The organism is Steroidobacter agaridevorans (genome assembly GCF_009932555.1).
Lineage (GTDB): Bacteria > Pseudomonadota > Gammaproteobacteria > Steroidobacterales > Steroidobacteraceae > Steroidobacter > Steroidobacter agaridevorans.
Window position 1 is genome coordinate 175700 of record NZ_BLJO01000010.1, and the last position, 57671, is coordinate 233370.

A 57671-nucleotide genomic window follows, 5' to 3' on the forward strand; every position below is an offset into this window, starting at 1 on the left:
CGCTTCGACCCGCTGCGGGTAGGTGTCCCAGTAGTCCGCCGGCAGCTTGTAGATCTTCTGAGTCGCGAGATTTCCCATGAGCGACAGCGGCGAATCCAACGATAGCGCGAAACGGCCGATCAACGCGCGCCGCGCATTTGTCAGCTCCCGCTCTGTTACAGGCTCGTTCGCAATGCGCTGCAGCTCGAAGTCGAGCTCGTGCATCGCGCCTTCGGTCACTGCGGTCCGCACGTCAGTGCTCGCGACCACAACGCCGGGGAAGGTCGTGCCCGTGAACGAACTGTAGACCCCATAGGTGTAGCCCTTGTCCTCCCTGAGGTTCATGAACAGTCGGGACGCGGGGCCGCCGCCGAGAATGTGATTCATGACCAGCATGGCGAAATAGTCGTCGCTATTGCGCTCGATGCCCAGCGAGCCGATCCACAGCGAGGTTTGCACCGAGCCCGGCCGATCGACCAGCAAGACGCGCGCCTTCTCGGGTCCCTTGGGCGGTGGCAGCGAGACCTTGCTCAAGTCCGCCTTGGCCCAGTCGCCGAAGTGATGTTCGAGTTTGGCGACCAGCTCTTTCAATGTGATGTCGCCATGGGCGATCAGGAACGCGTTGTTCGGGCGATAGCGCGCGGCATGGAACGCCGCGAGATCGGCGCTGGTCAGTCCTTTGATAACTGCTTCACTCGGCACCACTAGCGCACCGGGATGCTCGCCATAGATGGCGCGCATGAATTGCTCCTGGGCTTGAAAGCCAGGATTCGCCCGCTGGATTTGTAACTGTGCGAGAAAGCGTGCGCGAAACTTGTCGAGCTCGCTCGCCGGGAACGTGGGATTGCGAATCACATCGGACGCGATCGCCAGCGTCTGCTCGACGTTGTCGCTCAGGCCGGTGACCGAAACGACGCTCTCTCCCGATGCCGGTCCGGCGGTCGACGACAGGGCCGCGCCGAGCGTTGCGAGTTGCTCGGCGATCTCACGACTCGAGCGTTGTTTAGTGCCTTCACGCAACTGGCTCGCTGTCACCATCGCGACACCGCGCTTGTCCGCGGGATCGGCCAGACCGCCACCGTTGAAGTACAGCTGCATCGAGAACGTCGGCAGCTTGTGATCTTCCAGCAGCGACACCCGCAGGCCGTTCTTCAGCACCGCTTCCTGCGGCTTCGGCAACTGCACTCGCAGCGTCTGTGGATTGACGGGTACTTTGCCCTTCAACTCGACACCTTTGGTCGATGCTCCGGCAGGTGCCGCAGGGCCCGGCGACGTGGGCGCCTGCGCGGATGCTTGCATGATCAGCAGCGATGACAGCAGGGCAAGCACAGCGGTCTTGTGTGTGACTTTGTTCATGGCGTGCTCGCTTACGGTCCCGGAGCGGCGGCTGGCGCGGCCGGCGCGGCCGGCGCTGGCAGCGTCGTCAGCACGGTGCGGCCGGTGGGAATCAAATATTTCCTGGCGACGCGCTGCACGTCGCCGCGCGTGACCGCATCGATCTTCTGCAGACGCGTGTTGATCAGGTTCGGATCCTTGAACAGGATGGTGTAGCTGCCAAGAATGTTGGCGCGATTCTGCGCGCTTCGAATGCTCTGCAAATAACCGAGCCGCGTCGCATTGCGCGCCTTCTGCAGCTCCCAATCGGCAATGGGCTCTTCGGTGATGCGCGCGATCTCTTCGTAAATCGCGGCTTCGACGACTTCCGGCTTTTGATCCGGCCGCACGGTCGCGGTGATATAGAAACCACCGGTGCCGATGCGCTCTTCGACGTAACCGCCGATGCCGGACACCAGCTCCTTTTCCTTGCTGATGCTTTGATACAGCCGCGAGCTGTCGCCGCCCTGGAGCACCGACGACAGCACCTGCAACGCGGCCTGATCCGCATCGTTGCCGACGCCGATCTTGTAGCCGATGAGAACCTGCGGCGCGCGTGCCAGCGGATCGGTCAGCGTCTCGCGGCGCTCGGCGGTTTGTCTCGGTTCGATCAGATCGACCGGCGGCGGCGCCGGCTGACGAGGAATGTCCTCGAAATATTTCTTGATCGTGGCCAGCGCCTCATCGCGCTTGAAGTCGCCCACCACGGTCAGCACTGCATTGTTGGGCGCGTAATAGATGCGGAAGAACTCCGCCACGTCCTGCACGCTGGCCGCGTTCAGATCTTCCATCGAGCCGATGGTGGAATGCTTGTAGCCGAACTTGTCGTAGAACACTTCGTCGAAGCGCTCGTAGGAGCGGCCGTAAGGCTGGTTGTCGACCCGCAGGCGGCGCTCTTCCTGGACCGCCTGGCGCTGGTTGTCGAGCTTGGCCTGCGTGATGTCCAGCGAACGCATCCGGTCGGCTTCCATGTACAGCGCCATCTCCAGCTGATTCGCCGGCAAGGCTTCGTAGTACACCGTGAGGTCGGAGCTGGTCGTGCCGTTCATGGCGCCGCCATTGGTGAACACTTGATAGAAGTGCTCGCCGTCGCCGACGTTCTTCGAGCCCTTGAACATCATGTGCTCGAACAGGTGCGCGAAGCCCGTCAAGCCAGGGCGCTCGTTGCGAGAGCCGACGTCGTAGGAGACGTTCACGGCGATCACGGGAGTGGTGTGATCTTCGACCAGTTGCACTCGCAACCCGTTCTTCAACGTGTGCTCGGAAAAATCTACACGTACCGCCGCGGGTGTCGCAGCAGTTGCTCCGACGATGGGGAGCGCGGCAAAGGCCAGAGACAGGCACAGGCCGTATCGACGGGCCATCATGGTGACCACTCCGTTATCGCGGCGCCGGCCGCGCTGGATTGCAGATCCGGCCGAGAATACAGCATTGACCCGACCCACCGGACATCCTGACAGTCACGTCAGGTTCGAGCCGGGCAAAGAAAAAGGCCCGCGCGAGGCGGGCCTTAGAAGGATATCGCGCGTTGAGTCGCGTCGCTTACGGGATGTTCTTCGACCCCGCAGCCGACAGATCGCTTTCGACGCCGCTCGAGTTGTACGCCTTCACACGGAAATACCACAGGCCCGAAGACAACCCGGTGACCGTGTAAGCCGACGTGCCCGCATTGGCGACCTGCACCGTCTGATCGAGGCTCGAAGCGGTGCGCCCATAAACAATGCGATAGCCGGCCAGGTCGGTCAGCGAAGTGCCGTCGGTGTTCTGGGTCGGCGGCGTCCAGGACAGCGTCGCGCTGCCGTTCGACGCTTGCACGACCGTGATCGCGAACGTCGTCAACGAGGCGCTCAGCGTGCCATCGCTCACCGAGATCGCGATATTCGAGTACGTGCCCGCGTTCGCGCTGCTCGGCGTACCGGACAACTGTCCCGTCGACCCGTCGAACGTTGCCCAGCTCGGACGATTCGAGATGCTGTACGTCAGCGTGTTGCCATCGGGGTCGCTGGCCGTCGGCCGGAAGCTATACGCACTGCCGGCGGACACGGTCGTCGCCGGCGTGCCGCTGATCGTCGGAGCGCGATTGCCCGTGCCGACCGTGATCGAGAATGCCGGCAACGACGCGCTCAAACTGGAATCGCGCACCGTGATGCGAATGCCCGAGTAGGCGCCAGCCACGGTGGGCGTGCCGGTCAATGCGCCGGTGGAGGTATTGAACGCCGCCCAGCTCGGACGATTCTCGATGGCGAATGCCAGCGTGTTGCCATCCGGATCGTTGGCGTCCGGCCTGAACGAATAGGCCGCGCCGACGGTTGCGGTGGTCGCCGGTGTGCCGGAGATCGTCGGCGCGCGATTTGTGGGCGCCGGCGCCGCGCCGACCTCGATCGAGAACGCAGGCAGCGCCGCCGTCATGCGCCCATCGCTCACGCTGATGCTCACGTTCGAGTACGGGCCGATGTCGGCCGCCGTCGGAGTGCCGCTCAGTACACCGGTCTGCGCGTTGAGCGTTGCCCAGCGCGGCAGGTTCTTGATGCTGTAGATCAGGATGTCGCCGTCCGGGTCGCTGGCCTCCGGAGTGAACAGGTACTGCGCGCCCACTTGCGCGGTCGTGGCCGGCGTGCCGCTGATCACCGGCGACTCGTTGTCGATGCCGCGCACCTGGATCGAGAACGCCGGCAGCGTCACCGTGTTCGTGCCATCGCTCACGCTGATGCGAATGTTCGAAAACGTCGCTTCGTTGGCTGCCGTCGGCGTGCCGCGCAGCTGGCCGCTCGCGGTGCTGAAATTAGCCCACGACGGGCGATTGGAAATCGAGAAACGCAGGCGATCGCCGTCCGGATCGGAGTACGTCGGACGGAACAGATATTCCTGGCCCACGATCACCGATGTCGGCGGCGTGCCGGAAATGGTCGGCGGCGCGTTCGGCGGCGGCGGACGATCGTTCACCTTGATCTTGAACGGGCCGATGGAGCGCGTGTCGCGGCCGTCGGTGACGCTGATCGTGATGTCTTCGCTTTCGCCGATGTTGGTGTCCGTCGGCGTGCCGGTGAGCGTGCCGGTCTCGGTATCGAACGTCGCCCACGACGGCTTGTTGGTGATGAAGTACTCGAGGTAGTCGTCATCGGCGTCGAGCGCTTCGGGCTCGAAGGAATACACCTCACCCACGGTCACCGAAGGCGCGGGAATGCCATCCACTTCGGGTGGCTGGTTCGCGGGCTCCGGCAGTGTCGGATTGTCAGCGCCGCTGCTGGCTGGCGGCTGCTCGCCCGATCCGCTGTCGAAGCATCCGCCCAGTGACGCGGCGATCACCGCCAGGAGCGCCCGCTGCAGGAAGGTCTTCCCGAAGATAGTTGGAATCATTGCTCGTACCTTGGCTTCGCGCGCGATGACGACGGTCCGAGGACCGGCGCTGAATCGCGCTGCTGTGTTCCGGAAAAGAGGCAGTCGTCGCGACGCAAACGCGACGCTCGAAGCGCAGGGAAAGATTGGCGCACACACGCTCGTGCGCGATCGGCAGCTCGCTGGTCACACCATCGCGCGTGCACGCGCTCGCAAGGGGCCTTGCGAACGTTTCTACGGCGATCGTGGCAACCCCGCTGTCATAGGAGCGCCGCGCATCGCGCGCCGCGTTCCCGTAGACCGGAGGCTTTGCGTCCCCGCCTTTCGACGGGTTTGCCGATATCACTTTCTGCTGCTCCCAGACTCTAGTTCTCTGTGGTCATGAAGACCCCAGGGCCGCGTGGCGCGATCGAACAGCAGCAAAGGAAGGAAGGATGACGGCTAGCTCGGTGACGCAAGAAGAGCTGGCCGGCAACCCCGCTATCCCCAGCATGCGCTGTAGGACCGGAGGCTTTGCGTCGCCGTCTTACGACGGTTATGCCCTGGTGAAGCGTTGTTCGTTCGTTTCGTCGCTCTCACCCACTCTCGCCGCCGTGCAGGCCGCGTCCAGTAGAGTCGGTGCGATTCGACAAATATCGATTGAACAAAACTTCGCGGTCGAGGCGAAGTAAATCGTAGGAATATCCTTTTTGCAATTGTCGGTGGCGACCGACATCGCAGCGGTGAAATGTCACTGCGAATTCACATAACGACGTCAAAATCCAGGCGCGCGCGCCCGCAGCGCGCCTTGTGTTTTCGGCAAATATTCGACGGCGCGAAAAAAACAAACGGCGGCCGGATCGCTCCGGCCGCCGCTGCTGTATCGACGTTCTACCGTTGCTTACTGCACGACTTTCGACGAGACGTTCGAGCCCGCGCTCTCCGTGCCGTTGCTGGTGTAAGCACGCACCGAGAAGTAGTAGGTGCCCGGCGAGAGATTGCTGATCGTGTAGTTGGTGACACTCGGGTTCGCCACCTGCACGGTCTGCGTCAGCGCGCTCGACGAAGTGCCGTAGGCGATGCGATAGCCGGCGAGATTGGTCAGCGTGCTGCCGTCGGTGTTGGTCGTCGGCGCGGTCCAGCTCAGCGTCGCGCCGCCGTTGGACACATCGACCACGGCGATCGAGAACGCCGGCAGCGAGGCCGTCGCACGACCGTCACTCACACTGATGACGATGTTGCTGTACGTGCCGACCTGCGAGGCGCTCGGCGTGCCGGACAGCTGGCCGGTGCTGGTGCTGAAGGTGGCCCAGCTCGGACGATTCGCGATCGAGTAGGTCAGCGTGTTGCCATCGGCATCGCTCGCGGTCGGACGGAAGCTGTAGGCGCTGCCCGCGTTGACCGATTTCACCGGCGTGCCGCTGATGACCGGCGCGCGGTTCGCGGTGTTGGTGACGTTGATCGAGAAGGCCGGCAGCGAAGTGGTCGTGGTGCCGTCGCTCACGCGGATCACGATATTGCTGAACGTGCCGGTCGCGGTCGGCGTGCCGCTCAGGCGGCCCGTCGTCGTGCTGAACGTGGCCCAGCTCGGACGGTTCGTGATGCTGAAGCCGAGCGTGTTGCCATCGGCATCGGCGGCGGAAGGCTGGAAGCTATAAGCAGTGCCGACCGTCGCGGTCGTCGCCGGCGTGCCGCTGATCGTCGGCGCGCGGTTCGCGACCGTGCCGGTGCTGTTCACGGTGATGCTGAAAGCCGGCAGCGACACGGTGTTCACGCCGTCACTGACACGCAGGATGATGTTGTTATAGACGGCCGGGGACTTCGGATAGCCCATGAGCTTGCCGCTATTGGCCGAGACCGCCATCCAGCCCGGCTTGTTCACGACACTGAACTTCAGCGGCTTGCCTTCCGGATCTTTCGCGGTCGGCTGGAAGTAGTACGAGGTCTTGACCTTGATGACCGTCGGCGGCGTGCCGCTGATGGTCGGCGGCAGATTGGCGGCCTGGGCGGATACGACGCCCGCAAACGAAGCGAACGCCGCGATCGCGGCGAGAGTAGACGAAAAGCGCATGTAGCACTCCAGCAAAGCACTTGTGTTCCGATGCCAGCTCGCGCTTCGCGCACACGCATTGCTGAGCGTGGCGGTGCGAGCACCTTTGTCTGGCAAGGGAAGCTGGCTTTGCTGGGCCGGCGCTCGAGGAGCGCGGGCGGCAGGCCGAAGGACTTCACGATACAACCTGATGAAGGTCGGGTTGTAACGGCAACCCCGCTATCTTTGGAGCGGCTGCTGGAACAGCGGCGCCAGAGGACCGGAGGCTTTGCGTCACCGTCTTTCGAACGGCTTTGCCCTTACAGACGACAACATTCTGTCGGAAGCAATGAATGTGACCTATCGGACGAGCCCCCATCCGCGTTCAGGAAATCCTGTAAGCGCGAGCAGGGAACCTTTGACGACGCTTAATGGCGACGCTTAGCGGGCCCGCATGGTGCGCCTTAGGACCAGCGCACCAAAGCGTGTTTTTCTCGGGAAATGTTTATGCCGGTAGCGTGAAGCCGTGCTGCCGCACCAGTCGCGTGCAGGCCGCCACTAAGTGTTGATCGTAGAGCTTGCCGGCGCTCCGGTTGATCTCGTCGATCGCCGCGTCCATGCCCAGGGCCGGCCGGTACGGACGCGGCGAGCACATGGCTTCCACCGTATCGGCGATCGCGAGGATGCGGGCTTCGATCATGATCTCTTCGCCCTTCAGGCCGCGCGGATAGCCGCTGCCGTCGAAACGTTCGTGCGACTGATAAATGATGTCGGCGATGGGCGCGCCCAGATCGATATCCGCGAGCAGCTGGCAGCCTTCTTCGACGTGCGTGCGCATGAGCGCGAGCTCGGTTTCGGTCAGCGGCGCGGGCTTGCTGAGGATGGACGCCGGTACCGCGATGTTGCCAATGTCGTGTAACAGCGCCGCGACTCGCAGCCCATGCTGGCGCTCGCCATCGAGGCCGGCCTCGCGTCCGATCGCGACCGCCAGCGCCGCCAGGCGGCGCGACGAGCCGGCGGTGTATGGATCGTGCCGCTCGCTCATCCGCACGAACGAATCGATCATGCCTTGAAGCGCCACGTCGGTGCGCTGGAGCGCACTGAGCGTCACGGCATGCGCTCGCTTCGAATGCAGCAGACGCCACACGCCGTCCGCCAGCGCAGCGAGCGTGCGCTGATCTTCTTCGGTGTAGTTCGCATCCCGATTGCCGACGCCGAGCACGGCAATCACTTCCTCACCCGACAGCATGGGCACGGCCAGGAAGCGCGTGAGGTCCGGCAAACCGTCGTTCTGCGGCTTGCGGGCGGCATCGTTGGTCCAGGTGGGATGCTTACCGCGCACGCATTCGCTGAGCATCATCGCCCGGCCAATGGGCTGCGGCTCCGAATCGGCCATGACCACTTGCGGCCGGCCGCCATCGCGCCAGGCGGCGAGCGTCATGGTCTTCTGCGCGTTATCGACAAAGTACAAATAGCCCAGCGGGCTGCGCCCCGCTTCCATGGCCTGCTCGATCACCCGGCGCACGATGGCGGACTCGTCGAGCGAGTCGGCCTGCTTGAACAGATCGACCAGGAAATCGGCCTGACGCTGCTGAATGCGCTGTGCGATCAGGTCGCGACGGCGCTGAGCCGTATCGCGAATCAGCACGATGCTGTCGCCGCGCCGGTTCTCCAGGAGCCCGACGCTCACTTCGACGTCCAACAACGTGCCGTCCTTGCGACGATGCTTGGTCTCGTAACGCCCGCCGCCCCGGACGCGGCCGAGCTGCAGTCGCATCGTGGTCTCGCCGGAAGCGGGATCCTCGATGTCGGCGGCATTCATGCGCAACAGCTCTTCCTTGCTGTAGCCGGACATGCGGCAGTAGGCCGCGTTCACGTCCTGGATCTGCCCATCGCTGCCGAGCAGCCAGGAGCCGTCGGCCGCCGAGTCGAGCAATGAGTTGCCGGCTTTCGCTTGTTCCTGCAGCTGACGCTCGGTTTCCAGACGCTGCGAAAGATCGAACGCGGCGACCAGGTCGGCGTTGCGGCCGTCGAACTCGATCTGTTGCGAGGAGATCGACAGGAACAGCGCGAGACTGTCTTTGCGTTGATGCACGCTGATGGACGAATCCGGCGACTCGCCGCCCGGCAACGTCAGCGCCGATGCTTTCAAGCCCAGGAATTCGGCGCGCGAATAGCCATACATCGCCAACGCGGCGTCGTTGACGGCGATGAAGCCGCCGGTGGCGTGATCGGCGATCCACATCGGCTGCGGATTGTTCTCGAAGACGCGACGAAAGCGCGCTTCGCCGGCGGCCAGCCGCTGATTGCCCGCTTCGAGCTCGCTGACCTGCGAGCGCAAACGCGCCTGCGCCTGCACAGCTCGCTCCACGGCCTCGCCCTGAGCCTGCGCCTGTTGCGCGCTGTACTGAGCCTCGGCTTGCAAACGTTCGACGCGCTCGACCGCTTCGGCCTGCGCGCGCTGAGCCTTTTCCAACGCTTCTGTTTGCTCAGCCTGGGCGCGCTGAGCGCGCTCCAATGCTTCAGCTTGCGCGGCCTGCTGACGCTGCGCCTTCTCGAGCGCCTCGGCTTGAGCGGCCTGCTGACGCTGCGCTTTGTCGAGCGCCTCGGCTTGCGCGGCCTGCTGGCGTTGCGCGGCCTGCGCCTTCTCGAGCGCTTCGGCTTGAGTCTTTTCGAGCACGGCGAAGCGCTGCATGGCAGCCGTGTCGAGCATGTTCATCGGGCGGGTGTTGCCGCTCGTGCCGTTGCCATGCCCGCCATTTTCATTGGCGCGCGCACCATTCGCGTGACCGGCTGGCAACAACTCATCGAGCGCGCTCAGCAGTTTGTCCGGCGCGGTCGAACGGGAGAGAAAGCGTTCGGCGCCCAGCTCCAGGGCGAAGCGCTCGTACTTCGGATCGTCGTGCCGGCGCGTGTAGAACACGAACGGAATGCTCTGCAGGCGCTCGTCCTGCTTCCATTTGCGGCACAGGGCGAAACCGTCCATGCGAGGCAGGACGATGTCGGAAACGATGGCTTGCGGCGGCTCGCGGCGCGCGACGTCCAATGCCGCGAGTCCATTCGAGGATTTCAACACCCGATGACCGCGACCCGACAGCAATGTTTCAAGCGCGCTTTGCTCTGACTCGCGCTCGAATGCGATCAGGATGACACCCATGCCCAGTCTCCCGGCGCGAGCGCGCCAGCCTAGAAAAACAGTCCCCGCGGAGCCCCGAAGGTTTCCATCGGCTACGGCCGACCCCGAACCAAGAAACTTAACGCTTACCCACCACAGGCACAGGGATGTGCCCGCCGCCGCAGGCGGCGAGCGCAGCGGGAAAAGTCGCGCCTTTTCCCCTCTGCGCCACAGCGCGAGTGGCAGGATGCCCGAGTCGCTGTTTGATAAGTATGCCCGGCGCCCGCGGGGATTGGCACGATTAGGGGGAACTCTGAGCTACAAAGGGAGACGCAGTGCACATTCTGCGAGATCGGTTCAGGGGCCCGCGCGGTTGATGCGCGTCCAGTACTGGCCGAGCAGCGAGACCTGGTCGGTGAATTGCTTGAAGTCCACCGGTTTCACGATGTAACTATTGGCGTGCGCCTCGTAGCTGCGCGCCATGTCCGACTCCTGGTCGGACGAGGACATGATCACCACCGGCGTGGAGCGTGTCTTGGGATCGGCCTTGATCTGCGCCAGCACGTCCAGGCCGTCGATCTTCGGCATATGCAGGTCGAGCAGCATCAGTTTCGGATTGCCCGACACCCGCTGCGCATAAACGCCCTGACGGAACACATAGTGCAAGGCGGCCTCGCCGTCCTGCACCCACACGACTTGTTGTGAAACGCCGCCGATCTCCAGCGCGCGGATCGTCAGCTCCGCGTCGGTGGGATTGTCGTCCGCGAGCAGAATGTACCCGGTGTGACTCACGACGCCTCCCCGATGCTCGCACCTTCGGCCAGTGCGATGACGAATCCGTATTCTCGCGCTACTTCGCGCATGTGCTCATATCTCCCCGACTTGCCGCCGTGGCCGGCCTCCAGATTGACGTGCATCAACAGCGGCTGGCTGCTGGTGTTGTGCCGTCGCAGCTTCGCGACCCATTTGGCGGGCTCGTAATACTGCACCTGACTATCCCATAGCCCGGTGGTGACCAGCATGGCTGGGTAATGCTGGTGGCGGATATTGTCGTACGGCGAATAAGAAAGCATATAGGCGTAGGCAGCGGCCTCGTTCGGGTTGCCCCACTCGTCATATTCGAGCGTGGTCAAGGGAATGCTGGTGTCGAGCATGGTGGTGACGATGTCGACGAACGGCACATGCGCGACCAGCGCGGCGTAGCGGTCGGGCGCGACGTTGGCGATCACGCCCATCAGCAGCCCGCCGGCGCTGCCGCCGGCAGCGAAAACTTTGTCGCGCGCACAGTAGCCTCGCGTCACCAGATAATCGGTCACATCGACGAAATCGTTGAAGGTGTTCCACTTCTGTTCCAGCCGCCCGGCGTCGTACCAGCGCCGGCCCAGCTCCTGGCCGCCGCGGATGTGCGCCATCGCATACACGAAGCCGCGATCGAGCAACGACAGCCGTGACGTGCTGAACGCCGGCTCCATGCTCAGCCCGTACGAGCCATAGCCGTATTGATACAACGGCGCACTGCCGTTCAGCGGCGTGCCCTTGCGATACACGATCGAGACGGGAATGCGCTCGCCATCGCGCGCCGGCGCCCACACGAACTCGCTGACGTAATTTGCTGAATCGAAATCGCCTAGCACCGGCTCGCGTTTCAACACGGTGCGCGAGCCGTCGGCAAGATCGTATTCATACGTGGTGCCGGGCGTGGTCAGCGACGTATACACGTAACGCAGCCGTGTGGTGTCGAGCTCGGGATTAGAGCCCAGCGCCATGGTGTAAGCAGGATCGTCCGCCGTGAGATGAAACGGCGCTTCGCCCCAGCGCTGCACGCGCACGTTCATCAAGCCCTGCGAGCGCTCGCTGACCGCGACGAACGTGCGGAACAACTCGAAGTCCTGGATGAAAACTTCCGGATCGTGCGCGATCACATCGCGCCACTGCTTGCGATCGGCAGCCTGCTCGACCGGCACTTCGACAATGCGGAAATTCAGCGCCTGCCAGTTGGTGCGAATCAGGAATTGCTCGTCGAGATGATCGAGCTGATATTCGTGATCGTCCTCGCGCGGCACGACCACTTTGAAATCGAAGCTCGGATCGTCGACGCGTGCATACCGCCACTCCGACGAGGTGGTGCTCTCGGAGGCGATCAGCAGATAACGCTCCGACTTGCTGCGCTCGACGGTGAGATCGAAGCTTTCGTCGGGCTCTTCGTAAACCAGCACATGCTCGCCGCGGTCGCCGAGCCGATGACGGCGGATGCGCCGGCCGAGCAGCGTCACCGGATCCTGTTCCACATATAACAAGGTGCGGTTGTCTTCGGCCCAGGCCACGCCGGCGCCGACGTTCTCGATCACGTCCGGCAGCAGCGTGCCGGTCGTCAGATCCTTGACCCGGAGCCGGTACTGGCGGCGCCCGACCGTGTCCTCGGTGTACGCCAGCAGGCGGTTGTCCGGGCTGATCTCATAGCCGCCCAATTGAAAGAACGGCTGCCCGGACGCGAGCGCATTGCCATCGAGCAATATGACTTCTTCCGCGCCGGGCGCGTCCAGCCAGCGAACCACGATGGGATATTCCTGGCCGGTCGCGAACCGGATGGCGTACCAGTAGCCGTGATAACGCACCGGCACGGTCGAGTCGTCCTGTTTCAAGCGCGCGACGATTTCGGTGTACAGCCGGTCGATCAGCGGCTGGACCGGGGCCAGCATGGCCTCGGTGTACTGGTTCTCGGCCTTCAGATAACTCAGGACGTCGGGATCGCTGCGCGTGTCGTCGCGCAGCCAATAATAAACGTCGTCGCGTGCGCCATTGGGCGAGGAGACGCGATGTGATCGCATCGGTGCTAACGGCGGCTTGGACACGATGGCTGGTGCGAAAAAATTGCTGAACAAAAATCGGTTAACTGAACAGATCCTGCAGCCCTAACGCTTGGGTGGCAACTGTGGTCCTCATCCAATCCCCGATTCGCACCCCAGCGGAGTGCCTCGTAGCCACTTGCCAACAACTTTACCGCTGGCATGCGGCCGACAAAGGGGTAGGATCACGCCCGCCACCCGACCGTCCGGATCAGCGGGCTCATCGTATCGGCATCAAACCGGCAGCGGGTGTCTACAGAGGGCAGGCAAGAGAGGAAATTCACGCAGGGACATTTGCTGAACGGCGCATGCCAATTTTGCGCGGCAGTTCACGCGAGCGGGCCAGAAAAGACAGATACAGTTCGCAGCCGATCCATCTTGCATAAGTAGTATTACGCGACAAGCAAAAACCCCCGGAGGGGTCTATGGCCAACGCGCAACATAGTCGTTCTTCAGGACACGGAAATACTCAGGACGAGGTCAATTTGGAGATCGACGATTCACAAGCCCTGCGGCAGCTAGAAGAAGGCCACCAGCCGCCGGTCCTGGTATTGAGCCGTGACGCCAACCTGGTGGAAACGGTCAAAAAGGCCGCGCCGCGCGGCGTTCCGGTCGCCTTTGCGCCGGACCTGGACCATGTTGCGGAGAAGCTCTCCAACCTGAAGCCGGGCGTGCTGGTCGCGGATACCGCGAGCACCGCCGACGTGGCCTCGATGGTGGCGCAGCTGACTCAGCATTTCCCTGAACTGGTCGTGGTGGTCGCCGGCAAGCGCGAAGAGAATTCGCAGCTCATGCAGCTCACCGCCGCCGGCCGGATCTTCCGATTCCTGCTCACGCCGTTGTCACATGGCCAGACGCGCCTCGCGCTGGACGCCGCGGTCAAACAGCATTTGGATCTGTCCGCCGCCGGGCAGCGCCTGAGCACGGGCAGTGCGGCCGGAGAAGGCGGCAGCAAAAATTACGTGATGACCTACGGCGCGCTCGCCGCCGGTCTGTTGGTGGTCATCGGCGGCATCTGGTTCGGCGTCAACCGCTTCACCGGCGAGCCCGAAGTGCCTCCGGTCGTGAATGTGCCCGCCGCGCCGGGAGCCCAGCAGCCAGGCGGCGTGCCGGAACGTCCGGATCCGGTCAAGGCCGAGCTGGCGCTGGCCAAGGACGCGTTCGCTCAGAACAAGTTCATCGAGCCGCAGGGCGAAAGCGCCCTGGACCTGTATCGAAGCGCGCTGGCGCTGGATCCGAACAGCCAGGAAGCGAAGGACGGCATTCGCTCGGTCGTGGACAAGATCCTCGAACGCGCCGAAGCCGCACTGCTGGCCGAACGTTTGGAAGAAGCCATCCGCACGATCGAGACGGCACGCGATATCGATTCGACCCATCCGCGTCTGGCGTTCCTGGATACGCAGGTCGCGCGCGAACGTGAACGTTTGAAACTGTCGCAGGCTCAGGAAGTCGGCAACCGCGTGCGCTCGCTGCTCAACACCGCGAACGATCGCATGGCCAACGGCCGCCTGCTGACTCCGAACAATGGCAGCGCAAGGGACGCGCTGTTGGAAGCGCGCCGCCTCGATCCGACGGATCCGACGGTGCTGTCCACCATTCGTGAGTTCAGCGCGCAGCTGACCGAAGAAGCTCGCAAGTCGCTCGCCGGCGGCAACATCGAAGCGGCCACCGCATTTGTGCAGGGCGCGCGTCAGATGGGCTCGGCAGGCAGCGCGCTGGCCGCGGTCGAACGTTCGCTCGCTGAAGCGACTCGTGCCGGTAGTCCGGGCGCTGGCCCGAACACGGCGACGACCGCTCCGGCGCAATCCGCTGGCACGCGCCGTCCGGCGACGCCGGCTGCCTCGCAGGCCGGTGCGGGTCCGAACATCGACGCCATGGTCGCTGACGTTCGCACGCGCCTGACCGAAGGCAAGCTGATCGATCCGCCGGGCGACAGCGCTCGCGATCTGCTGGCGAATCTGCGTACCGCCGCCCCGAATCGTCCGGAAGCGGATGAGCTGGCGCGCACGCTCTCGACACGTCTGCTCGACTCCGGTCGCCAGGCGATGAACGCCAAGGCTTACGATCGTTCCGCGCAGCTGATTGCCGCTGCGAAGGATGTCGGCCAGCGCTTCAACGGCCCGGCCATTGCGCAGGCGGAAGCCGATCTGATCGCGGCTCGCGAGCAGAACTCGCAGCTGACGAACGTCGTATCCGCCGCTTCGCTGAAGCGCGTGCGCATGGTGTCGCCGGCCTATCCAGATGCGGCCCGAAAGCGCGGCATCGAAGGTTGGGTCGAGTTGGCCTTCACGGTGCAGACCAACGGCACGGTCGATCAGGTGGAAGTGCGTAACGCCAGCCCCGCCGATGTGTTCGACGATGCCGCGATCCGCGCCGTGCGTCAGTGGCGCTTCGAGCCGGTCGAGAAGAATGGCGAGCGAGTCGAACAGCGCGCCATGGTGCGTCTGAAGTTCTCGCAGCAGGCTGCCAACTAAGCGCTCCAAGCAATCGTTGCTAACGAAAGGCGGCCTTCGGGCCGCCTTTTTTATTGGGTGTCCAGACGCTACGCTGCGCGTCCTTTTGCTCGCCGGCCGGCTATGGACACCGCCACCCCCAAAGCGACCGCTCCGCTCTCGTCTTTGCCGGCGCAACGGCTGGACGCGTCAGGTCGTGCCCACGTGGATGTGCGCGCCATCGTCGCGCTCGCCATTCCGTTCGCGGCGAACAGCGCCATTCAGGCGATCCTGAATCTCACGGACACGTGGTTCATCGGTCGCATCTCCACCAGCGCGCTCGCCGCCATCGCCGCGATTCACTGGCCAGTGATCGCGTGTATCGCATTGTTTGGCGGTGTCGGTCTCGCGGGTCAGACATTGGTCGCACAAGCGTTCGGCGGGCGACGACTCAAGCGCGCGTCGCAAGCCGGCTGGATTTCGATGTGGGCGGCGTTGGTGGTCGCCCCGCTGTTCTGGTTGATCGCCATCAACGGCAACGCCGTGCTCGATCCTTTCGGCCTCGATCCCGAGGTGCAAGCGCTGTCGGTGCAGTTCTGGGAACCGCGCATGTACGGCGCTCCGCTGGGCGTAGCGCTGTGGGGCATCGTCGGCTTTTTCAACGGTATCGGCCGGCCCAGGATCTCGTTCATGGTCGAGGCGCTGGTCTGCATCAGCAACGCCGTGTTCGCGCAGTTGTTTATTTTCGAGCTCGGCTGGGGCATAGCCGGCGGCGCCTGGGCGACCAACTGCGCGCAGGCGCTGGGTCTGCTGGTGGCACTCGGCATCTTCGTCGGGCCGAAGATGCATCGCATGTTTCATTCACGCTTGATGTGGCGGCCACGCCTTCCCAAGCTCATCGGGCAATGCCAGCTCGGCCTGCCGATGGGAATGTTGATCGCGGCCGACGTGCTCGGCTTCGCGATGTTTCAACTCATGCAGGTCCATCTGGGCACTGTGGACGGCGCCGCGACCCAGGTCGTGATGATGCTTACGTCGATCTCCTTCGGACCGGCAATCGGTATCGCCATGGCAGGGACGACGTTGGTGGGTCAATCCATCGGCATGGGCGATCGCGGCTGGGCCAAGCGTATCGGCAACAGCATCGTCGTGATGTGCATGACGTATATGGGCACCATCGGCCTGCTGCTCGGGCTCACCGCGCCCTGGCTGATTCCCACGTTCGTCGCCGACAACGACCCGCAAGCGCTGGCGGTGATCCAGCTCGGCACGACCTTGATGTGGGTGGCGGCGGCTTATCAGCTGTTCGATGGGCTGAACTTCGCCTGCTCTTTCAGCCTGCGCGGCGCGGGCGACGCCACGGTGCCGGCGATCTGTGTCCTGGTGCTGTCGTGGCTGGTGTTCGTGCCCCTGGCGCACATGCTGTCGTTCACGCCCGGCGGCGGCTGGGTCGAGGGTCTGCCGCAATTCGGCTTGGGCGCGCTCGGCGGCTGGCTGGCCGCGCTCACCTACATCATCCTGATCTCGACGGTGCTGTGGCTGCGCTGGCGCTCCGGGGCGTGGGAGAAAATCCGGCTTCGCTGACGGCCGCGTAAGCCATTTCCGTGGCGGGCAATGCTATGGTTTGCAGTTCGCGGCCGGGCTTATGGGTACGACATGGTGAACGACACTCGCGCTACTTCGAACGACACTGCCATCCGCATCTGGGACTGGCCGGTGCGGCTCACGCACTGGTTGTTTGTTTTCTGTATCACCCTCTCCTGGTGGACGGCGGAAGAAAACGTGATGGACTGGCATCGGTACAGCGGCTATGCGCTGCTGGGCCTGCTGGTGTTTCGAATCTATTGGGGCTTCGCCGGCAGCTCGAGCGCGCGTTTCTCACAATTCCTGCGCGGCCCGAGCGGCATCGTTGCTTACATACGCGAGTCGCGTGCAGCGCATCGCGATGCCGGCCACAACCCGCTCGGCGGCTGGAGCGTCGCCGTGATGCTCACGTTGATGCTGGCGCAAGTACTGATCGGTTTGTTTGTAAGCGACGTGGACGGCATCGAATCCGGCCCGCTGTCGCACCTGGTGAGCTTCGATACCAGCCGCACGCTGGCGGAGATTCACGAGGTGGTGTTCAACGCGATTCTGGTTTTCGTCGGCCTGCACATCGCCGCCATTTTGTTTTATCTGCTGGTGAGAAAAGACAACCTGGTCGTGGCCATGCTGACCGGCCATCGTCGTAACGTGCCGGTGAAGCCGATGCTGCCCGTGCCGGCGTGGCGCATCCTGCCCGGCATCGCGCTGGCCAGTGGCGTCGTGTGGTGGATTGCCAACTGAATATTTTGATTGTTTCGCCGGGCAAGCCCTGGGCGAAAAGAAAAGGGCGATCGACCCGCTGGATCGATCGCCCTGTCTTGTCCCAAATGCGCTGAGTTGGTTATTTCACCAGCCGCAGAACCGGCTTCTCGGTCTTGCCTTGCAGCCGATCGCGATGAAACCCCGTTTCGGGCCGGTATTGGAGCGCCTCCATGCGGCGCTGCAGTTCGGCGGCTCGCTCGGGATCCGGGGTGACTCGCAAACGCACCGGCGGTGAATCGGTCTTACTCATTCTAAACATCACGTTTCCTCCCAGGCGGTGTTCCCTTCTCGCGGCGGTGTAACGCACCACACGGCGAAATGGATCCACCGACAACAGCAAACTTTGCATCCCCTAATACGGATTGACGGGCAAGCGGCCCTATTTCCATTGATTCGCGGTTGCCGCGAAGTTCTTGTTCTGTGGCCGGACTATACAGAATCGCTGGCCTGTAGGTGCTTCCATGACGATCCACGTGTGAACCTTCTCGACACGCCGGGCGCCGAGCGCCTCCAGCCGTTGGGCTTCCGCTTCGATGTCATCGGTTTCGATGTCGAGATGGACGCGGCTGTCGTGCCGGACCGCCTGAACTTCGACGTGCAAACCGAGCTTGTCGGTCTGCATGGAGCGGTACAGGGGACTGGGCTCTTCGTTCCTGGGCCGCAGCTCATAACCGAGCGCGGCGGACCAGAATTGCGCGGCCTGTTCGAGATTGTCGGTCTTGCAGTCGATGATGAATCCAGCGAGACGGCTGCGATGCATGGTTCTTCTCCAACGGCGCGCACGATACCAGAAAGCCGATCCAGCTCAGGCGTTCGGGTTCACACCTTTGCGAGCTGCATCCATCGCCGCGAGGATATCTTTTGTCTCGGCGCTGGAGAATATGTCAGTTAGTGACGCGGTGACCTTGCGTTGCCAGTTGGCATGCTCGGTGTCCGTGCCTGGCACGTTGACTGGATCGGTCATGCCGATCAGGTCCTCGATCTGCAACAACGCAATATTCGAACTGGACAAGCCGATGAAAGCATGCACAGCGCGCGACAACGCAGCCGAGTATGTTGGCAGCGGCTCACCATCGCGCCAGTGCCACAACCCCGCAGCGACCAACGCTCGCAACAAGCTGACGCGATCTCGCACGCGTGCATCGTGTGCTTGCTGACGCAGCTCATCGGTCGGATACAAATCGAGCTGCGCACGCAATGTCACATCGCTGCCTTCCCACCAGCCACGCAGCGTCGGCAAGTCGTGCGTCGTGACGACCGCCATCGCGTGAGGAACGTATTCATCGGGCCGCTTGAACGTGCCGTCGGCGAGCTGCTCGAACATCAACACCTTGTAGTGATAGGCGCGATAGTGCTCCATCGCCTCGGTCATCGCTGCCGGCACCGTGCCCAGATCTTCGCCGATCACGATGCAATGATTGCGCTGGCTTTCCAACGCGAGAATGGCGATCAGATCCGCTAACGGATAGTGGACATACGTGCCGTCTTTCGACAGTAGCCCGCGCGGCACCCACCACAATCGATACAGCGTCATGACGTGATCGAAGCGCAGCGCCGCCACGTAACGCATCATGTTACGGACCAGGCCGACGAACGGCTGGTACTGTTGTGCGCGCAGCTCGACCGGATCCTGCGGCGGAATGCCCCAGTCCTGGCCTTTCAAGGCCAGCGCATCCGGAGGCGCGCCGACCGACGCGCCCTGCAGATAGAGGTGACGGTTGGACCACGTTTCCGATCCCGCCGGATTCGCACCGACGGCAACGTCGCCATAGATGCCGATGGCCATGCCGACTTCACGTGCCGTGCTCTGCGCGGTGGCCAATTGCTCAGCGGCGAGCCATTGCAGATATTGAAAGTATTCGACGTCCTCGGCGCGCTCCCGGGCGAAGCGCTCCACCGCCGATGACGAGGGATCGCGATATTCCTCGGGCCAGCTCGGCCAGCCCCAGTACTGCGGACCTTGCAGACGCAGGTGGCCATCGAGCGCATCGTAGATCGCATGCAAGCGCAGCGGCTCGCCTTGGATTTCCTGGAACTGCCTGAACGCCTGGCCGCGCGGCGTGTTTTCGTTCAGATGACGCGCGCGGAAACTCGCGTACAGCAGCGAGAGAATTTCAAACTTTGCCGCCGCCACTCTCACATAGTCGACGTTCCGGGTTGCACGCGCTTCCTTCAGCATGGCCTGGAATTTCGGCTCGGCGACGCGTTTGCGCGCCGGCTCGCATTCGGCGAAGTCGGGCACATCCTCGACGCTGACATACAGCACGTTCAAGAACTGCCGATTCGAGGGACTGTAGGGGCTGATATGCGCCGGATTCGCCGGCATCAGGGCGTGCAGCGGATTCAAACCGATGATGCCGCAGCCGAGCGGCGCGGACAGACGAATCAAATGCCGGAGGTCCCGAAAATCGCCGACGCCCCAGTTGTCATCGGCGCGCAGCGAGTACAGCTGCACGGCGATGCCCCAGAGTTTCTTACCCTCGGCAATCGCGTGAGCTTCGAAACATTGGTCGGGCGTCACGACGATCCGCAACGTTCCGTGCAGGCCAGTGTCCAGGGCCAACGAGGCGGTGTGATAACCCAGCGGCAAAGCCGGCAACGGCACGGTCAGGCGCCGATACGAAACATTGTCGATCCTGGCTTCCTCGACCGCCTGCAGCTTGGATAACTGCGCGCTCCCGGAACGCGGCTCGCCGCTCTCGAGCTTGACGCTCCAATCCACCTTCTTGGCGGCCAGATCGACAGGCACGGCCACCGGCACCGAGACCGACTTGCCTTCGGTCACGACGATCACCGGCGGCACGAACCCCGTCCAGCGGCGCGTGTGATATTCGTGAATGGATTTCTCGGCGGCCGTGGCGTCGGCCGCATCCACACTCAGGGCCGCCAGGATGGCGGCCTGCGATTCGGCCGAGACCTGTTTGGGCTGGCCGCGAAAATCGAAATAGGAATCCGCGATTCCGTACAACTGGGCGAGTTGGCGGATCGGGTTGTCCATTTACGTTTTCAGCGAGAACCCGCTGCGAATCGAGCTGGGGGCATCGCCATCGGCGAGCAATACACAGGAATGCGGCGCGACCACGCAATTCTGCCCGGCGCCGAGACGGTCGCCGAGATCGTTGGCACGCCAGCGCGCCGTGTCGAACACGGTCTGCCAGACCACCCCCGTGGTCGGCGCTGGCAAGCGGAAGTCACAAGGTTGGTCCCCGGCATTGCACAGAAACAGCAGATGTCCGTTCGGTGTTCCATAGGGATCGGTGAAAGCATGGCCGATCAGCACGCCAATGGCACGCGCGTCCGCATCGTGCCAGTCGCCGGCGTTCAGCTCGTGCCCGAGCGGATGCCGCCAGCTGATGTCCTTGTGCTCGCGATCCACCTGGCGCGCGCCTTTCAGGAAGGTATCGCGTCTCAGGCCGGCCGCATACCGGCGCAACGTGAGCAGTTGCCGTACGAATGCAATCAACCAGCTGCGGCGCTCGGCCAGCGACCAATCCACCCAGCTGATCTCGTTGTCCTGGCAGTAGGCATTGTTGTTACCGCGTTGCGTACGGCCGAACTCATCGCCGGCCAGCAACATGGGCACGCCCTGCGACAGCAGCAAGGTCGCGAGCAGATTGCGGATCTGCCGTTCGCGCAGCTCGATGATCGCCGGATCGTCGCTCGGCCCTTCGACGCCGCCGTTCCAGCTCAGGTTGTGATTGTGGCCGTCGCGGTTCTCTTCGAGATTGGCTTCGTTGTGCTTTTGCTCATAGGCCGTGACGTCGTAAGCGGTGAAGCCGTCGTGGCACGCAATGTAATTGATGCTCGCCGTCGGCCGGCGGCCCGAGGCACGAAACAAATCGCTGGAGCCCGCGAAGCGCTCGGCGAAATTGCCGAGAATGCCGGGATTGCCACGCCAGAAGCCGCGCACCGTGTCGCGATACAAATCGTTCCATTCCGACCAGCCGGCCGGGAAATGGCTGAGCTGATAACCGTCCGGCCCCACGTCCCAGGGCTCGGCGATCAGCTTCACGTAGCGCAGCGACGGCTCGTTCGCGACCGCTTTGAAAAACGCGGCGTCGGTGCGGAACGGGGCGTTGTCACGACCCAGCACGGCGGCCAGATCGAAACGGAAGCCGTCGACGTGCATTTCCTCCACCCAGTAGCGCATGCAATCGATGATCAGCTTGCGGGCGGCGGCATTGCCGATGGCGATAGTGTTGCCGGTGCCGGAACGATCGACGTAGCGGCTCAGATTGGTGCTGTCGAGCCTGTAATAAGCAGCATTGTCCAAGCCGCGCCAGCTGAGCGTCGGCCCTTTCTCGTTGCCCTCGGCGGTGTGATTGAACACCACATCGAGAATCACCTCGATGCCCGCGGCATGCAGCGCCTTCACCATGGTGCGGAATTCCGCAACCGGATCGTCGATCGCGTAATCCGGATGCGGAGCGAACCAGGCCAGCGAGCTGTAACCCCAATAGTTCTCCAAGCCGCGCTTGGCGAGGAACTCCTCGGGGACGAACGCCTGCACCGGCAGAAGCTCGACCGCAGTGACGCCCAGCGCCTTGAGATAGTTGATGACCGCCGGTTGAGCGAGACCGAGAAACTTGCCGCGCTCACGCTCGGGCACGGCAGGATGCAGCTTCGTGAATCCCTTGACGTGCAATTCATAAATGACAGTGTCACGCCACGGCACTGCCGGCGGGCAATCTTCGCTCCACGCGAATTCAGAGTGCACGACGCGCGCCTTGTACATGTATGGCGCACTGTCCGCGGTGTTGATTTGCTCGGTCGGTTGATCCGGCAGATGGCCGAACAGCGCGGGATTCCACTGGAACTTGCCGGCGAGCGCACGCGCATATGGATCGAGCAGCAGCTTGTTCGGGTTGTGTCGCAAGCCGTACGACGGATCGTACGGACCGTGCACACGATAGCCATACACGATGCCGGGCACGCCGTGCGGCGCAGGCAAAAAGCCGTGCCAAACGTTTTCGGTGCGCTCGGGCAGCACCAGACGGGTCAGCTCATGCTCGCCGCTGTCATCGAACAGGCACAACTCGACGCGCGCGGCGCCGCTGGCATGGACTGCGAAATTCACACCATCGCCGGTCCAGGTGGCGCCCAGGGGCTGAGGGGAGCCGGCTTGCAGGCTGGCGTGAGAGTAATCGGCGGGTACGGCGTTCATCGACGGAATGGTGACCGATCCAGGGGCCGCGTGAAAAGTAGCGAATCGCGAAGATGCCTTATTGACTTGGCAGTTTCAGGCTTCGCCGCACATCAATCGCGCGCCCAGATCACGACGGCGAGCGGCGGCAGGTTCAAAGTGATGCGCGCCGGGAAGTCTCGCCACGGCTCGTCATACGCCTGCATTTCAGTCTGTGGTGCATAGCCTGAGCCGCCGAATGCGGCGTCGTCGCTGTCGAGCAGCTTGCGATAGCGTCCACCGGCCGGCGCGCCGAAAGTGTAATTGTCACGCGGCACCGGGGTGGCGTTGAACACGATCAGCAGCTGCGTGCCGCCCTCGCCCGGCAGCCGCTGGCGCATGAACGCGAACACGCTTTCGTTGGCGTTGTCGACTTCCAGCCAGCGGAAGCCTTCCCAGCTGTTGTCGCTGCCATGGAGCTCGGGATAGTCGCGATACAAACGATTCAGCGCCCGGCACCAGGACTGCAACTGCCGGTGATGCGGATGCTGAAGCGCGGCCCAGGCCAGATCTTCATAGTCGCGCCATTCGTGCCATTGGCCGAACTCGCCGCCCATGAACAGCAGCTTCTTGCCCGGATGCATCATCATGTAGCCCATCAGGAAGCGATGATTGGCGAGCTTGCGCCACTCGTCGCCCGGCATCTTGTCCAGCAACGACCGCTTGCCGTGCACCACTTCGTCATGCGACAGCGGCAGGATGAAATGTTCCGAGAACGCGTACACGAACGAGAACGTGATCAGATTGTGATTGTGCCCGCGGTAGATCGGATCCAGCGCCATGTAGCGCAACGTGTCGTTCATCCAGCCCATGTTCCATTTGAAATGGAAGCCGAGCCCGCCCAGATGCACCGGTCGCGTGACGCCCGCGAACGACGTCGATTCTTCCGCCATGGTGACGACGCCATGGTGATAGTGGCCGACGGTCCAGTTCAGCTGCTTCAGGAAGTCGATGGCTTCGAGATTCTCGCGGCCGCCATATTGATTCGGCGTCCACTCGCCGTGCTTGCGCGCGTAGTCGAGATAGATCATGGACGCGACCGCATCCACCCGCAGCCCGTCGATGTGATATTGCTCGATCCAGAACAGCGCATTCGCAATCAGAAAATTGCGCACCTCGTGGCGGCCGTAGTTGAAGATCTTCGTGCCCCACTCCATGTGCTCGCCGCGACGCGGATCGGCGTGCTCATATAGCGCCGTGCCATCGAAGTCGGCAAGGCCGTGACCGTCGCGAGGAAAGTGCGCGGGTACCCAGTCCATGAACACGCCAATGCCGGCCTGGTGCAGCCGGTCGACAAAGCGCATGAAATCCTGCGGCGTGCCGTGTCGCGCGGTCGGCGCGAAGTGCCCCAGGACCTGATAGCCCCACGAACCGTCGAAGGGATGTTCGGCGACGCCGACCAGCTCGACGTGCGTGTAGCCCATGTCGACCACATACGGAATCAGTTGATCGGCCAGCTCGTCCCAAGTGAGGAAGGCGGGCTTGCGATGCCAGGAGCGCCGCCACGAGCCTGGGTGCAATTCATATATGGAGATCGGCGCGCGCAGCGGATCCCAGTTGCGACGGCGGTCGAGCCACTCGGCGTCGCCCCAGCTGTAGCCGCCGATGTCGGCGATGACTGAAGCACTGTCGGGACGCAGCTGCATCTGAAATGCATACGGGTCTGCTTTCATCAGGTGCTGACCGTGCGCACCGACGATCTCGAATTTATACAGCGAGCCTACCGCGGCGCCCGGAACGAATGTTTCCCATACGCCCGAGCGGCCGCGCATCTGCATGACATTGCGATTGCCGTCCCACTCATTGAATTCGCCAACCACACTGACGCGCCGGGCATTCGGCGCCCACACGGCAAAGCGGGTGCCGGCGATGCCGTCATGCACTTCCAGATGCGCGCCCAGCTTCTGGTGAATGTGGTGATGATTGCCCTCACCGAACAGGTGCAGATCGAGGTCGGAAAGAGCAGACGTCATAGCGATTGGTGTGCGTTTTCAGTTCAGCTATCCCTTCACAACCCCGCCCGGCCGCCCGGGTTCCCGATCACAGCACCGGCTTGATGGCCCAGATACTATCCGCGTACTCGCGGATGCTGCGGTCGCTGGAGAACGGGCCCATGCTCAGCGCGTTGATCACCGACTTGCGTGTCCATTCATCCGTGTTCAGGAACAACTCGTCGACACGCGCCTGCGCCGCCATGTACTCATCGAAGTCCGCGAGCACCAGGAAATGCTCGCCATGACTGAGCAGCCGGTCGCTGACCACCTTGGAGTCGAAGATGTTGTCCGGCGTGAAATAACCGGAGTCGATCAGCTCGATGGCGCGTTTCAGAGCGGGATTCCTGGCGACTTCGTCCGCCGGCGAGTAGCCCTGCGCGCGGCGCGCGACCACTTCTTCGGTAGTCATGCCGAAGATGAAAATATTCTCGTCGCCCACCGCATCCTTGATTTCGATGTTGGCGCCGTCGAGCGTGCCGATGGTGAGGGCGCCATTCAACGACAACTTCATGTTGCCGGTGCCCGACGCTTCCATGCCGGCCGTGGAAATCTGCTCCGACAGGTCGGCCGCCGGCATGATCTCCTGGGCCAGGGTTACGTCGTAATCCGGCAGGAAACAGACCTTCAGCTTGTCGCCGATGCGCGCGTCGTTGTTGATGACGTGCGCGATGTTGTTGATCAGCTTGATGATGGCTTTCGCCATGTGATAACCGGGCGCCGCCTTGCCGGCGAACATCACGACGCGCTTCGGCATCGGATCGTCCGGGTTGTCGAGCAGGCGCTGATAACGCGCGACGACGTGCAGCAGGTTCAGCAGCTGCCGCTTGTACTCGTGAATGCGCTTGACCTGGACGTCGAACATAGCGTCGACGCTCACCGTCACGCCGAGCAGCTGATGAATGGTTTTCGCCAGCCGCTCCTTGTTGGCGCGCTTGATCTCGCGGAACCGATGGCGGAAGTCGGCATCGTCCGCGGCCCACTTCAAACGCTCGAGATCTTCCAGATCGTTCTCCCATGCCGGGCCGAGCTTCTCGGTCAGCAACGCGGACAACAACGGATTGGCCTGCTTCAACCAGCGGCGCACGGCGATGCCGTTGGTTACGTTGGTGAAGCGCTCCGGCCAGAGCTGCGCGAAATCGCTGAAAATGGTCTCGCGCATCAGCCGCGAATGCAGCTTCGCGACGCCGTTCACACGATGGCTGCCGACGACCGAGAGATATGCCATGCGCACGCGACGATCGCCATCCTCGTTGATGAGCGACATGCGACGCCGCCGATCCAGATCCTGCGGGAACTTCGCGCTGACTTCTTCGAGGAAGTCGCGATTGATCTGATAAACGATCTGCAAGTGACGCGGCAGCAGGCGCTCGAAGAACGACACCGGCCAGGTCTCCAACGCTTCCGGCAGCAAAGTGTGATTCGTGTAGCTGCACACTTCCCGCGTGATCTTCCAAGCGGCGGCCCACTCCATATCGTATGTATCGACCAGCAAGCGCATCAGCTCGACGACGGTCAGCGCCGGATGCGTGTCGTTGAGCTGCACGGCGATGGCATTCGACAAATCCTTCAGCGGCCGGCGCTCGGCCATGTGCTGACCGAGCAGGTCCTGCAACGAGGCGCTGACGAAGAAGTACTGCTGCTTGAAGCGCAGCTCCTTGCCTTGCGGGGTCGAGTCGTCCGGGTACAGCACGCGCGTGAGATTCTTCGCGTCGACCTGTTCGGCGACTGCGGCCGCGTAGTTGCCGTGATTGAAAGCTTCGATGCGGAACGGCGTGATCGCGCGTCCCGACCACAGCCGCAAATGGTTGACCGTGGGACTGCGGTTGCCCGGAATCAGCAGGTCATAACCGACCGCCCAGACATCCTGCGTATCGACCCACTCGTAACGCACCCGGCCGTGATCGTCGCGAGTGGCGCGACACTGGCCGCCGAAGCGCACGCGATGGCGGATGCCGCCCTGCCCGGTCTCCCAGAAATAATGAAAGCCCAGCCAGGAGCTGGCGACTTCGCGCTGCGCGCCGTCTTTCTCGATGACCTGCGTAAAGATGCCGTAGTCATAGCGAATGCCATAACCGGTGGCCGCATAACCGAGCGTGGCGAGCGAATCGAGAAAACACGCGGCGAGACGACCGAGACCGCCGTTGCCGAGGCCGGGATCTTCTTCCTCGGCGGCGATGTGATCGAGATCGTGGCCGAGCGACTCGACGGTCTCGCGCACTTCGGTGAGCAGCTCATCTTCGAACGAAGACAGCGCATTGATCAGGCTGCGACCGAGCAGGAACTCCATCGACAGATAACAGATCCGCTTCACGCGGGCGCGCGCCACCCGTTGGCCGGTGGCGATCCACCGCTCGGTAAGTTCTTCACGGACGGCAATGGACAGCGCGTCGTAGATATCTCGGCGGGTCGCGTTCTCGGTGGACTTGCCGAGCACACGCTCGAGGCGATCGACGATCGCCTCACGGACGGCGCCGAGGCGCAACGGCACCGCCGAACGAATCGCAGAAGTCTGCGCCATGAAAATCCTCGCTTACTTAACCTCGGCCACCTTCTCGGCGACGATGCGCCACGAAGCGCCCTCGCGCACCAGGGTCAACTCCTTGCGCAACGAATTGGTGCCGAACTTCTGCACGAACCGCACGATGCGCTTGTCGGACCCGTCGGGTTCGACGCGCAGGCCTTCGACGACTGGATCGGGCACCGGGCCGGTGGCCACCTGCTCACGACGCTGCTCCAGCCAGGCTGCACTCCCCGCCGACTCCGTCGGCGCGGTGAAGCTGCCAGAATAAAGCGCAACAACCGCATCCGCTTCGCGGTTTGCCCAAGCCTGGGCCCAGCTCGCGACCACTTCTTCGGGCGAACGCGCCGTGGTGCCGGTGGAGCGGAAATAAGACGGCGGCTCATCCAGGCAACCGCTGCCGGTATGCCGACCGGCGGTGGGCTCCGGAATCGTCAGGGCCTCGGCCCGGTTCGGCTGGGTCATGCCGTCGGGCACTTTTAGCGTCGGATTGTTACGGGACGCCAGATAGGGCTGCTCTTTTTCCACGCACACCGCCTGTTCGCCGCCGCCACAGGCGGCCAGCAACGGCAGGAGCAAGGCACAGCCGACGATCAGCCGCCGGGCAGGCAAAAGCGCGCGAATCTTGTTCATGCAGGCGAAACCCTGGAATTTTCTATGGTCGATGGCCAACGGCCGGTCTGATTCGACGGTCGAAAGCGGCCGAGGCCCTTTCGACAACGCCCCGGTAAAAGGCGTGACTTTTACCGGCCGACAGGCGAACGGCGAATGCTACGCGGCGGACGGATTTACGCAACCGGCTCGCAACGTACGTCGGTTTTGACCGACGAAGCGATGAAACATTCATCGTGCGAGCGGTGATGCAGCTCGTTCAGCTGCTCGGCCGTGGGCTGCTTGCCGGCAAACACCACCTTGGGCCGCAGGGTAACGACCGTCATGGCCATTTTGCCGGCCTCGTTCTTGGCCATGACGCCGATGGCCGGGTCCTCGTAGGTGTCCACAACGAAGCCCCTGGCTGCCGCAAATGACAGGAAAAACAGCATGTGGCAGCTGGATAAAGAGGCGACGAACGCTTCCTCCGGATCGACTGCGCTCGGATCGGACAGCGGTACGCGGACCACATGGGGCGAGCTCGAGCCCGGCACGGTCACGCCGCCATCGAACCGCCACTCGTGCGCCCGGGAATACTTCTGGTCAGTGAATACGGCGCCGAGGCGCTGCCAATAGATGGTCGCGGTGTACTCGCTCATGGGATCGATCCGGGCGGTTGCCGGCCGAGGCCGACGGGGTGGCATTGTCCCGCGGCCGCCACGGCTTTGCCACATTCCTGTCCGTGTTCGGGCAGAATCGCCGCCCAACATGCCGGCTAAGGCCGCGATCTGGCCGATTCTGGCTCAAGTCTGTCTCGCAATGGGGTTGCCTCGATGGAACGGTTTCGTGCCGCTTTACGGACGATCTTCGGTGAACTGAACTGGCGGCCGCCGGGGTGGTTCGCCGCTTCCAGCGGCGCGGTCCGCCAAGGCGCCGGCCGCCTCAACGCATCGGCGCGAGCGAACCCGAAAGGCGCCGCCTTGGTGGCAGCGGGGCTTGCAGTGCTGATCGCCGGAGCCTGGTACGGCTGGCACTGGTACAAGAATCGTCCGCAACCGGTGCTGACCGAGTTCGCCATCAGCGCCCCCGGCCTGACCTGCTATGCCTGCGAGCCGCCGGGTCCGCCGAATCCCCTGGTCGTGACCTTCTCTGCATCGACCGCGACGCTGGAGCGCGCCGGCCATCCTGTCGACCCGAAGCAAGCCGGCATCGATATCAGCCCGGCGGTGGCGGGCCAGTGGTCGTGGGACGACGATCGCACGCTGCGCTTTCAGCCGGCTGCCGACTGGCCCATCGGCCAGCAATACAACGTCGAGCTGTCGAAGAAGAACTTCGCGGCCTCGCACGTCACGCTCAAGGAGTATGAGTTCACGTTCCAGACGCCGGCGTTCGCCGCCAAGCTGGCCAACACCGAGTTCCATCAAGACCCGGTGGTCGCGGGCAACAAGAAAGTCGTCGCCAGCATCAACTTCACCCATCCGGTCGATCCCGAGAGCTTCGAGAAGCGGGTGAAGCTGAAGATGTTCAACAAGGTGACGGACACCATCGAGAAGGAACTGAGCGCGCCGGCCTTTACCGTCATCTACGACAAGTTGAAGTTGAACGCCTTCGTGCATTCCGCGCAGTTGGAAGTGCCGCCCAAAGCCGGCCGCCTGCAAATCACCATCGAGCCCGGCACGCGCGCCGCGCGCGGTGGCAACGAATCCAAAGACACGTTGACCGCCAGTGTCGAAGTGCCGGGGCTCAACAGCCTGAAGATTTCCAACCTGGCGCTCGACATCGTGCGCGATGAGCGCAACGAGCCCGATCAGGTGCTGCTGATCAACACATCGTTCTCGGTGCTGGAAAAGGATGTGCCTCCGAAGGTGCACGTGTGGCTGCTGCCGGAGAAACATCCGGACCCGAAGCTCCAGGATCAATTCGGCCGCGGCCGAGCGGGCCAGCCTTATCCGTGGACCGACACGACGTTCCGCCCGGAAGTGCTGACAGCGCAGAACGCACTGAAGCTGGAACAGATCCCGGGCGAGCAGGAGCACTACGAGCTGCACAGCCTGCGCTATCAAGCCAAGCCGGGCCGATATCTGTATATCAGGATCGACTCGGGCCTGAAGTCATTCGGCGGCTATGTGCTCGGCGACAGTGTCGAACGCATCATGCAAGTGCCGGAGTTCCCGCGTGAGCTGAGCATCCTGCACCAGGGCTCTTTGCTGTCGATGTCGGGCGAGAAGACCGTGAGCTTGTTTGCTCGCAATATTCCGGCCGTTCGCGTCGAGATCGGTCGGCTGCTGCCCCGTCAGCTGCAACATCTGGTGACGCAGACCAGCGGCAGCTTCGGCACCCCGCAGTTCAACAACTGGGCGTTCGAGTCCGCCAATATCACCGAGCGCTTCTATGACGTCATTCGTCTGGAAACGGGCGATCCAGGCAAAGCGCAGTACGAAGCGGTCGACCTCGGCAAATATCTCGACGACGCGGGCGACCGGCGCGGTGTGTTCCTGTTCCGCGTGCAAGCGTGGAATCCGGACAACGATCAGCCGTTGAGTTACGCGCCCGAAGCTTGGAATCAAACTCTCGGCGCGCAGCTGGCAGATGCTCGCGTCATCGTCGTCACCGATCTTGGCTTGGTCGTCAAACGCTCGGTCGACGGTTCGCAGGACGTGTTCGTACAGTCCATCGCGACTGGCGCGCCGATTGCCGGGGCATCGGTAGAAATCATCGGTCGCAACGGCTTGCCCGTGCTCACCGAGACCAGCGACGGCGACGGTCATGTGCGCTTCCCCGAGTTGCGAAGCTTCCAGCGCGAGAAGTCGCCGGTGCTGTATCTCGCGCGTCGCGGCGGCGACAGCTCGTTCCTGCCACTCGATCAGCGCGGTCGCTCGCTCGATCTGTCGCGCTTCGATATTGGTGGCGTCGAGAGCGCCGCCGAACGGACTGCGTTGTCGGCTTATATCTTCTCGGACCGCGGCATCTACCGGCCGGGTGAAGAGATTCACGCTGGCGCGCTGGTTCGCAATCAGGAGTGGACCGGCCGCATGTCCGACGTGCCGCTGCGCCTGGAAGTTACCGACCCACAAGGCACCGTGATCCGCCGCGAGACCTTCCGCCCTGGCCCGGCCGGCTTCGGCGAAATCCGGCAACCGACCAAAGAAACATCGCCGACCGGCACTTACACGCTGTCGCTGTCCATCGTGCGCGACCAATACAGTGCCGATCTCATCGGCTCGACGACGGTGCAAGTGCGTGACTTCCAGCCGGATCGGCTGCGCATGAAAGCGACGTTCTCCGCCACGTCCGCGGACGGCTGGGTGTCGCCGGACGATCTGGAAGCTCACATTCAATTGGAGAACCTGTTCGGCACGCCGGCGGAGAACCGACGCATCGTGTCGAATCTGACGCTTACGCCGAGCATTCCTTCGTTCCGCGCTTATCCGGACTACCGATTCCACGATCCGCAATACGCGCGCGACGGCTTCAGCGAGCAGCTCGAAGACGCGACGACGGACGCCCAAGGCAAGACGACGCTGTCGCTGAATCTGCAACGGTTCGCGAAGGCGACGTATCGAGTGCATCTGGTGTCGCAAGGCTTTGAAGCGGACGGTGGTCGCGGCGTCACGGCCGAGGCTGCGCAGCTCGTGTCCAACATGCCTTACCTCGTCGGCTACAAGCCGGATGGCGAGTTGGGCTATCTGTCTCGTAACGGCGAGCGCACAGTCAATCTGATCGCGATCGATCCGAAGGCTCAGCGCACGGACGTCGGCGGCCTGGTGCTGACTCGACTGGAAACTCGCTTCGTCTCGGTGCTGATGCGCCAGTCGAACGGCACTTATAAATACGAGTCGCGTCGCAAGGAGACTGCTCTCGGCGATACGCCGCTGACGATTCCAGCCGCCGGTCATTCCCTGAAGCTCGTCACCGACGCGCCGGGCAATTTTGCCTACGTGGTGAAAGACGCGTCGGGTCAGCAGCTCGCTCGCTTCGACTATCAAGTCGCAGGCGAAGGCAATGTCACACGCACGTTGGAAAAGAACGCCGAGCTCGAGCTGACTTTGTCGAAGCGCGACTATGCCCCGGGCGAGGCAGTGGAAGTCTCGATTCGCGCTCCGTACGAAGGCGCCGGCTTGATCACCATCGAGCGCGAGCGTGTGTATGCGTGGAAGTGGTTCAAGACGTCGACGACCAGCTCGGTGCAGACGATCGCGTTGCCCGAGGGACTGGAAGGCAATGCATACGTCTCGGTCACGTTCGTGCGCGACACGGGCTCGTCCGAGATCTACACCAGCCCGATGTCCTACGGCGTGCAGCCGTTCTCCATCGCGGTGGACGCGCGGCGCAATCCCGTCACTATCGAAGCGCCTGCGCTGGTGAAGCCGGGCCAGGATGTGACGTTCCGATATCGCACTGAGCGGCCGTCGCGACTGGTGTTGTTCGCGGTCGATGAAGGCATCCTGCAGGTCGCTGCGTACAAGACGCCCGATCCGCTCGGCTATTTCTTCCAGAAGCGCGCGCTCGAAGTGTCGACGACGCAGATTCTGGATCTGATCCTGCCCGAGTTCCGCCAGCTCGGCCTGGCCGCCGCACCGGGCGGCGACGCGGAAGGCTTGCTCGGCAAGCACCTCAATCCGTTCCGTCGGAAAGGCGAGAAGCCGGTGGCGTATTGGTCGGGCATCGTCGATGCGGATACGACGACGCGTGAGCTGAAGTACCCCGTGCCGGACTACTTCAATGGCACGCTGCGTGTGATGGCAGTTGCCGTAACGGACGATCGCGTCGGCGTGCACGAGAGCCGCACGTTGGTTCGTGGCGACTTCGTGTTGTCACCGAACGCGCCGACGACGGTTTCGCCGGGGGATGAGTTCGATGTGAGCGTCGGCGTGTCCAATAACGTCGAAGGCTCGGGCGCGAGCGCCACCATCGCCGTGACGTTGGAAACGGACGCCGGGCTCGAAGTCGTTGGCGAGCCGAAACAGGAAGTCGGCATCGCCGAAGGTCGCGAAGGCTCCGTGCGCTTCCGCCTGCGAGCGAAAGATGTGCCGGGTCCCGCGAACCTGAATTTCATCGCGCGGACGGGCAATGCGAGCGGCAAGCGAAAGATCGACCTCAGCGTGCGCCCTGCGACTCCGTTCATGACCCAGTTGAGCGCGGGCGTGCTGCAGAAGGGCGAGCGCGAGATCCGCGTCGAGCGACAGATGTATCCGCATCACCGCACCCTTGAAACCGGTGCGTCGATGCTGCCGCTGCAGTTCGCGCATGGCTTTGTCGCGTATCTCTCGAACTACCCGTATGCGTGCACGGAGCAGATCGTCAGCATGTCCATGCCGGCGGTGCTGCTGACTTCGCGACCTGAGTTCGGCTATGTGAAGACTCGCGATGGCTCCGATGTTTCCTCGCTGATCGGCGAGCTGCGCTCGCGTCAGACCGAAACCGGCGCGTACAAGCTGTGGCCGGGCGGCAATGACGTCGTCGAGTTCGTCTCGCTGTATGCCCAGCATCTGTTGCTCGAAGCCGGCGAGCGCGGGCAGGCGGTGCCGGGTGACCTGGTCGCGAATGGCAATAACTATCTGCGCCAGGTCGCCCAGCGGGATGGCAACAATCTGACCGATGAGAGGCAGGGTGCGTATGCGATCTATCTTCTGACGCGCCAGGGTCAGCGCATGGCGGCTGAAATTACTGCTGCTCGTAAGCGCCTTGCTGAGCGCTATCGCGGCCAGTGGGAGAAAGATCTCACTGCTGCTTGGCTGGCCGCTTCGCTGGATCTGATGCGCCAGGATCGCGATGCGGAGAGCTTGATCTCCGGCACGCGCTTCGATGCACCGGTCGATGAGTTGTACAACGATCCGATGACGCGGGACGCGTTGTTGCTGTTCATCATCTCGCGCCACTTCCCGGAGCGGTTGAAAACCGTGCCGAGCGAAGTGTTCACGACGATGGCGAAGCGCGTCACCGATGGCTACTACCATTCCCTGTCGGCGGGCACGACGCTGCTCGCGCTGGACGCATACGCATCGGCGACGGAAGGCGCGGAACGCAATCTCGCGATTGCGGAGGTGTTGAAGAACAAGAGCGTGCGGTCGCTAACGTTGCCGCAAGGTTTGTTCCCGACAGTGAAGTTCACGGATCAGGCCGCGGCGCTGAAGTTCACGAACAACACGAGCCTCAATGCGTACTATTTGATCGAGCAGTCCGGCTTCGACCGCAAGCCGCCGACGCAGGCGATCAAGCAGGGGCTGGAGGTGCTGCGTGAGTACACGGACAGCAGCGGCAAGCCGATCACGTCGATCACCATGGGTCAGCAGATCGATGTGCACCTGAAGTTCCGAGGACTGAAGGAAGGCGGCTATTCCAACGTCGCGCTGGTCGATCTACTGCCGGGCGGCTTCGAGTTAGTTGTCCCGACGGACGCGGCGCAGACGCCGTTCGCTGAAGCGGTCGAAGGCGAAGAAGAAGGCGAGTACGAGCAGGCTTATAACGGCTGGCAATGCCAGATCTGTGTTGGCAACCTGACGGCGTCGCTGCAGTACGCCGACATGCGTGAGGATCGCGTCGTGTTCTATGCGAACGCGAACAGCGACGTTTCCGAGATCGTTTATCGGATCAAAGCAACGAACGTTGGCTCATATGTCACGCCGCCCGCCTATGGCGAGGCGATGTACGACCGCAGCGTCGTCGGCCGCTCGGCGTCTGGGAAGCTTGAGGTGTCGCGCCCATGAAGCAAAGCGGCCTCGGCGGCTCGCAGCGGGCGCTAGGAGTCAGCTGACATGCGCTGGCGGCTCGTCCTCATTGCTGGAATCGTGGCGGTCGTCGCAGCGGCGACGCTCGTCACGGTTCGGCTGTGGCCGCGAGAGCCGCTGGTGGAGAAGATCGCGTCCTCGACGGCTATCTTCGATCGGCAAGGTCGGCTGCTGCGGCTGACGTTGGCGAGCGATCATCAGTATCGCCTCTGGACATCGCTCGAAGACATCTCGCCCGAGTTGATCGAAGCGCTGCTTCTCCACGAAGACCAGCACTTCTACTGGCACCCGGGCTTCAATGCCGCATCGTTGGTCCGCGCCGCAGTCTCCAGCTACTCGGGTGGCCCGCGAGTAGGCGGCTCGACGATCACGATGCAGCTGGCCCGTCTGATGTACGGGCTGAACACTCGAACCATCAGCGGCAAACTTCAGCAGATCTTCCGCGCGCTTCAATTGGAACTCTGCTACTCGAAGCGAGATCTCCTCGAAGCCCATCTGAACCTGATGCCTTATGGAGGAAACATCCAAGGCGTCGGTGCAGCGAGCCTGATCTATTTCGATAAGCCGGCGAAGCGACTCGGGCTATCCGAAGCACTGACTCTCGTCCTCATCCCACAATCCCCCGCGCGGCGCGCACCCTCGCTCGATGAGCCTGCCGACCTCCGCGAAGCTCGCATGCGCCTTTTTTCCCGTTGGGTCGAAGAACATCCCGACGCAGCCCACTCCGCAGACTACATCGCCACGCCGTTGCGTTACGCCTCGCTGCGTGACCTGCCCTTCGCCGCGCCTCACTTCACGAACGCGATCCTGCAGCGGCCGCGACCCGCATCGATTCATTCGGTAAACACAACGCTCGATCTCCGGACACAGAAAACACTCGAGCGCGTCATCGCAACCTACGTTCGCGAGCACAGCCCCATCGGCATGCACAACGCCGCCGCGATGCTCGTCGACTATCGCGATCTCTCGGTGCGCGCGATGATCGGCTCGGCCGACTTCTTCGACTCGAAGATCGAAGGCCAGGTGAACGGCACGCTGGCCAAGCGCTCGCCCGGCTCGGCGCTGAAACCTTTCATCTACGCATTGGCCATCGACCAGGGCGTGATCCATCCGCAAACGGTGCTGAAGGACACGCCGACCGCCTTCGGCCCGTTCAATCCTGAAAACTTCGACGGCCGCTTCGTCGGCCCGATCACCGCGCGTGAAGCGTTGATCCGTTCTCGTAACGTGCCGGCGCTCACGCTCGCCTCGCAGCTGTCGACGCCATCGTTCTATCAATTCCTGCGCAGCGCCGGCGTCACCCGCATGGCAAGCGAGAAACACTACGGCCTCGCGCTGACACTGGGCGGCGGCGAAGTGACGATGGAAGAAACCGCGACGCTGTACACCATGTTGGCGAATCGCGGTCGCCTCGCTCCGCTGCGCTATCTTGCCGACGAGCCGCAAAGCGAAGGCATTCGCATGCTGTCCGAAGAAGCGAGCTTCATGACCTTGGACATGCTTCGCTCGGCGCCGCGGCCGGAAGATTCGTTCGCGCGCCGTCGCAGCGGTGTTCAGGCCGCGTGGAAAACCGGCACATCGTGGGGTTTTCGCGATGCCTGGACCGCCGGCACCTTCGGTCCTTACGTCCTGGTCGTGTGGGTCGGCAACTTCGACGGCCGCGGCAATCCCGCGTTCGTCGGTGTGGAAGCAGCGGCGCCGCTGTTCTTCCGGCTGCTCGACGCGCTCGCCGCTCAGGAGAAGCTGGTCGAACCGATTTATCGCCAGCCGCCGCGCATGGAACGAGTCGAGGTCTGCAGCGCCTCGGGCGACCTGCCCAACTCGGAGTGTCCGCAGGTCGTAAGCACTTGGTATATCCCGGGCGTGTCACCGATTCGCGTGAGTCAGATCCATCGTCGCGTGTGGATCGATACGCGAACGGGCGAGCAGGCGTGTCCGCCTTACGATCCGACGCATACACGCAGCGAGGTCTATGAATTCTGGCCCACTGACCTGCTGCAATTGTTCGCCCACGCCGGCATGCCTCGTCGGCGCCCGCCGCCGCCGGCGGATTGCCAACGGGATGTTCCCAGCGGCACCGCGCCGCAGATTACATCCCCCGTGATCGCTGTGACTTACACCGTGCGCAGCGGTCGCGTCGGCAGCGAGACGATTCCACTGGCCGCCAACGCGGATAGCGAAGTGCGGCGCCTGCATTGGTTCGTCGATGAAAGTTACGTCGGTACCGGCACGCCCGGCATCGCGATCGGCTGGCACCCGTCACGTGCCGGTCATTACATGGTGCGCACGGTAGACGATCGAGGCCGGGCCGACAGCCGGGAGCTGGTCGTGGAGCTGGTTCGCTAGTCCGTTCCATCGAGAGAACTGATCGACGAGTCGGGCGGAGCGGTTACTATTGAACGCTCTCGCATCCATCGACCCCAGGTAACCCCTAGCGCATGCATCATCAATCCGAGCTGATTGCCCTGATCGCCATGGGCTTCGTGCTGGCCATGGGATTCGGGTTCCTCGCCTCCAGGCTGCGCATGCCGCCGCTGGTCGGTTATCTGGTCGCAGGAATTGCAATCGGCCCGTTCACGCCGGGCTTCGTCGCCGACGCGGGTCTGGCGGGCCAGCTGGCGGAGATCGGCGTGATCCTGCTGATGTTCGGGGTCGGCCTGCACTTCTCCATCGGCACGCTGCTCAAGGTGCGCAACATCGCGTTGCCCGGCGCGGTCGTGCAGATCGCGGTGGCGACCGTCATCGGCTTGGGGCTGGCGCGTCTGTGGGATTGGAGCACGACGTCGGGCGTCGTGTTCGGTTTGGCGCTGTCGGTCGCCAGCACTGTGGTGTTGTTACGAGCGCTCGAACAACGCAACGAGCTGGATACCGAGCAGGGTCGTATCGCTGTGGGCTGGCTGGTCGTCGAAGACCTGGCCATGGTGCTGGCGTTGGTGTTCCTGCCCGCGCTCGCGCACACCGGCGATGCGGCCGGCGAAACCAGCTTGCTCATGAGCCTCGGTTTGACGACGTTGAAGGTCGCGATGTTCGTGGCGCTGATGCTGGTCGGTGGCCGACGCGTCGTGCCCTGGTTGCTGGCGCAGATTGCGCGAACCGGTTCTCGCGAGCTGTTCACGTTGGCGGTGTTGGCGATTGCGTTGGGCATCGCTTACGGATCGGCCATGCTGTTCGATGTGTCCTTCGCGCTCGGTGCGTTCTTCGCGGGCGTGATGCTGGCCGAGTCGGACCTGAGCCATCAGGCAGCGGAGAATTCGCTGCCGCTGCAGGATGCGTTCGCAGTGATGTTCTTCGTGTCGGTCGGCATGTTGTTCGACCCCATGGTGATCCTGCGTCAGCCGCTGGATCTGCTCGGGGTGTTGTTCGTCATTCTGATCGGCAAATCGGTGGCCGCGTTCGCCATCGTGCTGGCGTTCGGCTACGCCGTGCGCACGGCGCTGACGATTTCGGCCAGCCTGGCGCAGATCGGTGAGTTCTCGTTCATTCTCGCCGGCCTGGGCGTCGGGCTCGGCTTGCTGCCGCCCGAAGGCCGCGATCTGATTCTTGCCGGCGCCTTGCTGTCGATCACTTTGAACCCCTTCGCCTTCGCGACCATCGAGCCGATCGCGCGTTGGGTGAACGAGCGGCCCAAGCTGCTCGCGTTCTTCACTCGCAAGGAGGGCAAGCATTCGGCGCTGCCGCCGGATCACAAAGTTTCCAATCTGCGCAATCACGCGGTGATCGTCGGTTACGGCCGCGTCGGCAGTGTCGTCGGCCATGGGTTGCAGGCGCAGGGGCTCGAATACGTCGTCATCGAGATGAGCCGTCGCGTCGTCGATCAACTGCGTGAAGACAAGATCACTGCGGTATATGGCGACGCCACCGCTCATGGCGTGCTCGATCTCGCCCAGATCGAACATGCGCGCTTGCTGGTGATTGCATCACCCGATGGCTTCCACGCCCGCCGCATCCTCGAGCTCGCCCGTGCGAAGAATCCGAAGATCGCGGTGGTGGTGCGTACTCACAGCTCCTCGGAGCTGAAATATCTCATTCGCCAGGGCGTGGACCGCGCCGTCATGGGCGAACTCGAGCTGGCGCTGGAAATGACCGATTACGCCCTGCGCAGCCTCGGCGTGTCCGAAGAGCGGTGCAAGCTGCTTACGCAGTGGCTCAGAAACGAAGGCGTGTCGGGGAATCCGAAAGATCCGGGGGCGTGAGGCTCACCAGAGCTTCCACCAAGGCTTCGCCTGCGCCTCATACTGAAGCCGCATCACGCGCTTGTCATTCCCGAAGGCCGAGTCGGAATAGATAACGCGGATTTTCTCGCGCGCATCTTCACCGATCGTATCTCCGTCGCGGATTACGGGGCCGTTCTGCAGTAGATAGCGGGCCACGCCTTGCAGGCGGTCACGCAGGTCGCCGGGTTTCTCGGGCGATTCCTGTGTTTCGAGTTCCATGTGACCCAATGCTTCCATGCCTTGAGTGAAGCCGCCGCTGACCGTCTTCGTCTGCCAGCCCACGCGAAAATCGACCCAGATGTCCAGCGGCGGTCCGAGAGGCAGCACCTGCTCGGCGAAATCGAGGAAGATCTGTTTGGGAATGACCAAGGTCGCGTTGCCCCAGTACACGCCCATTGCAGCATCGCAGGCGGCCAGCACGGCGGCGGTCGTTTTTGTGAGCAGAGTCGACTGCTCGATTTCGTTCTGCTCGCTCAGCAGCGTCACGAGGATGTGACATTCGTGACGCTGGACCTCTTCGGTGGCGTCCTTCCAAAGGAGGCTGGTCGCGCACGGCCCTTCCAGCTCGGACCAGGGAATGGGCGCCGGCATATGCGCGAGCATCACCGTACCCTCCGTCAGCTTGAAGGATGGAACGCCCCCTTCATTGGACTCCAAGGACGCGCCGAGGTCAGGGTAGCGCTGCCGCAGCTCGCGCTCGATCGCCGAGGCAGGCAGTTCGCACGACTCACGAAGCAGGATCATCGAAATCATCACGGACATAGGTCGGACCTGAAGTGACGAAACGAACCGACTTCAACGCAGCAGAGCGTGCAGGATGACCGTGGGCAACAACGTGAACAACCCCGACAGCGCGATCGAGATCATCACCAACAGGTAGATCGCAACGCTCAACAGCGAGACTACCAGCACGCCGGCCGCGGCGATGAGAAACTTCACCCATATGGGCATGCTACGAGGCGGCGACAACGTAACTGTCGCACCCATGCGCGCCAGCGCCTTGAGGCGTTTGTCATGGGGCGGATACATGGGCAGGCTCGAGCCACTGAGCAGTCCGCCGCGACGGGCGCCGCCCGCGACGAGCATGTGAGAGCACCACGCGGGGAAGCCGCCGCCATTGCCAAGTTGGCCGAGGGCGTCACTGAGAGCTTGAGGATCGCGAGTGAGCTGCACGGCGATTGCGTCGGCGAGATATTTGCGACGGCGCCAGATCAAGGCGAGCAGCGGCTCGAGGAACACGCTGCTGACCAGCCCGCCGAAAAAGCCGCTGATGACCACCGGCCCGTACAGCGGCATGCGAACCCATTCGCGCCAGGTGAGTTTGCCCGAAGTGTTGCCACCGGAAGGCTGCGAACTCTGCGCGCTGCCGAAGGGGTTGGTGAGCTCCAGAATCAGACGTGAGTCCGCACTCGACGCGCCCTTCTTCAAAGCCTCTCGCAGCGTTTGCCACAACCGTGACCAGGCGGGCGGATCGACGATGCCGTCGCTGAGTCGTGCGACGAAGCCAAACAGGCTCAGCGTCTGAGCAACGCGCATCCCTTGCACCACGTCGCCGTTAGCGATGAGCCCGATGAGATGGCCCGCGACTGCCTGCATCTGCGAGCGATTCAGCTTTTCCAACAGTCCGGTGGAGACCAGCACCGTGACCGATTCATCGTTCGGGCCGTACACCGCAGCGTTGATGCCGGACGTGTCGACGATGGCCACCTTCGGCACTTTGATGTTGGCGGCGATGGCCATTTCGGCGACCACGTTCGCCAGCCGCTGCTCCGCAAGCACGCTGGGATTCGGCGCGCGCAATGCTAATTCCTGCGCGCCACTCACCTCCGCCTCGCGCACGATACGTCGCAACGTCAGCAGGACGAGCAACACTGCAACCAGACCAGGCAGCGCGGCAACGAGTGCAAGGTAGAGCCAACTGCTGGCCGGCTGGGTCTCGATGTGATCGCTGATATAGCTCAGGGTCTCCATGACCCCGCCGAGCAGATCCGGCATCGGCACGAACAGATTGATCACATCGAGCAGCAGCCCGATCAGCGCATAGAAGAGCGGCGAGGTCAGCGTCGCAACGACGAAAGCAAGGATCGCAATACCGACAGCAGCGACCGCGCTCACCTGCCACGCCGCGCGACGGTGACGCGCGATGGCGGCGAAGAAGCTTTCGCGTTCTTCCGCCGTCCAAATGGGAAGCTCGGCCGCCGACATGTCATTCCACCCAGTTGAACGAGCGGGTTACAGCCTTTTGCCAGGATGAATACAGATGCCCGCGATCTTCCTTGCTCATGCGCGGCTGCCACGTATGCGACACGCCCCAGTTGCGGCGCAGATCGTCCGTGCTCTTCCAATAGCCCGTTGCCAGGCCAGCGGCATAGGCCGCGCCCAAGGCTGTCGTCTCGGTCACTTTCGGTCGCACCACACTCACGTCCAGAATGTCCGATTGAAACTGCATCAACAGATCGTTCACGACCATGCCGCCGTCGACACGCAGCTCCTGCAACTGAATGCGGGAGTCCTGCTCCATCGCGGCGACGACATCGCGCGTTTGATAAGCGGTCGCCTCCAGCGCTGCGCGAGCGATGTGCCCGCGATTCGCATATCGCGTCAGGCCTGTGATCACGCCACGCGCATGATCCTTCCAATGAGGGGCATACAGCCCGGAGAAGGCCGGCACGATGTATACGTCGCCGTTGTCCTGCACACTCGCCGCGAGCGCTTCGATCTCGCCGCTGTTGTGGATCAGACCCAAGTTGTCACGCAGCCACTGCACCAGCGCACCGGAGATCGCTATCGATCCTTCTAACGCAAAGCATGCGGGATTCCTGCCAAGCTGATATGCGACGGTCGTCACGAGACCGGCGGCGGACGACACCGGTTTGTGGCCGGTGTTCATGAGCAGGAAGCAGCCGGTGCCATAGGTGTTCTTGGCTTCGCCCGGCTCGAAGCACGTCTGCCCGACCAGTGCCGCCTGCTGATCGCCGAGAATGCCGGCGATGGGCACGCCTTTGAGGGGCCCGTCCGCGACGTGACCATACACCTCGCTGGATGACGCGATCTTCGGAAGCACACTGCGTGGGATCGAAAACGTTCGCAGCAACTGGTCTTCCCATTGCAGCGAGCTCAATCCCATCAACTGCGTGCGGCTCGCATTGGTCACATCAGTGAGATGCAGGCCGCCGTTCGCGCCGCCGGTCAGATTCCACAAGACCCAGGTATCCATCGTGCCGAACAGCAGATCGCCCGCATCGGCGAGCGCCCGCGCGTTCGGCACGTTATCCAGCAGCCATTTCAACTTGAGGCCGCTGAAGTAACTCGCGAGCGGCAACCCAGTGAGCGCGCGAAAGCGATCCTTGCCGCCCTGCCCTGAGAAGTACGCGACCAGCGGATCGACGCGAGTGTCTTGCCACACCAGCGCATTGTGTAACGGCTCGCCGGTGCGGCGGTCCCAGATCATCGTCGTTTCGCGTTGATTGGTGATGCCAATCGCGACGAGATCCTTGGCAGTGAGACTCGCGGATCGCATCGCCTCGGCGATCACTGCATCGGTGTTGCGAGCGATATCGATGGGCGAGTGTTCGACCCAACCGGGCTGCGGAAAGATCTGCGGATGTTCCTGTTGAGCACTGGCGACGATGTTGCCGGCCTGATCGAACACCATGAAGCGCGTGCTGGTCGTGCCTTGATCGACGGCGCCGACAAATGAGCTCATGACATGCCTCTCCTAAGTTGCCGGCAACATGAACACGCGGCGCGCCTCGGGCGAATCGAGCTGCGACTTGCTGTAACACCGCGCGATCGGGCCGTTCCGGTGATCGAGCAGATCCGGCCGCCGTTGTATCATCGCATCGAACGATTCCCCGGCCGGCGATCGCAGACACCGCTCCTCGTTCAGCAGCACCAGGTAAGCCCAGGTGATGGTCTCGTGATATTTGCTCTGCGCGCCGACCTTGGCAACGTAGTTCTGCAAGTGCCGGCGAAAATGCAACGCGCCTTCGGGAAAGCCGTCGCGCTGCAGGTAACTCCAGGCCAGCGACAGATGCAACCGATGGTTGAACCGAGCCGGATCGAGCGAGCCACTCTCGAAAGCGAGCATCGTCGGATCCGGCGGGCTGGTCAGCGTCGGTAGAGCACTCATGAGCGATTCCTCCCACTGCGACGTTTGCCGGTCGCGGCCGGGCGCTTCGCCGTCGCACGCACGGCGCGCTCGGTCTCGACCAATTGATGACTATCGGCGGCGGTCAGATCCAGTCCATAGATCTTCTTCAGCTCGGCGATCTGCGCCAGGGTCGGCGCGCTGAAGGCCTGCTCGCCCTCGAAGGCATGCAGCACGATGCCCTCCAGAAGATCGCCCAGGGAGGTGTTCTTCAGGGCCGCCAGGGCCTTGAGCACATTGAGCAGGCGGGCTTCCAGGCGAACGCCGGTCTGGACGCGGGTGACGGTGGCCATGCTTCGTACCTTGGTAACTTGGTACCAAGGTAGCAACCGCGACGGGGCGGCGCAAGCCGCAGCGCGTTAACCCAGGAACGCGCGCCGGAATTCCTCACCCGGCAGCGGGCGGCCGAAGTAGTAGCCTTGCAGCTCGTCGCAGTCGTTGGCGCGCAGGAAGTCGATCTGCTGCTCGGTCTCGACGCCTTCGGCGACGACTTTCAGGCCCAGGTTGTGGCCGAGCGCGATGATGGTTCGAACGATGGTCGCGTCGTCGTGGTCATGGCCGATGTCCTGCACGAACGAGCGGTCCACCTTGAGCCGGTCGACGGGAAAGCGTTTCAGATAGCTCAGGCTGGAATAGCCCGTGCCGAAATCGTCGAGCGCGATCTGCACGCCGAGGTCGTTGAGCTCACCGAGCATGGCGATGAACTGATCGGCGTCGTGCATGACCGCGCTTTCGGTGAGCTCCACTTCGAGATAGCGCGCTTCGAGCCCGGTCTCGCGCAGCACTTCGGCGATCGTTTGCACGAGATTGTCCTGTCGGAACTGTCGCACTGACACGTTCACCGACACAACGAACGGCGGCAATCCCGCATCCTGCCACGCCTTGTTCTGAGCACAGGCGGCGCGCAACACCCACTTGCCGATCGGCACGATCAAGCCGATTTCTTCCGCGACGGGAATGAACCGCGATGGCGGCGTGGCTTCCTCGTCCGAGATGTGCCAACGGATCAAAGCCTCCGCGCCCGTGATCCGACGCGTCCGCATGTCGACGCGCGGCTGGTAATGCAGCGAGAACTGCTGACGCTCCAGCGCGCGGCGCAGCTTGTTCTCCAGCTCCACCCGTTCCGTGATGAGCGCGTTCAGCTCGGCCGTAAAGAACTGAAAATTGTTCCGACCCTTCTCCTTGGCGCGATACATTGCCTGGTCGGCATGCTTCAACAAAGTCTCGGCACTGGCGCCATCGTCCGGATACAACGCGACGCCCATGCTGCAAGTGACGTTGAAGTCGCCCTGCGGACTGGCCCAAGGTTGGGCAATAGCGTGGAGCATGCGCTCCAACAGCAACGCGACCGCGTCCGGCCCGCGCTGACCGTTGATGAGCAGCACGAATTCATCGCCACCCAACCGCGCCACGGTGTCGCCGTCACGCACGCTCGAGCGCAGCCGCTCGGCCATCGCACGCAGCAGCTCGTCGCCGACGTGGTGACCCAGCCCGTCGTTGATGAACTTGAACCGATCCAGATCGACGAACACGACGGCCAGGCGAGTGCCATAGGCCGCGGCGGATCGAATGCCTTGCTGCAATCGATCGTGGAGCAGCGAACGGTTGGCTAGACCGGTGAGCGTGTCGAAGTTGGCCTGCTGTTCGATGCGGGCCTGATAGAGCTTGCGCTCGGTGATGTCCTCGACCGTGCCTTCGTAACAAACGACGTGACCGCCTTCGTTGAACACGGCGCGCGCGTTCTCGGAGATCCAGATGACCTCGCCGCTCTTGCGATACACCTGCGATTCGAAGCCGCTGACCGAGCCGCGCGACTTCGCCAGCGCCATGAACTCTTCGCGACGCGACGGCTCGACGTACAGCTGGTTGCGAATGTCTTTCAGCTGAGCGATGAGCTCGGCGGGACTGTCGAAGCCATAGATCCGGGCCAGCGCCGGATTGGCGTCCAGATACTGGCCGTCGGTGGTGGTGCGAAAGATCCCTTCGATGGCGTTCTCGAACAAGTTGTAATAACGCCGCTCGGCCTCGCGCAGCGCCTGGCTCGACTCCTTGCGAACCGTGATGTCCTGAATCAGGCCTTCGATGGCCTGCAGCTTGCCGTGAATGTCATAAATGCCGGTGCCCCGTTCCCACACCCAGCGGATCTCGCCGGTCGCGTGCACGATGCGGTATTCGCAATCGAAGCGGCCCTGAGCGCGCAGGCCGGTGTACATCTCGGTCCGAACCCGCTCTCGGTCGTCGGGATAGGTGATCTGCTCGTAGGAAACGCGCTTGTTGAACAACAGATCGGAGGCGTCGTAACCGGTCAGCCGCCGCACGCCCTCGCTGACGAACTCCATGGTCCATTCGGCATCGTCACGGCAGCGATACACCATCCCGTCGAGGTTGCCGATCAGCGTACGGAGCATGCGTGCGGTTTCGGTGCTCCCTGCGGTGTCGTAACTGACAGTCGGTGTTTCGTGCGGGACCAGTGACGTGGCGGTGGGCTGCATGCCTTCTTAGTTGTTGCGACAAGAGCGGCTGAATATCAGCTGTGCGCGCGCGATCGCGCGGGGCTTTGTCACAGAAATGATGAGCAACGTCAATGGCTCGGCCGGTCGAATCGAAGATGTGATCGCCTTCAATCAACGGCTGCCCCGTCGAGGTGCAGCGGCCCGCCCAAACTGCGAGCCGCCGCCTCAAATGTTACCAGGCGATGCCGTAGTCCTCGCCGTGATAGGCGGCCGCGCCCCAGAACGTACCGTGCTTGGCGTCGATCTGAATGGCGGTGATCGGCCCGGAATTGTTTGCCGAAAATTCCAATTTGTAACCTTTCTTGGTGAGCTCGTTGCGCACCCAGGCCGGCACCGATTCGGCCAGCGTCAGCCGGCCGGGAATGGACTCGTGCGAGCCGAAGGAATCGCGCAGCTGATACGTGGTGATGTTGGCGCCTTCGGCCGCTTCCTGCGGCGTCATGCCGAACTCGACCACGTTCAAGAAGAACTGCAGCAGGTTCTGTTCCTGCGTGTCGCCGCCTTGCACGGCGAAGGCGAGATACGGCTTGCCATCCTTCAATGCCATCGAAGGCGTCAGCGTCGCGCGCGGACGCTTGCCGGGCGCGACGACGTTGAACGGATTGTCGGCGGGATCGAGCACGAAACTCTGCATGCGTTGGCTCATGCCGATGCCGGTCTTGCCCGCGATGGTCGCAGGCAACCAGCCTCCGCTCGGCGTCACGGACACGACCCAACCTTCCTTGTCGACGGTCTCGACGCTGGTGGTGCCGAGCCGGAACGTGCGGTCGAACTCGGCGAGCGCCGTCGGGCTCCACTGATTCGGCTTGGACTTGTCCTTGCCGGGTTTGACCGTGCGCCACGCGTCGAGCTGCGCCTTGAACGGATTGGTCGCGCCCTGGAAGGGATACGGATCGCCGGGGCGGATATCCGGATCGTTGCGATCTTCTTTGATCAGCTTGGCGCGCTCACGCGCATAGTCCTTCGAGAGCAAGCCTTTGATCGGCTCTTCGGGCGGAAAGCGCGGGTCGCCGTAATAGAAATCGCGATCGGCGAACGCCAGGCTCATGGTCTGATACAGCGTGTGGATGTAGCGCGTGCTGTTGTAACCCATCGACTTCAGGTCGAAGTTCTCGAGGATGTTCAGAGCCTGCAGCATCGCCGGGCCCTGCACCCAGTGCGTGAGCTTGTAGACCTCGATGCCCTTGTAGTTGACGCTCACCGGCTCTTCGAGATACGGCTGCCAGTTGGCGAGGTCTTCGGGTGTATGCAAGCCGCCGAGCTCCTGTGAGCCGCGCGAAAATTCTTTCGCGATGTCGCCTTTATAGAAGCGGTCGTAAGCCGCCATGATGGCCTGCTTGCGATTCTTGCCGGCCTTGCGCGCCTTCGCTTCCTCATCGACCAGCTTGCGCAAGGTCGCGGCGAGATCCGGTTGACGGAAGATTTCACCCGCTTCCGGACCGACGCGCGAATAGCCGGGCAGCGGCTTGCCATCCTTGCCTTCGTGCATCAGGAACGTGCGGCGCGACTCGGGCCACTTGCGCAGTTCGTCCTTCCACTTCTCGATCAGGTCGGCGGTCTGCGCTTCGATGGGATAGCCGTCGGCCATTTCGATGGCAGGCGCGAGTACGTCGGCGAGGCTGAGTTTCCCGTACTCCGCGAGCATCACCATGATGCCGCCCGGCGTGCCCGGCGTAACTGCGGCAAGCGGGCCGAACTCCGGCGGATAGTCGTAACCTTTGGATCGATAGAACTCCGGCGTGGCGCCGGTCGGCGCAACACCGAGCGCATTCACGCCGATGACTTTGCGAGTATGCGGGTTGTAGATCAGGGCTTGAGTTTCGCCGCCCCAGCCCAGCGTGTCCCACATCGTGGAAGTGGCAGCGATCATCGCGCACGCCGCGTCGACTGCATTGCCTCCCTGCATGAAGATCCGCGCGCCCGCCGTGGCGGCGAGCGGCTTGCCGGTGACGGCGACCCAATGTTGGCCATGCAACGGCGGCTTGACTGTCTTGGCTTGGACCGGCGCGGCGACGGTCGCGACGAATGCGGCCAGCGCAACCGCCAGTCGCGAGCTCACCCGTTTGGAATCGAATGACATGACCCTACCTGTCTCGTGGCGGCCGCCAGGCGGCGGCATGAAGGCAGGATCTTAACGCGACCGAAAGGTCGTGCGACGAAGAAGCGCGGCCGTGGGAATCCCGCGGGAGAGGCGAGCGAAGAAGGAGCGGCGCACGAACGGCGCCGCTCCTGAGGGGCTCTTACAAGCGCCAGCGCACGCCGATGGCGTACGAACGGCTGAGCAGCAGGTTCTGGAAGTTCGTCTGTGCCGGGTTGCCGGCCGAGCCGAAGTGGTAGTACGCCTGCTGCATCTCTTCGGTGAGGTTCACCGCGTCGAACGACACCGCCAGGTCATCGGTGATGTTATAGGACAACTGCAGATCCAGGCTGGCCTCGGACTTGCGCCAGATGCCGATCGGGTTGGCGAACAGACGCGCTTCGTTGTTGTTCAAGAAATCGTCGCGCCAGACATAGGACAGACGCGCGCCGACGCCGGCACGGTCATACGCCAACGTGAGGTTGTACGAAGTATCGGACACGCCGAAGAACTCGGACTGCTCGGTGCCGACGATCTCGCCTTCCGCATTGGTGAGCGGAATGGTCTGCTCGGAGTCGAGCTTGGTGAAGCTGCCGGTGAGGCCCAGGCCCTGCAGCACCCCCGGCAGGTAATCCGGGAAGTACACGAAGCCCAGCTCGATGCCTTCGAGCTTGCCGTCGGACGCATTCACCGGCTGCGTGACCACGAACGATTGGGTGTTGTAGTTGTCGTTGGGAATCGTGAGGCGGCGGGTGAGCGGCACCACCAGGCCGTCGATGTCACGACGGAACAGCGTGGCGTACACGGCGCTGTCGGTGGCGAAGTACCACTCGGCGGTCAGATCGTAGTTCTTGGCGTGGGTCGCCTCGAGATCCGGATTGCCACCCAGGCCCGTGCCATAGCCCACATCGGTCAGATCGCCGGTGAGCGAGAAGTTCGAGTCCAGGTCGAAGAAGTTCGGCCGGCGCAGGGTCTCGCCATAGTTGAAGCGCACATTGATGTCATCGGTCACCGCATACCGCAGCGTGAACGACGGCAGCAACTCACTGTCGCTCTTGCTCGCCGCGGACTGCGCGCCGTTGAGGACGTTGGTGAATTGCATGTCCGTGTCCACGGACACGTAACGCAGGCCGAATTGACCCTGCAACTTGCCGACTTCGATGTCGGTCTGGATATAAGCGCTCGAAGTTTTTTCGTCGACCTCGAAGCCGCGGCGCAGCTCCGGACCCGCGGGGTCCACGCCGAACATCGACCGCACTTCGGCGACATGATCGTTCAGGTAATAGCCGTTCACGACCGCCCAAGCCGTCGGAATGTCGCCTTCGCCATCGAAGAAGCCGCTGTTGGTGTAAATCATCCCCGAGGGCAGGGTTGACATGTTTCGACCCAGGAACGGCTCGGGGAACGCAACCGGGCTGTACGACTCGGCGGAGCGGTCGTCATAGCGCACGCCGAAGCTCAGCAGACGGAACAAGCCATCGCCCAGCTGATAATCGCCGTCGACCTGCGCCGTCTGGGCGTCGCCCTTCTGACGGTTGCGGTTCTGGAACAGGTTGCCGACGGTCCAGTCGTTCGGATCGAGCATTTCGGCGTCGTTGTCGAAGTGCCAGGACGGAATGCCGTTGCCCGCATTGAAATCGACTGCGATGGCACCGGGCACGCGCTCGGTGCGCACGGCGATGAACCGATTGTTGAACTCGCTGTCCTGCATGGACAGATCGGCCATCAGCGCGAAGCGATCGGTGATCTGCCACTTGCCGTTCAACGCATACACGAACGTGTCGGTGTCCTGCTTGGTGGCGTCACCGCTGTTGAAGCCGAACGGGTCGCCGACGGTGCGCGTCTTGATCATGTTCGTGCCCGGATAGAGCGTGAACGTGGAAGCGGGATCCGGACCGAGCGAGCCCCACCAATCGACGAACGTGAAGTGCAGATTGTTGAACATCTCCTCGCTATAGCCCTGATAGAAGGCTTCGAAGGTGTACTCGGAGGTGTCGTTCGGCGCCCACTGCAGGGCGAGCGTTGCAGCCGGACGCTCGCGATCGCCCTGAAAATCGTTGGCGATCAGCGCGTCGCGGCCGAGCAGATAGGGATACTCGACGCCGTTGAACGAGAGCGTCGAGCCCGGCGCGGTCGGCAGACCTTCGTCGGTACCCGCCTGCCAGATCGGATTTTCCGGAACGCGGCAGTTGGTGTTGAAGATGCGCTCGAGCGGCGTCCAGTTCGGATTGTAGGGATCGCCATCGTCGGGACAGGTGTCGTTGGCCACGCCTGCCCCGAGCGGCGGATTGTCAGCGGTCGCGAACGGCACCAGCGCACCGGCGGTCACGTTCTGATCGCGATAACGCACGCGCGAGTAGCTGGCGTTCGCCATCACGCCGAACCTGCCTTCGCCGACGTCCCAGCTGTTGGCAATCAGCAAGCTGGCGTTCGGATCGATGTCCTCGCGCTGCTCCTGGTACGTGGAGCGCGCGTTCAAAGAAACTTCCAGGCCGTCGAAGTCGAACGGCCGGCGAGTGGTCACGTCGATCTGACCCGCCAGACCGGTTTCGAGCTGGTCGGCAGCGCGGGTCTTGTACACGTCGATCTTGCCGATCAGGTTCGCGGGAATGTCCTGCAGCGCCACCTGACGCGCCGAAGCGGGGCGGCCCTGGGCCGTGAATACATTGCGACCGTTCCAGGTCGTGGTCACGTCGTTGAGGCCGCGGATCACGATACCTTCGGCTTCGCCGCCGCCGCGATCGGTGATCTGGATGCCCGAAATACGCTGCAGCGCTTCGACAACGTTGTTGTCAGGCAGTTTGCCGATGTCCTCGGCGACGATGGATTCCACGACCTGCGTTGAATTGCGCTTGTTCTCCAGGCCCTGCACCAAGCTTTCGCGCACGCCGCTGACGATGACCTCTTCGAGCTCGGTCGTTTGCGGTGTCGTCGTTTGTTGCGCGAATGCGCCCATCGACAAGGAAAGCGCCGCCATAGCGGACGCCGAACGAATGACTAGCTTCGCCACGATGCTATCCCCCCAAAGCTGCCGTCTGTGACGGCTCAAGTTGATTTCTCAGACAAATGCTATCTGCAAAATGTCGGACAAATCAAGATTGCGATTTCTATGTGGCCCGGGCCGAGCGCCGCCCCAGAGCCAGAATTTTATTAAAATTCCCATTAGAACATGTGCTTACGATATCGCACGGGCTCCAGAGGAAGCCTCATCCACGCATTCGCTTGTGATCGCGGCGGCGCACCCGGACAATCCCTCCGGTCGCATGCGCGATGTCCAGAAGGCGCCGATGCCCGTTATCAAGCCCGAACAAGTTACCGCCGGTGGCGAGCGGAAAAATCGCAAAGAACTGCGCCTGCACAGCTCCATTGCGCGCGATCTGGGTCTGCGCATCGTGTCCGGCCGCTATCGTCCGGGCCACGTGCTCGCCGGCGAGATCGAAGCGAGCGGTCAATTGAAAGTTTCTCGCTCTGCGTATCGAGAAGCCGTGCGCATGCTCGCCGCGAAAGGGCTGGTGCAGAGTCGAACTCGCACCGGCACGCGCGTAAGTGCGGTCGAGCAATGGCATTTGTTGGATCCGGATGTGCTGGCCTGGGTGTTCGCAGGCGAGCCCGAGCTGGAGGTGCTGCAAGGATTGTTTGAACTGCGCACCATCATCGAGCCCGAAGCGGCCGCGATCGCCGCCGCCCGTCGCAACGACGAGAATCTCGAAGTGATGCGCAACGCGCTCGAGCGCATGGGCCTGCATACGGTGAACGTCGAAGCAGGCCGCATCGCCGACCGCGATTTCCACTCCGAGCTGCTGCGCGCCACTCGCAATCCCTTCATCATTTCGCTGACAAATGGCGTGGCGGCGGCCGTGCATGCGCTCACGGAATTCAAACAACGCGAGCACGCCCTGAAGCGCGATCCCTTGCCCGAACACTGGCGCGTGTTCGAGGCCATCGAAGCGAAAGACACGGAGCGCGCGAGGACGTCGATGGCCGAGCTGATCCGACTGGCCATCACGGACATGCCGGTGAAGCGCTGGCCCGACAACTGGACCGACAGCCGGCTGGTGCGGGATTCAGGCTAAAAGAAAGGGCCCGTCGACTGTGCATCGACGAGCCCCGATTCGACCGATCCAGGAAATGTTTATTCGGCCTTGGTGCTGAGCTGCGCCTGCGACGCCTTGCGCGCCGCTTCGAACTCATCTCCCGGCAGCCACTTCGGCAGATCCGCCTCCGCAGCGTTCGCCACGTTGTCGCCAACGTAGAACAGCAGCTGCGCATCTTCGATCATGCCGTCGTAGTTCCAGCTGTCGGAGATCTCGTCCGACTGCTGGTGATAATGGTGCTCTTCGAACTCCGCGTGCTGTTCCTTGCCCCAGCCCTCGGGCTTGCCGACGAACTTGGTGCCGGTATCGAGATACAGCGCAGGCACGCCGATCTTCGCGAAATTGAACTGGTCGGAGCGGTAGAAGAAGCCGCGATCCGGGAATTGATCGGGCGTCACGACCCGGTCCTGCACCTTGGCGATGGCGTTCACGTAGTCGTCGATGGTGGATTTGCCCTTGCCGACGAACACGATGTCCTTGGCGCGACCGAGGATGTTGCCGCCATCGATGTTGATGTTCGCGACGATCCTGGCCGGCGGCACGGTCGGATGCTCGGCGTAATACTTCGAGCCCAGCAGGCCCTGCTCTTCGGCAGCGACCATCAACAGCATGATGGAGCGCTTCGGCGGCTGCGGCAGCGCCTTGAAGGCTTTGCCGATCGCGAGCACCTGCGCCACGCCGGACGCGTTGTCCATCGCGCCGTTGAAGATCTTGTCGCCTTCCGCATCGGGCTCGCCGACACCGAGGTGATCGTGATGCGCGGTGTAGATCACATACTCGTCGCTGAGCTGCGGATCGCTGCCCTTGAGCACGCCGTATACATTGGCGGTGCTGGAGCGGTTCAACTTGTTCTTGAAGTCGAACGAGGTGGTGACGCCGAGCGAAACCGGCTTGAAATCCTTGGATTTCGCCGCTTGCACCAGCTGATCCAGATCCTGCCCGGCGAGCTTCGTCAGCTCGCGCGACGCTTCTTCGGTGAGCCAGCCTTTGACTTGAATGCGCGGCTCATCGGCGGCCGGCAATTCGACTTGCTCGCCGGACCATGAGCTCTGCACGACCTGGAACGGATAGCCCGCCGACGGCGTGGTGTGAATGATGATTGCGCCGGCCGCACCCTGGCGCGCGGCGCTCTCGTACTTGTAGCTCCAGCGGCCGTAGTACAAGCGCGTGTCGCCGCCGAACAGCTGCGGATCCCAATCCGGATCGTTGTTCAGCATCAACAACACTTTGCCCTTCAGGTCCTGGCCTTTGAAATCGTCCCAGCCGAACTCGGGCGCCTGGATGCCGTAGCCGACGAACACCACTTCGGCGTTCTTGACCGAGCCCTTCTCGGACTGCACGCCGCTGCCGGCGATGTATTGATCCCACCACTTGAACGACACGGTCTTGCCGTCCTTCTTGAAGGACCACTGCTTCGGCATCTGGGCGGTGACGCCGACCACGTCGAACGATTGCTGATAGCTGCCATCGGCGCCGCCCGGCGCGAAGCCGATCTGCTGCAACTGGTCCGCGATGTACTGACGAGCCTTCACGTCGCCAGGCGTCGCGGGCGCGCGGCCTTCGAATTCATCCGATGAAATCTTTGTTATCTGATCGCGCAGATAATCGGCGGCGATCTGCGAGGAAGCGCTCTTCGCCTCTTCCCTGATCGGATTGGCGGCTGTTTCAGGCGTCGGCACCGGCTTCGGCTCCTTGGGCTTGCAGCCCAAGGCGGTGAGCATTGCCGCTGAAATCAGCAGCACTGAGAGCGACCGGACCGGTCGCGAAACGGTATACATTCGGAACTCCCGTGAAACGAGTTACGGTGACCAAGAACTGTAACAGATGTGTTCCCCGATGCCGTCCTCAACTCGCCCTCACCTGCTGTTGATCTACGCCGGCCACGCCGGCGGCCGCACGCATGCGATGGTCGAAGCGGTGAAGCAAGGCGTGGCCGATGCGGGCGAGGACGTCGAACTGCGCGCTCTGCCGGCGCTCGAAGCAGGTGTCGACGATCTGCTCTGGGCGCATGGATTGCTGATCGGCACGCCCGAGCACTTCGGCTACATGGCCGGCGCGATCAAGGATTTTTTCGATCGCACGTTCTACCCGGTGCAGGGGCGCGTCGATGCCCTGCCCTACGCCATCTTCGTCAGCGCCGGCAACGATGGCACGGGCGCTGTCAGCTCCATCGAACGCATCGCGCTGGGCTATCGCTGGAAACGCTGCGCCGAGCCGCTGATCGTCAAAGGCGACCTGAGCGAAACAGATCGCCACAGATGCGCCGAGTTGGGTCAGACGCTGGCCGCGGGTCTTGCACTCGGCGTGCTGTGAGCATCGCGAGGGGATAAGTTACTTAGCGCTCTCTCGAGTGCGTCATGAGCTGTGACGCAGTCGCTCGATTTTCTCGCGCCTGGTCCGGACACTCCGGTGACATAGTGAGTCGCACGGCGATTGTCAGGACCTCGAACCCGGTCACATCAGTTGCAACGGCGACCTGCCGATAACAAGGAGAAGGACGCTCCTTCAGCGCCCCCCGATGTGAAATGGAATACGTGTTGCAACAGCTTTGGCTCGTGATTGGCCTGACGGCCTTCATCGTCGGTGCATTGTACTGGCGACGCCAGCACCTGCCCGTGACGGCCACTCGCACTGCCGCCCGTCCGCCCGCTCCCATCGTTTACCGGGACTCGCCGACGGTTCGCGTCGCCGATGCGCAGCGTGTAGATCGTACACGCAAGATCGTTCGGCTCCGCGTACGCGAGTCTGTGGATGTGCTGCCCAGTGTCGTCGGTCTGCCGCCGCGCTTCCGTATCACTTGCAAGACCATCGTCGACGGCAGCGATCTCGAAGCCGCTCATATCGTGGTCGAGTTCAGCGGTGCGCAGCTGAGCTGCGGCCCACTGGTCCACGAAACTGCGTTCAACGAGTTCGTGATTCCTCGCGCCACTCGCGACGAGCATCGCAGCTCGGTGTTCTACTACCACGAACGCGGCGAATCCCTGGAATTCATGCGGATCAAGCTCAAGTCCGCCGACCTGGCCAGCGGCCTGGTCGAGCTCGAAGTCATGCAATTGCACGGCCACTGGCCGGCCCAGTAGTTCTCAGCCCTCTTCCACCAGGGTGCGCAGGCGGTCGATCGCTGCGTCCCATCGCGACGTGAGCAGCTCGATGCATCGTTGAGCCTCCTCGAGCTGCGAGGATTCGATCTGCCACACGCTGTCGCGGCCTTGATAGGCGCTGCTGACGAGGCCGGCCTCCTTCATCACACGCAAATGTTTCGCGACTGCCTGCCGCGTGACATCGACATTCGCGGTCAGCGCGGCGGTCGAGGACGGACCGGCTGCGGACAGGAAAATCACCAGCCGCAGCCGCGTTTCATCGCCGAGCGCCGCGAAGATCGGCGCCGATGCTTTGAGCCTGAGCTCAGGCCGCTTGGTCGACATAGCGTTCCAGATTTTTAACCTGTTCGTCCCAGCCCTGATTGTTCTGGCCAAACACCTTTGCGCGACGCGCGAGTGAAATGGCATCGAAGCCGGACTCGGTAAGGGTCAGCAACGTACCGCCCTCCGCGTCCGCCAGTTTGAATTCCACCAGCGTCGTCGGCTCCTTCGCATAGTCCAGCGACGGGTCGTGCGCGCCCGGATGCCAGCGCCAGGTAAACAGATGCTCTGGCTGCATCTCCTGCACGAAGATGTCGAAATTTCCGCCCTGTTCGGCGCTTGCCTTCACATGCACTTTCGCGCCAGGCGCGAACACACCCTCCACCGAATCGCCGCAGAACCATTGGGAGAATTTTTTCACATCCGTGAGTGCGTTCCAGACGCGGCTGCGCGGCGCGCGCAGTAAAACCTTTCGTTCGATGCTTTGCATGGGGCGAATCCACTGACAACCAGATGGTTGCAATATAACTCCACCTCGGACCAAGTGCAACCACTTGGTTGTCAGTCGGCAGCTGTGTGAAGGTTCTCTCTATAATGAGTCGATGGCTACCAAACTCAGCCGCGATTTCTACGCCCGAGAGACTTTGCTGGTCGCGCGCGATCTGCTCGGCATGCATTTGGTTCACGCGGGGCCCGAAGGGGAGCAGGTGGGGCGCATCGTTGAGACGGAGGCATACAAGGGGCCGCACGACCTGGCGGCGCATTCTTCCCGCGGGCGGACCAAGCGGACCGAGGTGATGTTCGGGCCGCCGGGGCACGCGTATGTGTACTTGATTTACGGCTTCTGGAATTGCCTGAACATCGTGACGGCCGCGCACGGGACGCCGCATGCGGTGCTGCTGCGGGGGCTGGAGCCGGTGAAGGGAATAACCACGACCTCGCATGGGCCCGGCCTGTTATGTCGTGCCCTACATATAGATCGGAGCCTGAATGGGGCCGATTTGCTGGGCGACACCTTGTGGCTGGAGAAGCCGACCCGATATCGGCCGCCGAAGGTTGCCCGGGCGACCCGGATCGGCGTGGATTACGCCGGCGACTGGGCCAGCAAGCCCTGGCGGTTCTTCGATAAGGATTCGCCCTACGTTTCCACGGTCAGCGCCGCCGCCCGTAGGCGAGCACTGGCGCCCGATCAGGGTGGCGTCCGGGCGAAGTTGGCCCGTAAATAGCGTAAGATTCGAGCCCTTTTTCCTGGCCCGTGACCGGCCGGGAATTCCTCATCGACTGTTTTTCCATGCAGCCAGCACCGCGCGAACTGTTCTCCTATCGCAAGCACTGGGCGTCCCGCTTCGGGACGGCCCCGTTCCTGCCCATGTCGAAGGAGGAAATGGACGCGCTCGGCTGGGACAGCTGCGACATCATCGTCGTCACCGGCGACGCCTACGTGGACCATCCCAGCTTCGGCATGGCCATCATCGGTCGCGTGCTCGAGGCCCAGGGCTTCCGCGTCGGCATCATCGCGCAGCCCGACTGGCGCTCGGCGGAGGATTTCGCGCGACTGGGTAAGCCGAATCTGTTCTTCGGCATCACCGGCGGGAATATGGATTCGATGGTGAATCGGTACACCTCGGACCGGCGCATTCGTAGCGACGACGCGTACACGCCGGCCGGCGAGGGCGGCAAGCGGCCGGATCGATCCGTGATCGTTTATTCGCAGCGGGCTCGGGAAGCATTCAGTGACGTGCCCATCGTCATCGGCGGTATCGAAGCCAGTCTCCGGCGCATCGCGCACTTCGATTATTGGTCGGAGAAGGTGCGGCGCTCGGTGCTGCTGGATGCGAAGGCGGACCTGCTGGTGTATGGCAACGGCGAGCGCCAGATCGTCGAGATCGCGCATCGGCTGGCGAAAGGTCAGCCGATCGACCAGATCGACGATCTGCGAGGCACGGCGTTCGTGAGACATGCGACGCCGGAAGGGTGGACGGAGATCGATTCGACCTCGATCGATGAGCCCGGGCCGCTGAATCCGCCGATCGATCCGTACGCGGCGAACGACGCGAAGTCGAAGGCGGCAATGCAGGCGGCGGCGAATAACGCAGCAGCTGAGATTTCTTCTGCGGCTGGCGCCGCGCCCGGAATGGATGCGTCGGCGAATAGCGTGATAGCTGCGAATGTTTTGCCCACCGGCGGCGCGCCCGGCAAAGGCGCATCGGCTAGCACGTTGGCCGGCGAAGCGCCGGCGAGCGAGGCGGACGTGCCGCCGTGTGCGACGGCTGCGAAGCAGCCTGTCGCGAAGGTCGTGAAGTTTCATCGCCATGTTCCGACTTCCGATCGCGGGCAATCCGTCATTCGCATGCCGGCGTTCGAAGCCGTGCGTGACGACGCCGTTCTCTATGCGCACGCGTCGCGCATCCTTCATCTCGAATCGAATCCGGGCAACGCGCGAGCGCTCGTGCAGCGGCACGGGAACGTCGACGTGTGGTTGAACCCGCCGCCGCTGCCGCTCTCGATGAAAGAGATGGACGCGATCTATGAGCTGCCGTATCAGCGCGTGCCTCATCCGTTCTATGGCGAGCAGAAGGGCGCGAACAAGATTCCCGCGTACGAGATGATCCGCTTCTCGATCGCGATCCAGCGCGGCTGCTTCGGCGGCTGCACCTTCTGTTCGATCACCGAGCACGAAGGCCGCATCATTCAGAATCGCTCCGAGAACTCGATCATCAAAGAGATCGAGACCATCCGCGATTCGGTGCCCGGCTTTACGGGCGTGATCTCCGACCTGGGCGGCCCGACCGCGAACATGTATCGGCTCGCC

37 protein-coding genes and 3 riboswitches (2 of these 40 running past the window's edge) are annotated in these 57671 nt (G+C 63.0%); of the genes, 11 read left to right on the forward strand and 26 right to left on the reverse strand.

The annotated features are described in order from the left end of the window. The 7 genes from GYH35_RS30785 to GYH35_RS30815 form a co-directional block, all read right to left on the reverse strand. On the reverse strand, nucleotides 1–1335 hold the 5' portion of the coding sequence (locus GYH35_RS30785; RefSeq protein WP_161830401.1) for a M16 family metallopeptidase. It extends 141 nt beyond the left edge of the window; only the first 1335 of its 1476 coding nucleotides appear in the window; it begins with the start codon at nucleotides 1333–1335; its stop codon lies beyond the left edge, outside the window. An 11-nt stretch (nucleotides 1336–1346) separates the two neighbouring features. Continuing rightward, nucleotides 1347–2720: a M16 family metallopeptidase gene (locus GYH35_RS30790; protein ID WP_161830402.1), complete on the reverse strand. Its 1374-nt coding sequence runs from the start codon at nucleotides 2718–2720 to the stop codon at nucleotides 1347–1349. 175 nt (nucleotides 2721–2895) lie between these two features. After that, a complete protein-coding gene (locus GYH35_RS30795; protein WP_161830403.1) occupies nucleotides 2896–4710 on the reverse strand; it encodes a putative Ig domain-containing protein in 1815 nt (604 codons plus the stop codon). A 223-nt stretch (nucleotides 4711–4933) separates the two neighbouring features. Beyond that, nucleotides 4934–5037, reverse strand: a riboswitch (cyclic di-GMP riboswitch). Nucleotides 5038–5156: 119 nt separating this feature from the next. Then, nucleotides 5157–5241, reverse strand: a riboswitch (cyclic di-GMP riboswitch). A gap of 328 nt (nucleotides 5242–5569) precedes the next feature. Beyond that, nucleotides 5570–6739 (reverse strand): putative Ig domain-containing protein, encoded by a 1170-nt coding sequence (locus tag GYH35_RS30800; RefSeq protein WP_161810093.1) that lies wholly within the window; start codon nucleotides 6737–6739, stop codon nucleotides 5570–5572. Nucleotides 6740–6924: 185 nt separating this feature from the next. Next, nucleotides 6925–7026: riboswitch (cyclic di-GMP riboswitch) on the reverse strand. Nucleotides 7027–7202: 176 nt separating this feature from the next. Beyond that, nucleotides 7203–9854 (reverse strand): HD domain-containing phosphohydrolase, encoded by a 2652-nt coding sequence (locus GYH35_RS30805; RefSeq protein WP_161830404.1) that lies wholly within the window; start codon nucleotides 9852–9854, stop codon nucleotides 7203–7205. A 315-nt stretch (nucleotides 9855–10169) separates the two neighbouring features. Next, nucleotides 10170–10604 carry a response regulator gene (locus tag GYH35_RS30810; protein WP_161810095.1) on the reverse strand — a complete coding sequence of 145 codons (435 nt, stop codon included), beginning with the start codon at nucleotides 10602–10604 and terminating at the stop codon, nucleotides 10170–10172. After that, nucleotides 10601–12640: a S9 family peptidase gene (locus tag GYH35_RS30815; RefSeq protein ID WP_161830405.1), complete on the reverse strand. Its 2040-nt coding sequence runs from the start codon at nucleotides 12638–12640 to the stop codon at nucleotides 10601–10603. The genes GYH35_RS30810 and GYH35_RS30815 overlap by 4 nt, the downstream gene beginning before the upstream one ends. Nucleotides 12641–13143: 503 nt before the next feature. On the opposite strand from GYH35_RS30815, the gene GYH35_RS30820 reads away from it, so the two are divergent. The 3 genes from GYH35_RS30820 to GYH35_RS30830 all read left to right on the forward strand — a co-directional run bounded on the left by GYH35_RS30820 (nucleotide 13144) and on the right by GYH35_RS30830 (nucleotide 17415). Further along, a complete protein-coding gene (locus GYH35_RS30820) occupies nucleotides 13144–15132 on the forward strand; it encodes an energy transducer TonB (protein ID WP_161830406.1) in 1989 nt (662 codons plus the stop codon). A gap of 102 nt (nucleotides 15133–15234) precedes the next feature. After that, a complete protein-coding gene (locus tag GYH35_RS30825) occupies nucleotides 15235–16674 on the forward strand; it encodes an MATE family efflux transporter (RefSeq protein ID WP_161810098.1) in 1440 nt (479 codons plus the stop codon). Between the two features lie 72 nt (nucleotides 16675–16746). After that, complete coding sequence (locus GYH35_RS30830; protein WP_161810099.1) at nucleotides 16747–17415, forward strand: cytochrome b/b6 domain-containing protein; 669 nt, start codon at nucleotides 16747–16749, stop codon at nucleotides 17413–17415. Between the two features lie 100 nt (nucleotides 17416–17515). On the opposite strand, the gene GYH35_RS30835 is transcribed toward GYH35_RS30830, so the two are convergent. The 8 genes from GYH35_RS30835 to GYH35_RS30870 form a co-directional block, all read right to left on the reverse strand. Further along, entirely contained in the window at nucleotides 17516–17686 is a 171-nt protein-coding gene (locus GYH35_RS30835; RefSeq protein WP_161830407.1) for a hypothetical protein, read from the reverse strand. Between the two features lie 129 nt (nucleotides 17687–17815). Next, on the reverse strand, nucleotides 17816–18196 hold the full coding sequence (locus tag GYH35_RS30840; RefSeq protein ID WP_161830408.1) for a VOC family protein: 381 nt from the start codon (nucleotides 18194–18196) through the stop codon (nucleotides 17816–17818). Between the two features lie 45 nt (nucleotides 18197–18241). Further along, nucleotides 18242–20434: a 4-alpha-glucanotransferase gene (malQ, locus tag GYH35_RS30845; RefSeq protein WP_161830409.1), complete on the reverse strand. Its 2193-nt coding sequence runs from the start codon at nucleotides 20432–20434 to the stop codon at nucleotides 18242–18244. Then, entirely contained in the window at nucleotides 20435–22600 is a 2166-nt protein-coding gene (glgX, locus tag GYH35_RS30850; protein WP_161810103.1) for a glycogen debranching protein GlgX, read from the reverse strand. Nucleotides 22601–22692: 92 nt separating this feature from the next. After that, nucleotides 22693–24591, reverse strand: a complete 1899-nt coding sequence (glgB, locus tag GYH35_RS30855; RefSeq protein ID WP_161810104.1) for a 1,4-alpha-glucan branching protein GlgB — start codon at nucleotides 24589–24591, stop codon at nucleotides 22693–22695. Between the two features lie 67 nt (nucleotides 24592–24658). Beyond that, nucleotides 24659–27130, reverse strand: a complete 2472-nt coding sequence (locus GYH35_RS30860) for a glycogen/starch/alpha-glucan phosphorylase (protein WP_161810105.1) — start codon at nucleotides 27128–27130, stop codon at nucleotides 24659–24661. A gap of 12 nt (nucleotides 27131–27142) precedes the next feature. Beyond that, nucleotides 27143–27763: a Cif family virulence factor gene (locus GYH35_RS30865; protein WP_161810106.1), complete on the reverse strand. Its 621-nt coding sequence runs from the start codon at nucleotides 27761–27763 to the stop codon at nucleotides 27143–27145. Between the two features lie 155 nt (nucleotides 27764–27918). Next, nucleotides 27919–28380, reverse strand: coding sequence for an OsmC family protein (locus tag GYH35_RS30870; RefSeq protein WP_161830410.1), 462 nt, complete (start codon nucleotides 28378–28380; stop codon nucleotides 27919–27921). Between the two features lie 174 nt (nucleotides 28381–28554). Here GYH35_RS30870 and GYH35_RS30875 point away from each other — a divergent pair, with 174 nt between their 5' ends. The 3 genes from GYH35_RS30875 to ybaL all read left to right on the forward strand — a co-directional run bounded on the left by GYH35_RS30875 (nucleotide 28555) and on the right by ybaL (nucleotide 38642). Beyond that, a complete protein-coding gene (locus tag GYH35_RS30875; protein WP_161830411.1) occupies nucleotides 28555–34428 on the forward strand; it encodes an alpha-2-macroglobulin in 5874 nt (1957 codons plus the stop codon). 48 nt (nucleotides 34429–34476) lie between these two features. Beyond that, nucleotides 34477–36795: a penicillin-binding protein 1C gene (pbpC, locus tag GYH35_RS30880; RefSeq protein WP_161830412.1), complete on the forward strand. Its 2319-nt coding sequence runs from the start codon at nucleotides 34477–34479 to the stop codon at nucleotides 36793–36795. Between the two features lie 92 nt (nucleotides 36796–36887). Continuing rightward, nucleotides 36888–38642 (forward strand): YbaL family putative K(+) efflux transporter, encoded by a 1755-nt coding sequence (ybaL, locus tag GYH35_RS30885; protein WP_161830413.1) that lies wholly within the window; start codon nucleotides 36888–36890, stop codon nucleotides 38640–38642. A 3-nt stretch (nucleotides 38643–38645) separates the two neighbouring features. Here ybaL and GYH35_RS30890 read toward each other — a convergent pair whose 3' ends face one another. The 8 genes from GYH35_RS30890 to GYH35_RS30925 all read right to left on the reverse strand — a co-directional run bounded on the left by GYH35_RS30890 (nucleotide 38646) and on the right by GYH35_RS30925 (nucleotide 50413). Then, the gene (locus GYH35_RS30890; RefSeq protein ID WP_161830414.1) at nucleotides 38646–39425 is read right to left on the reverse strand and encodes a DUF4261 domain-containing protein; all 780 of its coding nucleotides are present in this window, start codon (nucleotides 39423–39425) and stop codon (nucleotides 38646–38648) included. Between the two features lie 33 nt (nucleotides 39426–39458). Continuing rightward, nucleotides 39459–40868 carry a M48 family metalloprotease gene (locus tag GYH35_RS30895; RefSeq protein ID WP_161830415.1) on the reverse strand — a complete coding sequence of 470 codons (1410 nt, stop codon included), beginning with the start codon at nucleotides 40866–40868 and terminating at the stop codon, nucleotides 39459–39461. A 1-nt stretch (nucleotide 40869) separates the two neighbouring features. Then, a complete protein-coding gene (gene glpK / locus GYH35_RS30900; RefSeq protein WP_161830416.1) occupies nucleotides 40870–42369 on the reverse strand; it encodes a glycerol kinase GlpK in 1500 nt (499 codons plus the stop codon). 12 nt (nucleotides 42370–42381) lie between these two features. Further along, nucleotides 42382–42795 carry a hypothetical protein gene (locus GYH35_RS30905; RefSeq protein WP_161830417.1) on the reverse strand — a complete coding sequence of 138 codons (414 nt, stop codon included), beginning with the start codon at nucleotides 42793–42795 and terminating at the stop codon, nucleotides 42382–42384. Continuing rightward, on the reverse strand, nucleotides 42792–43106 hold the full coding sequence (locus GYH35_RS30910; RefSeq protein WP_202624876.1) for a hypothetical protein: 315 nt from the start codon (nucleotides 43104–43106) through the stop codon (nucleotides 42792–42794). The genes GYH35_RS30905 and GYH35_RS30910 overlap by 4 nt, the downstream gene beginning before the upstream one ends. A gap of 66 nt (nucleotides 43107–43172) precedes the next feature. Further along, nucleotides 43173–45305, reverse strand: coding sequence for a putative bifunctional diguanylate cyclase/phosphodiesterase (locus GYH35_RS30915; RefSeq protein WP_161810114.1), 2133 nt, complete (start codon nucleotides 45303–45305; stop codon nucleotides 43173–43175). 193 nt (nucleotides 45306–45498) lie between these two features. Then, nucleotides 45499–47406, reverse strand: coding sequence for a gamma-glutamyltransferase family protein (locus tag GYH35_RS30920; RefSeq protein WP_161830418.1), 1908 nt, complete (start codon nucleotides 47404–47406; stop codon nucleotides 45499–45501). Between the two features lie 160 nt (nucleotides 47407–47566). After that, nucleotides 47567–50413, reverse strand: a complete 2847-nt coding sequence (locus GYH35_RS30925; protein ID WP_202624878.1) for a TonB-dependent receptor — start codon at nucleotides 50411–50413, stop codon at nucleotides 47567–47569. A gap of 277 nt (nucleotides 50414–50690) precedes the next feature. On the opposite strand from GYH35_RS30925, the gene GYH35_RS30930 reads away from it, so the two are divergent. Continuing rightward, the gene (locus GYH35_RS30930) at nucleotides 50691–51476 is read left to right on the forward strand and encodes a FadR/GntR family transcriptional regulator (RefSeq protein WP_161830419.1); all 786 of its coding nucleotides are present in this window, start codon (nucleotides 50691–50693) and stop codon (nucleotides 51474–51476) included. 59 nt (nucleotides 51477–51535) lie between these two features. Here the strand turns inward: GYH35_RS30930 and GYH35_RS30935 are convergent, their stop codons facing one another. Continuing rightward, nucleotides 51536–53275 carry a M28 family peptidase gene (locus GYH35_RS30935; RefSeq protein WP_161810117.1) on the reverse strand — a complete coding sequence of 580 codons (1740 nt, stop codon included), beginning with the start codon at nucleotides 53273–53275 and terminating at the stop codon, nucleotides 51536–51538. A 58-nt stretch (nucleotides 53276–53333) separates the two neighbouring features. Between GYH35_RS30935 and GYH35_RS30940 the strand changes: the two genes are divergently transcribed. Both GYH35_RS30940 and GYH35_RS30945 read left to right on the forward strand, forming a co-directional pair. Beyond that, nucleotides 53334–53810 (forward strand): flavodoxin family protein, encoded by a 477-nt coding sequence (locus GYH35_RS30940; protein WP_202624880.1) that lies wholly within the window; start codon nucleotides 53334–53336, stop codon nucleotides 53808–53810. Between the two features lie 212 nt (nucleotides 53811–54022). After that, entirely contained in the window at nucleotides 54023–54577 is a 555-nt protein-coding gene (locus GYH35_RS30945; RefSeq protein ID WP_161810118.1) for a hypothetical protein, read from the forward strand. Between the two features lie 3 nt (nucleotides 54578–54580). Here GYH35_RS30945 and GYH35_RS30950 read toward each other — a convergent pair whose 3' ends face one another. Then, a complete protein-coding gene (locus GYH35_RS30950) occupies nucleotides 54581–54922 on the reverse strand; it encodes an ArsR/SmtB family transcription factor (RefSeq protein ID WP_161810119.1) in 342 nt (113 codons plus the stop codon). Continuing rightward, a complete protein-coding gene (locus tag GYH35_RS30955) occupies nucleotides 54903–55349 on the reverse strand; it encodes an SRPBCC family protein (RefSeq protein ID WP_161810120.1) in 447 nt (148 codons plus the stop codon). Before GYH35_RS30955 ends, GYH35_RS30950 begins: the two co-directional genes overlap by 20 nt. 112 nt (nucleotides 55350–55461) lie before the next feature. Here GYH35_RS30955 and GYH35_RS30960 point away from each other — a divergent pair, with 112 nt between their 5' ends. Continuing rightward, entirely contained in the window at nucleotides 55462–56085 is a 624-nt protein-coding gene (locus GYH35_RS30960; RefSeq protein ID WP_161810121.1) for a DNA-3-methyladenine glycosylase, read from the forward strand. Nucleotides 56086–56150: 65 nt separating this feature from the next. Further along, nucleotides 56151–57671: the 5' portion of a YgiQ family radical SAM protein gene (locus GYH35_RS30965; protein WP_161830420.1), read on the forward strand. Its footprint extends 1026 nt past the window's final position; the window shows 1521 of its 2547 coding nt (coding positions 1–1521); the start codon lies at nucleotides 56151–56153; its stop codon lies beyond the right edge, outside the window.

Bases quoted from the DNA above. Each gene is read 5' to 3' on its own strand.
- GYH35_RS30790 (WP_161830402.1), bottom strand. From the start codon at position 2,720: ATGATGGCCCGTCGATACGGCCTGTGCCTGTCTCTGGCCTTTGCCGCG.
- GYH35_RS30795 (WP_161830403.1), bottom strand. From the start codon at position 4,710: ATGATTCCAACTATCTTCGGGAAGACCTTCCTGCAGCGGGCGCTCCTG.
- GYH35_RS30800 (WP_161810093.1), bottom strand. From the start codon at position 6,739: ATGCGCTTTTCGTCTACTCTCGCCGCGATCGCGGCGTTCGCTTCGTTT.
- GYH35_RS30805 (WP_161830404.1), bottom strand. From the start codon at position 9,854: ATGGGTGTCATCCTGATCGCATTCGAGCGCGAGTCAGAGCAAAGCGCG.
- GYH35_RS30815 (WP_161830405.1), bottom strand. From the start codon at position 12,640: ATGCGATCACATCGCGTCTCCTCGCCCAATGGCGCACGCGACGACGTT.
- GYH35_RS30825 (WP_161810098.1), top strand. From the start codon at position 15,235: ATGGACACCGCCACCCCCAAAGCGACCGCTCCGCTCTCGTCTTTGCCG.
- GYH35_RS30830 (WP_161810099.1), top strand. From the start codon at position 16,747: ATGGTGAACGACACTCGCGCTACTTCGAACGACACTGCCATCCGCATC.
- GYH35_RS30835 (WP_161830407.1), bottom strand. From the start codon at position 17,686: ATGAGTAAGACCGATTCACCGCCGGTGCGTTTGCGAGTCACCCCGGAT.
- GYH35_RS30840 (WP_161830408.1), bottom strand. From the start codon at position 18,196: ATGCATCGCAGCCGTCTCGCTGGATTCATCATCGACTGCAAGACCGAC.
- malQ (WP_161830409.1), bottom strand. From the start codon at position 20,434: ATGGACAACCCGATCCGCCAACTCGCCCAGTTGTACGGAATCGCGGAT.
- glgX (WP_161810103.1), bottom strand. From the start codon at position 22,600: ATGAACGCCGTACCCGCCGATTACTCTCACGCCAGCCTGCAAGCCGGC.
- glgB (WP_161810104.1), bottom strand. From the start codon at position 24,591: ATGACGTCTGCTCTTTCCGACCTCGATCTGCACCTGTTCGGTGAGGGC.
- GYH35_RS30860 (WP_161810105.1), bottom strand. From the start codon at position 27,130: ATGGCGCAGACTTCTGCGATTCGTTCGGCGGTGCCGTTGCGCCTCGGC.
- GYH35_RS30865 (WP_161810106.1), bottom strand. From the start codon at position 27,763: ATGAACAAGATTCGCGCGCTTTTGCCTGCCCGGCGGCTGATCGTCGGC.
- GYH35_RS30870 (WP_161830410.1), bottom strand. From the start codon at position 28,380: ATGAGCGAGTACACCGCGACCATCTATTGGCAGCGCCTCGGCGCCGTA.
- GYH35_RS30875 (WP_161830411.1), top strand. From the start codon at position 28,555: ATGGAACGGTTTCGTGCCGCTTTACGGACGATCTTCGGTGAACTGAAC.
- pbpC (WP_161830412.1), top strand. From the start codon at position 34,477: ATGCGCTGGCGGCTCGTCCTCATTGCTGGAATCGTGGCGGTCGTCGCA.
- ybaL (WP_161830413.1), top strand. From the start codon at position 36,888: ATGCATCATCAATCCGAGCTGATTGCCCTGATCGCCATGGGCTTCGTG.
- GYH35_RS30890 (WP_161830414.1), bottom strand. From the start codon at position 39,425: ATGTCCGTGATGATTTCGATGATCCTGCTTCGTGAGTCGTGCGAACTG.
- GYH35_RS30895 (WP_161830415.1), bottom strand. From the start codon at position 40,868: ATGTCGGCGGCCGAGCTTCCCATTTGGACGGCGGAAGAACGCGAAAGC.
- glpK (WP_161830416.1), bottom strand. From the start codon at position 42,369: ATGAGCTCATTTGTCGGCGCCGTCGATCAAGGCACGACCAGCACGCGC.
- GYH35_RS30905 (WP_161830417.1), bottom strand. From the start codon at position 42,795: ATGAGTGCTCTACCGACGCTGACCAGCCCGCCGGATCCGACGATGCTC.
- GYH35_RS30910 (WP_202624876.1), bottom strand. From the start codon at position 43,106: ATGGCCACCGTCACCCGCGTCCAGACCGGCGTTCGCCTGGAAGCCCGC.
- GYH35_RS30915 (WP_161810114.1), bottom strand. From the start codon at position 45,305: ATGCAGCCCACCGCCACGTCACTGGTCCCGCACGAAACACCGACTGTC.
- GYH35_RS30920 (WP_161830418.1), bottom strand. From the start codon at position 47,406: ATGTCATTCGATTCCAAACGGGTGAGCTCGCGACTGGCGGTTGCGCTG.
- GYH35_RS30930 (WP_161830419.1), top strand. From the start codon at position 50,691: ATGCCCGTTATCAAGCCCGAACAAGTTACCGCCGGTGGCGAGCGGAAA.
- GYH35_RS30935 (WP_161810117.1), bottom strand. From the start codon at position 53,275: ATGTATACCGTTTCGCGACCGGTCCGGTCGCTCTCAGTGCTGCTGATT.
- GYH35_RS30940 (WP_202624880.1), top strand. From the start codon at position 53,334: ATGCCGTCCTCAACTCGCCCTCACCTGCTGTTGATCTACGCCGGCCAC.
- GYH35_RS30945 (WP_161810118.1), top strand. From the start codon at position 54,023: ATGGAATACGTGTTGCAACAGCTTTGGCTCGTGATTGGCCTGACGGCC.
- GYH35_RS30950 (WP_161810119.1), bottom strand. From the start codon at position 54,922: ATGTCGACCAAGCGGCCTGAGCTCAGGCTCAAAGCATCGGCGCCGATC.
- GYH35_RS30955 (WP_161810120.1), bottom strand. From the start codon at position 55,349: ATGCAAAGCATCGAACGAAAGGTTTTACTGCGCGCGCCGCGCAGCCGC.
- GYH35_RS30960 (WP_161810121.1), top strand. From the start codon at position 55,462: ATGGCTACCAAACTCAGCCGCGATTTCTACGCCCGAGAGACTTTGCTG.